Origin of the sequence: Sulfuricaulis sp. (genome assembly GCF_024653915.1) — a bacterium.
In the GTDB taxonomy this organism is placed as follows: Bacteria; Pseudomonadota; Gammaproteobacteria; order Acidiferrobacterales; family Sulfurifustaceae; genus Sulfuricaulis.
Window position 1 is genome coordinate 57672 of sequence record NZ_JANLGY010000001.1, and the last position, 56869, is coordinate 114540.

A 56869-nucleotide genomic window follows, 5' to 3' on the forward strand; every position below is an offset into this window, starting at 1 on the left:
GCGGATATCGTCAACCCGCAACGGCTGAAACGTGCCGGCGCCGACGTGCAGCGTGACGAAGGCGCTGTCCACGCCCATCTCCTTCAGCCGGCTGAGCATGGCCTCGTCGAAATGCAGACCGGCCGTGGGTGCCGCCACCGCCCCACGCTGGCGTGCGTACACCGTCTGGTAACGCTCGCGGTCGGCGGTTTCATCCGCGCGTCCGATGTAGGGCGGCAGCGGTACATGACCGATGCGATCCAGAATATCCAGGATTGGCTTATCCGTATCAAATGTAAGTTCATAGAACTCGCCGTCACGGCTTTGCACCACGGCCGTTACGTCCCCTTCCAGCATTAACTTCTGTCCCGGCTTGGGCGATTTGCTGGCCCGCACCTGGGCCAGCGCACGATGCGCATCCAGCAGGCGCTCGATCAACACTTCAATGCGCCCGCCGCTGTCCTTGTGCCCAAGGAGTCGCGCCGGAATCACGCGCGTGTCATTGAAAACAAGCAGATCTCCCGCTTGCAATAGACTCGGCAGATCGGTAAAACGCAGATCGCGAATAACGCCGCTGGCACTTTCAAGATGCAACAAGCGGCTGGATGTGCGCGGTGACGCTGGATATTGCGCTACCAACTCCGGGGGCAGGGAATAATTAAAATCGGATTTACGCATGACGTTGGCCGGGTAACGCATAAGCGGCGCGGAATTGCCGCAGTCACCCTGAACGGGGACGTCATACTATACTATGTAGCCTGAGACTGTCCCAGAACGAACCAAGAGAAAATATGCCCGGCACACGCTACACACTTGAAGTTCAGCCGGTCCTGCCGGAACGCCTGAAGCGCCTGAAGGAACTGGCCAACGATTTGCTTTACAGCTGGGATCGCGAAGTGCGCGCGTTGTTCTTCCGCCTCGATCGCGAACTGTGGGAATCCTGCGGACACAATCCCAAGGTATTCCTCCGGCGCGTAGCGCAGAAACGGCTGAATGAAGCCGCCGAAGACCGCGTGTTCATGGAGGATTACAACCGCGTCCTGTCTGTCTACGACACCTACCAGCAGGAAACCGCGCGCGCCGACATTCTGCAATATCTCGACCCCAAGGAAGACCTGGTGGCCTATTTCTGCGCCGAATTCGGTCTGCATGAGAGTTTCCCGATCTACTCCGGAGGCCTTGGCATCCTTGCAGGCGATCATTGCAAGGCGGCAAGCGATCTCAACATCCCCTTCGTGGCCGTCGGCATGCTCTACCGGCAGGGCTATTTTACCCAGACCATTGACGCGCGCGGCAGCCAGGTCGCGCACTACCAGCCCACGCATTTCTCCGACCTGCCGGTGGCTCCGGCACTGGATGTGGATGGCAAGGAAATCCACGTGCATATCGACCTGTCGGACAAACGCATCACACTTAAGGTCTGGAAGGCCAAGGCCGGCCATATCACGCTCTACCTGCTCGACAGCGATCTGCCGGAAAACGACGAGTCCGACCGGCGCATCACCTATCAGTTATACGGCGGCGACATCAACACGCGCATTCAGCAGGAAATGGTTCTCGGCATTGGCGGTGTGCGCGCACTGAACGCCGTCGGCCACAAACCCACGGTATGGCACATCAATGAAGGTCACGCTGCCTTCCAGATTCTGGAGCGCTGCCGCGAATTTGTCGCCCAGGGTCTGGATTTCGACAGCGCCCTGGAACTGGTGGCGGCCAACACTGTTTTCACGACCCATACCCCCGTACCCGCCGGCCACGACATCTTCGACTACGTACTGATGGGAAGGTATTTCGGTCATAAAGTGAAGGCGCTTGGCCTGGACATGGAGAAACTGTTCTCCCTGGGCTCGAGTCCCGACGGACAGGGCGGCTTTAACATGACAGCATTGGCCTTCCGCGGTTCACGTTTTCGCAACGGGGTTTCCCGCATTCACGGCGACGTAGCTTCGCGCATGGCAGCCTACATCTGGCCGCAGATCCCGCCGGAGGAAAACCCGGTCGGTTGCATCACCAACGGCGTGCACGTGCCTACGTTTCTGGCGCGCGAGTGGTCGAACCTCTTTGATATGCGCTTTGGTGGCGGCTGGCGTAGCGAGCTCCTCAACGAGGCATTCTGGAAACACATCGACGACATCCCCGATCACAGTTACTGGAGCCTGCACCAATCGCTGAAAGCGGAAATGCTTGCCGAGGTGAAGCGTCGGTTGATCTTCCAGCATCATCGCAATGGCACCAGCGAAGCACTGATCGAGCGCTATGTTCAGTACCTTACCCCGCACGATGCTGACGTACTTACGGTGGGTTTTGCCCGGCGCTTCGCCACCTACAAGCGCGCCACGCTGTTGTTCTCCGACCCGGTGCGGTTGGCGCAACTCCTAAATGATCCGAAACGACGCGTGCTGTTTATTTTCGCCGGCAAGGCGCACCCACACGACCTGCCGGCACAGCGACTGATTGAAATCGTCCACGAATATTCACGTCGCCCGGAATTTGAAGGCAAGATCATCCTGCTGGAAGGATACGACCTCGCGCTCGCGCGCAAACTCGTGACCAGCGTCGACGTCTGGCTCAACAATCCCGAGTACCCACTGGAGGCCAGCGGCACTTCCGGTGAGAAGGCCGGCATCAACGGTGTCATCAATTTGAGCGTGCTCGACGGCTGGTGGGGCGAGGGTTACAACGGCGACAATGGCTGGGCGATCACACCGCACGGCCCGCAATACGACAGCAGCTACCGTGACCGCGAGGAAGCCCAGGAATTGCTCGATATCCTGGAAAAGCAGGTGATTCCGCTTTATTACGGCCGTAATGGCCACGGCTATTCGGAAAATTGGGTGAAGAAATCCAAGAATTCAATGAAGTCTCTGATTCCGCGTTTCAATGCCCAGCGCATGGTAATGGATTACGTCCGCAACTATTACGCCCCTGCCAAGCGGCAGCGCCTGATGATGATGGGAAACAACTTCGCGCGCGCCAAGGAGATTGCTTCGTGGCGCAAACGGCTCGATCAAAGCTGGCCGAAGGTCAGTGTGTGGCGAGTCGACAGCAATCGGTCGGAAATCCGCGCCGGTGAAGCGCTTGAATTGCGTGTGAAGACGCGCCTGAACGGCTTGCATCCGGACGACGTGCTGGTGGAATGCCTGGTGGGATATGAATCGGAGAACGGCGAGTTCATAAGACTGGACAGCCATATTTTCACCGCCGAAACGCCGGACCAGTCGGGCGAAACCCAGTTCAAGCTGGATCTTAATCCACGGCTATCGGGCTTGCAGTATTACAAAATCCGCATGTTCCCTTTCCACCCAGCCCTGTCGCACCGATTTGAATCAGGCTACATGCTCTGGCTGTAGTATTTACATCCTTCCATAGGACTTCGCCATCCGCATCAGGCGTTCCGTCAGGTCGGGCGGTAACTGATCCCAGGTAAAACGCCAACTCCAATTCCCGTCCGAAATGCCGGGAGTATTCATTCGCTGCCCACGTCCCAGCGCCAGCACGTCCTGCATGGGAATGACCGCCAGTTGCGAAACCGAAGCCAGCGCGGCGCGGATCATTGGCCAGGGCATCGGCTCATGAGGATAACCAAGATATTCCACCACGCGCAACTGCCGTTCCGCCGGCAGATCCTCGAACCAGGCCAACGTCGTGTCGTTGTCATGAGTACCGGTGTAAACCACGCTGGCCTGACGATGATTGTGCGGCAGATAAGGATTGTCCGCGCCACTGTCAAAGGCAAATTGCAGGATTTCCATCCCGGGCAATTCATAATTGTCACGCAACGCGAGCACTTCCGGCGTGATCAGGCCGAGATCTTCCGCCACCAGCGGCAGGCTGCCAAAATGTTTTCGCAGTGATTCGAACAGTGCATCGCCCGGCGTTTTGACCCAACGTCCATTCACCGCGGTTCTATCCGCTGCCGGAATTTCCCAGCAGGCCTCAAATCCGCGGAAGTGATCCACGCGCACTAAATCGAAACGCCTGAATTCGGTGGTCATGCGCGCAATCCACCAGCGGAATCCGTCTGCCTGCATCCGGTTCCAACGGTACAATGGGTTTCCCCAACGCTGGCCTTGTGCGGAAAAATAATCTGGCGGCACTCCCGCTACCATCGCAGGCTGTCCACTGTCATCGAGCTGGAAATATTCGCGCTGAGTCCAGACATCGACGCTGTCATGCGCCACGAATATCGGCATGTCTCCGAACAGCAGTACGTTGCGCTCCGCCGCGTACGTGCGCAGCGCCTGCCACTGACGCTCAAAGACAAATTGCTCGAAATACACATGCGCAATTTCATCGATAAGCCGCACGCGCACCGCGGCCAAGGCCTCCGGTTCACGGTCGCGCAACGGTGCCGGCCACTGGAACCAGGCCTGGCCGGAATATTCCCGGCGCAAAGCGCGATACAGCGCATAGTCTTCCAGCCAGTGCGCTTGCGCGTTGATAAACGTCTCAAAGGCCTGAATCTCGGATTCCGAAGCGCGCTGCATGAAGGTGGTATGCGCTTGTGTGAGCCGATCGAGACGATAAGTGATGGCATTTACCGTGCTGTCGGGCTTGTCCCCTTCCAGCCATCCCCATTCGACGAGCCTGTCGAGGCTGATGAGCATGGGATTGCCGGCGTGCAGCGACAACGCCGCATAGGGTGAGCCGTCGCGATGCGTCGGACCGAGCGGCAACATCTGCCAAACACTGAATCCGGTCTGCGCCAGGAGATCCACAAAACGGTGTGCATCGGCACCCAGGTCGCCATTGCCGACGCCGCCCGGCAACGACGTGGGATGGAGCAACACCCCGGCGCGCCGCTGTTCGAGGACGGCGGGAATCATCCGGTGGAAAGCTGACCGGGGCGCATGGTGCCACCGTGCACGGGAGCACCCCCGCCACGCGTGAATACTTGCGCCAGATATTCCGGTGGCTCCACGCCAATCAGTTGATACAGGTTGGTGAGATGCAGACGGTAAAGCTGTTCAAAATCGGCCACCGTTGTGGCCGGATTATCGCCACCGAACCACCAGAACCAATCCGAGCCCTCGCAGATGGCAAGCTGGCGCCTGGCGCGTTCAAGGTGTGACGCATCGAGGCGGACCATCGCGTCGTCAAATGCGCGCTTGGCGTCACCGAGCATGTCCCAACCGCGGTTCTTGTCCGGCTCGCCGATCCAGGTTGACAGCGTGCCGTATACCCACGATCCGGTGACAAGCTGGCGCAGAGGTTTGGCTGCCACGGATTTCAGGCAATCGGAGAAAGTGGTCAGTTCGATACCGGGGTGTTCCGACAGACGTCGATAAAGCGCACTTAGAAAGAAATAGGCATTCTCCGGGTAGTGCTCCCACGCATTCTCCCCATCCATGATGATCGAAACAACATGCTCGGGGTGTGCGCGGCAGCAATGCGCGATGTTTTCCAGATGATGCACGAGGTTGCTGACCGCGTCTTCGGCGTGCCAGGTGGCATAAGTGAAGCCGATGAGATCCGACAATCCGTCGTCGCGGAAGAAACAGCTCATGCCGCTCTCGGCAACTGAATAATGCCGGTATAGCCAGGCCTCTTTCATGTGGTGATCCGCGTGGCCCGAATGGATCAGACTGTTGTGAAGCACAGCCTCGCCGCTCGCGGCCCAACGGAAACCCGCTGCCGCCAGCAATTTCAGGGTGGGTGCGCTCACCGCACCCTCCGATGGCCAGCAACCAACGGGCGCAAAACCAAAATGCCGACGGAACGTTTCAATGCCTTCACGGATATGCCAGCTTGCACGCTCTTCGCCGCCGGGATACTGCGGCAACAATGGCAAAGGTGCCTGCGGCATGGCTTCGCGCGCACAGGAAAAATCAAGCAACAATGGCGAAATGGGATGGGCATAGGGCGTGACGGAAAGTTCAATCTGCCCGCGCGCGGCCAACTGTGCGTAGCGAGGAATCACGTTCGACAGCAATTCGCCGATGACGGTGAGCAACTCGCGCCGATCGTGGAGCGTGTAACCCGACGCTTTTTCCAGCAAACGCCTGACGCGTGCATCGCCGCGGCGCACCGTTTCGCCGAGCCAGGCGAGGTGATACCACACCAGCAGATCCGCAAGGTACTGGTTACTCATGTAACGGAGGGAATCGTGATGCGCCACAATCCATTTCGCCATGTCAGCCAAACGGCGATAGGCAGGATATCGGTCTATCATGCGCGACTCATTGGCGCGCAGGCAGGCCTTGATGAGCATTACGCGCTGTTCTTCCGAAGGCGGCAACGCGGGACTGACAAGAGCGGCGAGCACGGGATCTCGGATGGAAAGACTGTTGGTGAGAAAACCTTCGACCTGCTTTGCATAGTCTTCTATCTGCTCAAGCAGCAGCGGAGCGAAATTGACTACAACGCGTGCCGCGGGCACGCCCTCGAGATGCGCCACCATGTCGGTGTAGTCCTTGATGGCGTGCAGATAAGTCCATGGCAGGTGGTGGTTGCCGCTTACCAGGTCGCGATATTCCGGTTGGTGCATGTGCCAACAGAGAACAACTTTTAAGCGGATGTCATCGGGCATGATGCATTTCCTGGCCCAGCATCTCCGGCGTGACCAACACTACCCCCCCGGGGCTTACGTAGAATCGTTTGGCGTCTTCTTCGAGATTCTCCCCGATCACCGTGCCTTCCGGGACACTACAGCCCTTGTCAATCACCGTCCGCTTGAGCCGACAATGGCGGTTGATTACGACATCCGGCAATACAACGGAATCAACAACGTCGCAGTAAGAGTGCACCTTGGCGTTCGAGAACAGCACAGAATGGCTTATGCGCGACCCGGAGATGACGCAGCCACCCGACACCATCGAATCCACGGCCATGCCGCGGCGGTCGTCGTCATCGAATACGAATTTGGCCGGCGGCAGCTGTTCCTGATAGGTCCAGATCGGCCACTTGGCGTCGTAGAGATTGAGCTCGGGCGTGACCCCGACCAGCTCGATGTTCGCCTCCCAGAAGGCGTCGATGGTGCCCACGTCGCGCCAGTAAGGCTGTGCACCCGTGGCCGGATCACGGAACGGGTAGGCCATGACGCGATAGGAATCGATGATCGAGGGAATGACGTCTTTGCCGAAATCATGCGATGAATACGCGGTGTCGGCGTCGCGGATGAGCTGCTCGTACAGGAACCGGGTGTTGAACAGGTAAATTCCCATGGAGGCCAACGTGGTATCAGGACGGCCTGGTATAGATTCCGGATTTTCCGGCTTCTCCTGAAACCCAATAATCTTGCTGTTCGTGTCCACTTGCACCACGCCAAACTCACGCGCTCGCGTCACCGGCACTTCGACACAGCCAACGGTAACGTCTGCCTTGCTGTCGATGTGATGCAGCAGCATCGAGCCATAATCCATCTTGTAAACATGATCGCCAGCGAGGATCAGCACGTAGGACGGATCGTGGTTTCGAATAATGTCGAGATTCTGGTAAACCGCATCGGCGGTGCCGGTGTACCAGGAAGTCTCGATGCGCTGCTGGGCCGGCAAGAGTTCCACAAATTCATTCAGCTCGCCGCGCAGAAAGCCCCAGCCGCGCTGGATGTGCTTGATGAGCGAATGCGCCTTGTACTGTGTTAGCACTCCGACACGTCGTATGCCGGAATTCATGCAGTTCGAGAGCGGGAAATCGATAATACGGAACTTGCCACCAAAGGGCATCGAAGGTTTGGCGCGCCACAGGGTGAGATGCTTCAATCGCGATCCGCGCCCACCGGCGAGAATGAGGGCCAGGGTGTCGCGTGTCAGTCTGGTGATGTGTTGTGAGGATTGGCCCGGATTCACGATCGCACTTCCTTTGGAGTCGGCTGTCCCGCGTAATTATCCATATACGGCGATGATTTCTGAATTTACCACAACACCATGAATTCAAATACACTACCCGCTTCCGGGAAACAATGATCAAAAGAATTCAAGCCACGGGGACACGGGGAAAAGCATGTAAAAGGGCAAGGAAGACTTTCCTGCTCTGCTGCTGCCTTTCATGCCCCGTGCTCCCCGTGGTTTAAGATTTTGGTTTTCATTTAAAAGACTCAAAATGCCGAAAATCCTGTTCGTGGCGAGCGAGGCCCACCCGCTGGTCAAAACCGGCGGTTTGGGCGATGTCGCCGGCAGCCTGCCCGTCGCGTTGCAGTCTCTGCGCGCCGACGTGCGTCTGCTGCTCCCTGCCTACCGCGACACCCTGGCGCGCACCGGCAAACTCAAACACGTGGTCACTTTGACCGTTCCCGGCCTCGAATCGCCCGTGAGAATCCTCGAAGGCAAGCTGCCTGGTACGCCGGTCATTGCATGGCTTGTCGATTTTCCGCCCGCTTACGACCGGCCCGGCAATCCCTATCTTGACCCCCACGGTCAACCTTGGCCAGACAATCCCATGCGCTACGCACTGCTGGCGCATGTGGCCACGGCGCTGGCGCTCGGTCGCACAACACTTAAGTGGCTCCCAGACGTGGTGCACTGTCACGACTGGCAGACAGGGCTGGTGCCGGTGCTGCTGGCGCGGGAAAAATCAAGACCGTCGACGCTTTTCACCATCCACAATCTTTCCTATCAGGGTCTTTTCCCCTACCAGACTTTCACGGCACTCGCGTTGCCACAAGAACTTTGGTCACCCGAAGCGGTCGAGTTTCACGGCCAGATGTCGTTCATAAAGGGCGGCCTCGTGTTTGCCGATCAACTAACCACCGTTAGCCCAAACTATGCGCGTGAAATCCAGACGCCAGAATTCGGTGACGGTCTGGATGGTCTATTGCGCCATCGCGCCGCCCGGTTGACCGGGATTCTGAACGGCATCGACGATACAGAATGGAATCCGGCGCGTGACTCGTTTATCAGCAAGCCTTTTTCCCTGCGCCAACCACGTAACAAGACTGCCAACAAGCTGGCACTGCAAAAAGAATTCGGTTTGCCGCAGGATAAAAACACAGCGCTGATTGGCATGGTCGGCAGACTGGTGCAACAGAAAGGTATAGATCTGGTGCTCGACACGCTCCCCGCGCTCATGCATCGGCCCTTGCAACTGGTGTTGCTGGGAAGCGGAGAGACTGGATACGAAGACTCCCTGCGTAAACAGGCCATGCGCTACGCTGACCGGCTCGCGGTATGCATCGGTTATGACGAGGGGTTGGCGCACCGGATCGAAGCTGGGTCGGACATGTTCCTGATGCCGTCACGCTTCGAGCCCTGCGGGTTGAATCAGCTCTACAGCCTGCGTTACGGAACCATTCCAATCGTCCATCGAGTTGGCGGCCTGGCTGACACCGTGGTGGACGCCACGGATGAAAACATCGCGAACGGCAAGGCCAATGGCATCGTTTTCCAGGAAGCGCATGCTGGTACGTTGCTTGGAGCCGTGGATCGTGCACTCGCGCTGTGGAGAGATGCTGGGCGCTGGAAACGAATCATGTCCGTCGGAATGCGTCAGGATTTCTCCTGGCGTCGCAGTGCTGCCGAATATCTGCAACTATACAAGCGCTTGCAAAACTCCGCGCCGGGTGTCCGTCAACGCGAAAGAAAATCGGCTACTTCCTCCAGCCGTCGGCGGTGAATCCCGGGCGTGGCATCCTGAAACGGATGCGCGTAATCCAGGCGTCGCACTACCCTGCCGCCACGATCCTTTACCGCGATCATGAGCTCCTCCATTTCCGCTGGCCACACGACACGATCGCGCTCCCCGATGACAAGCTGCAGACGTGAGCAGTCTGCCGGCAGATGATTAGCGGGATCGAACTGCTCAGGGCACCCCAGGTGTGAAATACGGCTGGGCGAAGAGTCCACAACAAGCGCGGAATATTCACTGGTGGCGCCTACGGCATTCAAGAGAATAATCCCGCCCATCGACATGCCGTATAGAACGCGGCGGGAATAATCCTGGCGGTTGAGATGCGCAACGATCTCGCGATAATCGGAAACAATGGCATTCAGCCGGCTGCTGCCCGCGGAGAGGCCGTAACCCCGATAATCGTAAACGTAAACATCAAATCCCCGGTCGCGGAAGACTTGCAACTCACCCATGATTTGGTCAGCAAGCATGGCATTGCCTTGCGCCACCAGCAGATACCCCCGGGGATTCCCCGAAGCACGCAAGCGGTAACCACCGAGCCGGCGTTTATCAAGGGTTTCGAAATGGATGGGTTCAACGCCGCGTAGGCCTGCCAGTCTTCGAGAATCCGGCGAGCCGGCGGCACGACGAAATGTCCAGAATGCCAGCGGCTCGCGCACGAAACCACACACACTGAATTCCGGATCGGGCTTGTCGGTCTCGAACGAACCCATGGCATGAACGCTACCCACGGCCATCATGCCCAGCAGCGCGCCCGCCACAGCGCGGGGGCAATTTCCGCGACAAGGCGCGGCGCGAAAATCAGGTGCCAGGCGTGGAATGGGCCTTCACATCGCCACGCTGACGCCGCGCGAAATCCTCCAGCTGCCGGGTGATGGCGACAAAGGCATCGCGGATCGCGACATAGACATCCTCATGCTGCGCCTTGTTCGCCACCAATTCCGCGCCGGGCACGGAGAGGTCAATATGAACGCTGTAGAGCTTGCCTTGATGCTGGTGTCGCTGCGGCGTCTCCACCACCACACGACAGCTGATGATCTTTTCATGAAAGCGGCTGAGTTTCTCGGCTTTCTCGCGGATACGGGACTCGACGGCGTCGGATTGCGGCATGTCTTTCAAGGTTATCTGCAACGGAATCTGCATAATCATGCTCCCCTTTGGTGCATAGGTAACTGGTAAGCGTGACTCCCTTCTCGCGAATCACATCCTGAACGACAAGGATACCCTGATTTCAGATTTTCCGCTCCTTGTAGTACGGATCCACCCAGCAGCGCGGCAGGCGCTCGCCGGAAAGGAATGTCATATCGGACTTGCGGAAGCCGGTCGGGTCCGGCATCTCTTCACCGGCGTGGAACCTGCCCTTGACTTCATTCCTGAAAGGATTAGAGAGGGCTTCGACATCCATCACTTCCACAATGTCGCCACTCGAAACGTGCCTGAGAAACATGGCGCCTCCTTCACCTTGTCCGTGCCACCGACTTCAGGAGTGTTTCGCGCTCCTGGCCGTGGCGAAACAATCTTCGCGCCACTGGCAAGCGGTTTGATCGCACACACCTTCATAGGCTGTGGCGAAACAGTCGAAATTGCCTTCCTTGATCTGGATCGCCTTGATCAATTCGGCTTTCTCGGCCTTACCGAGTGCCAGCCCCTGCTCACGGGCAATTTCGCGTATCCTCTGGATTTTCATGGTCTCGCCTCCTTGCGAATGTTAGGAACACCCAAGAGACGTCTGCCCAGTAGCAAAATAATGGCGCGGCAGGCGTATTTCTACTTTGACGGATATCAATAAATCATATCTGTTCCAAGAGCGCCGTATGCCTGCTATTCCTCTCCGCGCGCCGGCTTGGGTCTTTACAATTCCGGCTCGGAGTGGAAGGATGACAGATATTCGCCAGTCGGATTTTTTTCTCAACACCAAGTCTTCGTCAGTGAAACTCGATACCTCAAGCAAAAACCTCAAGGAACTGCGCGCCTTGGCCCGATCCCGCGGTCTGCGCGGATATTCCAAATTGTCGCACAGCGAACTCGAAAAGCTATTGTCGCGACCTAACGGGCACAAACCGGTTGTCGCGGGGATAAGCGTGAAAGCGGCGCCAAAAAAGACAAAGAGCGCGGTCCGGGCCAAATCCCGCTCAACCGCACCCAATGCGACCGCGCGCACCAAAAAGAAGCAGCCAACCATCCCGGCCGGTCACCCCGCTGCACACGTTGCCTCGGAGACTCAATCCTTGGCGCCGAAGTGGGAATGGGCCACCGACACCCAGCGCCAATACGCGGATGAGGAACAGGTCGAAAGCGCGAAATATGCCATTGTTCCGCCCGGCGTGACGGCGCCTCGCGTTGAAATGGCCGATCTCAACGAAAATATCGATGATCTTCCGCCGGTTAACGAACCCATGCTTTGTCTGCTGCCGCAGAAGCCCGGCGTGCTGCACGGTTATTGGATCATGCCGCCGGGCGCAATGCCGAATCCTCAAGCGCTCAAGCTCCGTCTCGGGCGCATCGCCCGCGAAACCTTTGAAGTCATCGATGAAATCACCCTTCCACATGAACGCGGGCATTGGTATTTCCACGTGGATGAGGCCGCTGATATGGGCGCAGTATTTTTGCTACTGGGTTACTACGAGCCGGGCGGGCGTTTCGTCAGCGTGAATCGCCGCGGCATTGCGCGCATTCCGAATCTGTATGCCTCTGATCGCACTGATCGCCTGTGGTGGGTGAGCGAGGAGCAATTCCGTACCATGTACCGGCGCGCGGGCGGTTACGTCCGTGGCCCACATCTGGGCTGGGCCGCTTCGATCAGCAGTCCCGGCGGCGCGCCTTCTTCTGACCATCTCGCCAAGCCGGGCAACGTCAGCAGTCGTTAAGTATTCCTTTGAAAAAGAATCTTAAACCACAGGGAGCACGGGGAATCAAGGCTAACGGAAAAACGGAACGGCTGTTCTTGTCCTGTCACGCGCCCTTCCCCGTGTTCCCCGTGGTTTGAATTGATTTTGTTACCGGTTCTTTAGGATATTTCCACGGTGCAACCCAAAGGATACCTCGCGCTCGTCCTGCACGCGCACCTGCCGTTCGTGCGCCATCCGGAGCATGAGCGTTTCCTCGAAGAAGACTGGTTCTTCGAGGCCATGACCGAAACCTACCTGCCGTTGCTCAATGTCTTCGAAGGCCTGACACGCGATAACGTGCCTTTTCGCGTGACGATGTCGCTCACCCCTACCCTGCTCTCGATGATGACTGATCCGCTGCTACAGAATCGCTACGTGCGCTATCTCGATGAGCGACTCGAGGCGCTGGAAGGCGAGCGCCGGCGCACCAAAGGCGATTCCTATTTCAATCCGGTAATACTTTTTTACATCGACCTGTACACGCGTCTGCGTCATCGCTTCATCGAACAGGACCGCCTGGACGTGACGGTAGCCTTTCGCCGCCTGATGGAGGACGGCTCGCTCGACATTCTCACCTGCGGCGCGACCCATGGTTATTTCCCGCTGTTGGCGGTTAACGAAGAAAGTATCTATGCCCAGCTTTCCATGGCGGTACGCACGCATCAACGCATCCTTGGCCGCAAGCCACGCGGCATCTGGCTGCCAGAGTGCGGTTACACGCCCGGCGTGGACCGGCTGCTGCGCGAGTTCGGGATCGATTATTTCATCCTCGACTCGCACGGTCTGCTCAACGCCGAGCCACGGCCAAAGTATGGTGTACACCGCCCGATCCGCACCCCGGAAGGCCCAGCCGCGTTCGCGCGCGATTACGAATCCAGCAAACAGGTATGGTCCGCGGAGCAAGGCTATCCGGGCGATCCCGCCTACCGCGAGTTCTACCGCGATGCCGGCTTCGACGTGCATGAATCCCACATCCGGAAACTGCATCATGCCGACATCCCGACGTTCACTGGCCTGAAATACCACCGCATCACTGGCAAAACCGATTGGAAAGAACCCTATCACCCCGGTTGGGCGCGCGAGCGCGCCGCGGAGCACGCCGGGCATTTCATGTTCAACCGTCAGCACCAGATCAATTGGCTGACTTCTTTCTTCGACCGACCGCCGATTATCCTGGCGCCCTATGACGCCGAGCTCTTCGGCCACTGGTGGTTCGAGGGGCCGCAATGGATTGACTTTCTGTTGCGCAAGATGGCGCATGACCAAAACGACATCAAGACCATCACGCCGTCGGAGTATCTCGACCGTTATTCCGATCTGCAGCCGGCCTCACCGCCCGAATGCAGCTGGGGCGCCGGCGGATTTCACGAGGTGTGGCTGAACGGCAAGAATGACTGGATATACCCGTATCTGCACAGCGCCGCCGAAAAGATGGGGGCGCTGGTGCGGCACTTTCCGGAGGCGCCGGGTACACAACGGTGGGCCCTGGATCAGGCCGCGCGTGAATTATTGCTGGCACAATCCAGCGACTGGGCGTTCATCATGAAGACCGGTACCAGTGTGGAGTATGCCGTGCGGCGTTTCAAAACCCACTTGCACCGCTTTCATCGCTGTGTCGGTATGGTGGAGTCCGGAAATTACGACGAACCCTATTTGAAAGAAATCAGTGCGCGCGACAGCCTGTTTCCGGATATGGATTACCGGATTTTTCAGAACCGACCGTTGCTATAACAATTCCAACGGCCCGCACCAGTCGGTGGCCGGCGATCGATGGATGCAGGTCCGATCATCCTGGGTTACTGCACTTGTTGGGGACAGGGTGTTTGCTGCGACAATTCTATAGCGCGGCGTTGCTCGTCGGCCGTATGTTGCGGTTCGAAAAACTCACGCGGACGACCTTCTGGATGCTGTTGTCGCTCGACTTCGAATTGGCGCCGCGCGGCTTCGCGTTCTTCGGGTGTTGATGTGTCTCCAAGAGCAGGAATATCATCCTGCGGGAGATCGGGATGCTCGCGATCGAAGCGGTCTCGGTCTTCGGAGGTTACGAGTTGTCCTTCTTGAGGAGGCATTTGTGTACCTTCGATCCGTGGCCCGGAATCGTTTGGCGTTTGCGGCGGTACGCAATCACTGGGTTGGGCCCAGACTAAAGTCGGGGAGAGACAAGCGATAACGAGGATAAGATAAAGTCGCATTGGAACCTCTTCGTAAGCGTTATATCAGATGCATTGCCGCGAGCACGGCCCCGATCAGACCCACTTCAGGCTTGATCGCCACCCGCACCGGGATGTCCGCCACATACTTCTTCATTTTTCCCTTGTTCAGGAACGCACGCATGAACCGGCCGTCGGTCAGTCTTGAAATGATCTTCGGTGCGATGCCGCCGGCGATGTAAACACCGCCTGTCGCTCCGGCCGTCAGCGCCAGATTGCCTGCCTGCGCGCCGTAAATATCCACGAAAAGATCCAGCGCCTGATTCGCGAGCGGATCATTCTGCTCCAGTGCCGCCTTTGTGATGACTGCCGCCGGATCGTCGATCTGCATCATCCTGACCACCAATGGAGATTCAGGTGTTTTCCCACGCGCCTTGAGAAAACCATAAAGCTCAACCAAACCATGGCCGGAAAGAACAAGCTCCCATGATGTACGACCGGCGTCTTTCAAAAGATGGCGCGTGAGCTCGATTTGCAATTCATTCGTTGGGGCGAAATTCGCGTGCCCACCCTCGGTGGCGATGGGTTCATAGTGGTCCTGTAGCCAGACGAGCACCCCTTGCCCCAGCCCGGTGCCGGCGCCGATCACTGCGCGCGGACCGTGTTTGACCGCCTTGCCTTTTTGCAGCACAACCAGATCTTTCTTCCCTATAGCCACAATGCCGTGACCGATGGCCTGAAAGTCATTGATGAGGCAAAGCCGGGAAAATTTGAAACGGCGTTTGAGATCCTGACCGTGTATCTCCCATGGGAGATTAGTCACCTTGACGCTTTGGCCTCTCGCCGTTGTCTTGACCGGCCCGGCGATGCCGAAGCAGACGGCCCTTATATTTTTCTTTTTTTCTGCCTTGAGGAATTCATGAACGATGGAAGACAGGCTGTCATAAGACGCACTGTCGAAGCGCTGCTCCCGGACAGCGTGGTAACGGCCTGCCTTGCACTCCGCGATTTGCAGCAGTGTCTTGGTCCCGCCGATGTCGCCAGCCAACACACGCATTTCAATTCATCCCCATTGTCGGGAACAGGACATCACATTGTGAGGACGATGGCAAGATTGCTATACTCACGCGCCTCAAGCCGGGGTGGCGGAACTGGTAGACGCGCCAGACTCAAAATCTGGTGGTGGCAACACCGTGTCGGTTCGATTCCGACCCTCGGTACCAAAAATAAAGGGGCTGCCGTAAGGCAGCCCCTTTTTCTTGTGGGTCGAAACTTTACTGTGCCGAACAGGCAAGCCGCAGAGGTTCGCCGCGTGCGGCGCCGGCCGGCATGGAGACAGCATAGACCGTCGCGCCAGCTCCACATTTCCACTCGGCGGTGAAATTTTTGGCGCAATCAGGGGGCGAATCTTCCAGCCCGGCAGGATCGATTTTGTGTTCACACTGGGTTTGCCCATCACAGGCGCGCGACACCTGGGCCGTGGCGTTACCGGGCTTGGCGCCACAATTGATTCCGAAGGCGCCGGTGACAACCTTGATCAATGACTTGGTATTTTCCGCTTTTTCACCCACACGTGCCTTGTCCGTCATTACCACACTGCTCTGCGATGCCATGGCGAGACTTGCTGTGACTTCTCCCGATGTATTCGCCGGAAGGTGTACAGGCGAGGATTGAGACGAGCCCATGCTTTCGCGCACCTTATCCCGCAAAGCATCTGTTTCGTTAAAGTGCATTGCCAGACCCACAAACATGAGAATGACGCCGAGGAGGGTGGCACCAATCCTGCCGACGTTTCCTGGTTCGATTTTCCCCTCGATCCGTCCCAGCACAGCCAGCAGGAGAAACAGAATGGCGGCAAGAATGAACATGCGTGCCAGCGGCACGTCTACCATTCTCGCTATCAGCTCTTGCATGTATCTCATCGTTTTGTGCCCCTGGAATCGCCACGCCCTCTTATTGCAAATAGTAGAAGGACGCCGAGATAGCAACCGGCCAATGATCTGTCCGGTTTCACCGCTGGTCGAGGTTTGTGACAAAAAACAGGAGATGAAACAGAAGAAAGCCCGGGATGGCTCCGATCCGACGGCTAGGCGACCTGCACCGGGATGGAATTACGCGTATGGGTGATGTGGTTGCGACTGTTAACGTACACCAGGCGCGGCTTGTAGGCAGCAAGCTCTTTTTCCTCGAACTCGGCATAGGCGCAGATGATAACGATATCGCCAGGTTTAGCCTTGTGCGAGGCAGCACCATTGACCGATATGATGCCCGAACCCTCTTCGGCACGGATGGCATAGGTGGAGAAGCGCTCGCCGTTGGCGAGATTGTAAACATCGATACGCTCGTATTCGCGAATGTCGACGGCGTCCAGCAGGCGGCCGTCGATCGCGACCGAACCCTCGTAATCGGGCTCGGAATGCGTGACGGTCACGCGGTGCAACTTGGACTTGAGCATAATGCGACGCATAAAACCTCTAAAACCTGCAGCTGTTCTTCATATTATCGTGCCTAAACCTCGCGTTTTCAAATCACGATTTCAGCTCAAATTCGACGTTGTCGATGAGTCGTGTCTGTCCCAGCCATGCCGCCGCCAAGGCCACGAGCTTTCGGTCATCCGCCCCCGGCAGCTGCAGATCGGATTGTCGGCGGACATTCACGTAGTCGGGCCTGAAACCGTCCGACTGCAGATCGATAACGGCATTTTCCTCCACCGCCGCGAGATGCATGCCTTCCCGCAATACGCGGTCACGTAACCGGCACAGCGCCTCGTACAGACGCGGCGCGGTTTTGCGCTCCTCGGGCGATAAGTAGTTGTTACGCGAACTCAAGGCCAGCCCGTCCGGCTCGCGCACCGTGTCCACGCCGATGATCTCCACCGGCAGGCCGAGATCGGACGTCATCAGGCGGACGAGCAGCCATTGCTGATAATCCTTTTTGCCGAACACGGCGACGTCCGGCGCCACCAGATTGAACAAGCGATTCACCACGGTGGTGACGCCACGAAAATGCCCGGGACGGAACGCACCACAAAGTTCATTGCTCAGGCCCGGCACTTCAACGACAGTTTGCGCCTCGCGTCCGCGTGGACACATCTCGGATTCCGCCGGCTTGAACAGCATGTCCACGCCCGCAGAGAGCAAGGCCACTTTGTCATGCGAAGCTGTGCGCGGATAGGAATCGAAGTCCTCGTTCTGCCCGAATTGCAGGGGATTAACATAAATACTCGCCACCACCGCCTGTGCGTGATTCCGCGCTTCCTGCATCAGGCGCACATGACCGGCATGAAGGTTTCCCATGGTTGGAACAAAGGCGATGCGCTTGCCGCTCTGGCGCAGCCGCGCGATCTGTTCCCTCAGTCCGGAAATGGTTTCGGTCACGACCATATGATCATTTGACGCAAAGACGCGAAGACGCAAAGGGAAAAATAAAAATTAAATAAATACGGAAAATACCAATAAGGAATTTGGATAATGAAAATCCCGTAAGATCAAGCTCAATCCAAGCCTGTCTTGTGGGTTCTGATAATTTTCGCATTCTTTGCGTCTTTGCGCCTTTGCGTCAAGAATTAAAACAATGCTCCGGGCCCGGAAACGCACCGGATCTGACGGCAGCGATATAGGATTTGACTGCCGCTTCGATGCTGGATGCATCATGCATGAAATTTCGGGAGAACTTGGGGCTCGGTCGCGGATAAATGCCTAACATGTCATGCAATACCAGCACTTGGCCGTCACAATCCTTGCCCGCGCCGATTCCTATGGTGGGAATATCCAGTTCTGCGGTAATCGATTTTGCCAGTTCCGCCGGCACCGCTTCGAGCACCAGCAGGGATGCGCCGGCTTCCTGCAGAATCCTGGCATCTTGACGAATTCGCTCCGCGGAAGTGGTTTCGCGTCCCTGTACACGGTAACCACCCAGTTGATGCACCGATTGCGGCGTAAGTCCCAGATGCGCGCACACCGGCACACCGCGTTCGACCAAAAAACGCACTGTCTCGGCCATGGTCTCACCGCCCTCCAGCTTCACCACCTGCGCCCCACCTTTCTGCATCAGGCGTCCCGCTGAAGCAAAGGCATGCGAGGGACTTTGCTGATAACTCATGAAAGGCATGTCCGTAATAATCAGAGCACGCTTTGTCCCACGCGCTACGCAGCGACTGTGATATGCCATGTCGGCAACGCTGACCGGAAGCGTGGTTTCATGACCCTGCATTACCATGCCAAGAGAATCGCCAACCATAATCATATCGATGCCGGCGTTATCAAGCAGGCTCGCAAAACTGTAGTCGTAAGCAGTCAGGCAGGTGATCTTCTCGCCCCGGCGCCTCATTTCCTTAAGCGTGGTGAGCGTAACCGGCTTCACAGGTTGGCAGCGAGAGGATTGAAGAAATGGCGCCCGCTGCGAATCTTGCGGATGTGGGAGAGCAATGTCTGGAAATCCGCTTCACGATCCACAATGTTGATCCGCTCCGCGTTGACGACGAGCAAAGGCGCAGCCGTGTAGTGATGAAAAAACTGGGTGTAGGCGTCTACCAGGATCTGGAGGTAATCGCGATCGATAAGTCGCTCATATTCAACCCCACGACGACGCACACGTTCATGCAACACGTCCACCGGCGCCTGCAGATAAATCACAAGGTCCGGCACCGGCAGGTTCAGGCTCATTTGGGCATATACCTGCTCGTACAGCCGGAGTTCATCGTCATCCAGGTTGGCGCGTGCGAACAGCTTGTCCTTGTCGAGCAGGAAATCCGAAACATAACCGCTGCTGAACAAGTCGCTTTGCTTGATCTGTTCGATCTGACGTGCACGCTGAAACAGAAAGAATAATTGCGTCGGCAGCGCATACGACTTGCGCGACTGATAAAACCGTTCGAGAAAGGGATTGTCTTCGGGATGCTCAAGTAATGGCTTGGCGCCAAAAACTTCTGACAAACGCACGGCCAGACTGGTCTTGCCCACGCCAATCGGCCCTTCGACAACGACATAACCCGGATTTTCACTGTTCATGCGCTGGAAATCCTCAAAGATGGGCAATACCCGTTATCCGACATCTATCTTCTGTATCGGCTGGCCGGCACAGTCCGCCAGCAAATCGCGCAACACTCCCCTCCCCGGAATGACCAGATCCGGTTCGATTTCGTGCAAAGGATACAGGACGAAAGCGCGTTCGTGGAGTCTCGGGTGCGGCACGGTCAATTCCGCCATCTGGATCGTCTGATCGCCGTACAACAACAGATCGAGATCCAGCGTCCGTGGGCCACCTTTATCCCCTTGTCGCTGGCGTCCATGCATGCGTTCGACTTCAAGGAGGTTCTGCATGAGCGTCACCGGCGCCTGTCCGGTATGCACGCGGCAAACGGCGTTAATAAAGTCCGGCTGCTCGCGCAGGCCCACCGGCGCGGTGCGATAAAATGACGAGCAGGCCTCGACACGGGTTTGTGCAAGTTGCCCCAGCGCCGTCACACCGGCGCGCACTTGCGCAACGGGATCGGCCAGATTACTCCCCAGCCCAATGTAGGCGCGCACCGTATTTTCTGACGGCTTACTCATGCCTCGGCGCCTGAGCGGGCGATGACCGGCGTCGCCGGCGGCGGCGTTTTCCGCCACCGCCGGGCGCAGCAAATTCCGCCACCATGACGCGACGTTCATTTTCGTCCGCCGATTGGAAACGCGTCCACCAATCGGCCAGCGACTGCTCAGCCTCACCGGTTTCGGCCCGCAACAGAAGAAAATCGTAGGCGGCGCGGAAGCGTTTAATTTCGAGCAGGCGGAACGCCTGCTGACCAGCGCGCCGTTCAAGGCGGCTCTGCATGCTCCAAATTTCGCGCATCGGCACACTGAAGCGCTTAGGGATCGTGACGTGCCGCAGCTGCTCACGCAACACATGTTCCGCGGCGCGGAACATGGCGTCATGGCCGTTCATGCCACGTGCGATGTGCTCGCCCATTTGCTCCCTCACGGGCTCCCACAACAAGGCAGCAAAGAGAAACGCCGGCGTTACCGGCTTGTCAGCACTCACGCGCGCATCGGTGTTGGCCAGCGCGCGCGGCACCAGCGTTACGGGGAAACCCCCTTCTTCGTGTTCAAGACTCTTTTCCGTTTGCGGAAACAGATACTGGAACAAGCCGTAGTGACGCAATAATTCGTAGGTTTCAAGGGCATAGCCGCCATGAAACAGCTTCAGCACTTCCTCGAACATCCGTGCCGGAGAAACGGTGGCCAGCAAGGGCGCGAGGTCGCGGATGGGCGCGGCGGTCTTTTCTTCGAGGTTAAAACCCAGCTTGGCGGCAAAACGGACTGCGCGCAGCATGCGTACCGGGTCCTCGCGGTAGCGCGTCGCGGGATCGCCGATCACGCGCAGTATGCCGGCCTTAAGATCCGGGACGCCGTCCGCGTAATCGATAACACTGAAATCATGGATATCGTAATACAACGCATTAACGGTGAAATCACGCCGGACGGCGTCCTCTTCCTGGGAGCCAAAAATATTGTGGTCCGGTGCATCCGTCGTTGAGTCGTCTTCAACATCCTCCCCTTCCGTTTCTTCTTCCGTCGAAGGGGGCTCCTCGGTAATGTCACGGGGAATGGCGCGGAAAGTGGCGACCTCGATGATATCCCAGCCAAAACGCACGTGAACCAGGCGGAAACGCCGGCCAATGATCCGTGCGTTGTGGAACAGCTTGCGGATCTGCTCCGGTCGCGCGTTAGTTACGACGTCGAAATCCTTGGGTTCGCGCCCCAGCATAAGATCGCGCACGCACCCACCCACCAGCAGGCTGGCGTAGCCGGCTTCTTTCAGACGGTTCAGAACCTTGAGGGCGTTTTCGCTGATCTGCGTGCGCGTGATGATGTGTTGCGCGCGCGGAATGATGACGGGGTTGTTAATCGTTATTTCACCTGTCCGTTACAAAGCCGACAATCAGTGCACACATAATCTGTTGGTGCTTTGTCGGCCGGTACGTATAATAACACCGCTTTTGGCGCCCTGCGCGCCAACTCCGAACGCTCCCATCGTCTAGTGGCCTAGGACGCTGGCCTCTCACGCCGGTAACAGGGGTTCGAATCCCCTTGGGAGCGCCAAAACTAAAATGGACCCATTTTTTTGGGTCCGTTTTAGTTTTGGAGGTTGTTCTTCCCAAGGGGATGAGAACCCTCGGCTTGACGGACGCCATCCCTGGCGTCCGCCCTTCGGGCGCGCTAAAGCGCGTCCAATTTTGTTCCAGACAAAATTTGTCGACCAGCGCGCGCGGAACGCCGCCGCGAAGCGACGGCGGCCCCGGAAGGGGCGAGGTATAGGACGTACCGAGTAATCCCCTTGGGAGTGCCATACTTGCCGTCCTTGGCGCAACCCCGTGACTTCGACTAACCCTGGCCCACGCATCTCGCTGCGCAATCCTTGCTTCGCTCGAAGTCCTGCCCGGCCTTCCTTGGCCGGGCGTTCGCTGCTTTCGCAGCTCACCCATGTGCGGGCGCTCGGAGGCACGAGAACACATTAAGTGTCTTCGTGACAATTCTGCCGGGAGCAGAATTGGACAGCGGAGCGCAGCGACGCTGGCCCCGGAGCGCGAAGCGCGAAGGGGCGAGCCCCAGGGATGGGGCGAACAAAACTCCGTCTCGCCCCCTTGGGAACTATTTGGGAGCGCCAAAACTAAAAAGGGCCCATAAAGGGCCCTCTTTAGTTTTGATTGGCGCACTAAATCTATTGTTCTTTCGCGCCTGTACCGCCACCGCCGCCCTTTTTCATCAATTCCACGATACGCGTATAGCCACCGCGTTCGGCGATCTTATCCGCTGTGTCACCGCGCCCGTCCTTGGAGTTCACGTCCGCACCGTTGTCGAGCAGCATCTGGACGATATCGCTATAACCTTTATAGGCCGCCGCCATCAACGGCGTCTTGCCGCTAACGGTGCGCACGTTCACGTTCACGCCCTGGTTTAACAATGATTGCACCACGGCAATCCGCCCCTTGAGTATGGCCGTAAACAGCGCCGCCGCGCCGTGCGCGGTTTTGGAACGGCCGCTTTTCTCAAGGCCGGAAGGCAACTTCAGCAGGCGATTACTGAGGGAAATGACGATCATGGCCACCAGTCCAAGTAGACTGATCTGCGGATCGATGCCGAATTCCTTGGCGATATCCTCGGGCACGTTGGCACCGGCGGCGAGAACCACGATCACCAGGATAAGGGTGAATTTGAGATACCGGACCAGCGCCACAGCTATAACAGCGATCAACCCACCAAGCAGATAGCGGCGATCAAAACTGATCCAATCCGTCCAGGCGTCAGGCAGATTGGCTCCGATACTGAGCAACACAACAACAGCGACGAGACCCCAATCCCGCGGCGATTCTTTTAATAAGACCACAAAACCTCTCCTCTGTTTCCAGTCAGACTGTAGCCGCCACCCTAACCCCTGTTGCGACACTTAGCCTTAAGTCTAGATGCATTTTCTGCTCTGTGAAGCCGGCAATAATGCAAATAAAACCTGGTGCCGAATACCAGAAAACACCGGGCATTCCGGGCAAAAACCGCTCGCAAACCGCTTCACGCGTCCTTGTCCCCGAGAATACGCTCCAGCCAGCGGGCAATATCCCGGATTTCATCCGGCGCCACGGTATGCCCCATAGCATAGGTATGCCACTCAAGATCAAGTCCGTGCGCTTCCATCCGACTGTGTGCATGCTGCGCCAAATCAAACGGTATCATGCGGTCGTCCGTCCCATGCGCCATAAATATCGGGACCTTGACGTTAGCTGGATCAGCCTCCGCCATCAAGCTCTCTGCAAAAGGAACGGGTGCCGACAAGGACATAATTCCAGCCAGTGACCTGGCATAACGCAGACCGGTATGAAGCGCAATCGCCCCACCCTGGGAAAATCCCGCCAGCACAATGCGCTCACTGGCAATGCCGCGCTGGATTTCATTCTCGATCAGGCCTTGCATGATTTTTTCAGATTCGCGGATATGCTCGATATTTTGCTCAAAACCGCGCTCGGACATGGCGATGTCATACCAGGCGCGCATGACAGAACCGCCATTAATGGTCACCGGCCGGTAGGGCGCGTGCGGGAACACAAATCGCAGAACGGGTTTTGCCGGCAATCGCAGTTCAGGAATGATGGCTTCAAAATCGTGGCCATCGGCACCCAATCCATGCAGCCAGATGACGCTGGCAGAGGGCCTGGGCCCTGTTTCAACTTCTATGGCAGGTTCCTCGAGCGGCCGGACATCCATACTTCAGTCTTCCCCGCGATAGACACAACCGGCCGTGCAGGTCTCACGCACGATGACTTTGGAGAGCACCGGTAATGCGGGTTTGAGCTTGCGCCAGATCCAGCGAGCAAGGTGTTCGCTGGTGGGGTTTTGCAGACCTTCAATTTCGTTTAAATAATGATGGTCGAGCTGATCGTGAAGCGGCTGGAAAACGCGAGACAGGTCGGCGAAGTCCATGATCCAGCCAGACTGCTCCTGCACCGGTCCGGCAACATGAATTTCGATCCGGAAGGAATGGCCGTGCAAACGCCGACACTTGTGGTTTTCCGGTACGTTCGGCAAGTGATGCGCTGCTTCGATGGTAAAAATCTTGAATATTTCCACAGGAATAACCGCAAAGAAAAAATGAATATACAAGTTTAACGACTTTCGTGCGTGCCGGAAACCATGCATTGCTCTCGCGGCGTTACTGACACGGCGCTAGAATAGCTCCGCGTTCCAACCAGTCAGATTCGCCTCCCCGAGGACCCATGGCCCAAACTCACTTCCCGCTGATCGTTGAGCCGGCAGAGCTGGAGAAACACCTTGCCGCGGAAGATCTCCTGATAGTGGATCTGTGCCGACCCGAAACCTATGCACAGACTCACGTACCCGGTGCCGTGCACCTCGATTACACGCAAATCGTGGCCGCGCGGCCACCCACCATGGGCTTACTGCCGGATGCGGCGCCATTGAGCGACGTGCTCAGTTCCATCGGCATGACACCGAACCACCATGTCATGGCCTATGACGATGAGGGTGGTGGACGCGCCTCGCGCCTGCTCTGGACACTGGATGCCCTCGGCCATACCCGTTATTCACTGCTGAACGGTGGCCTGCACGCCTGGCTCAATGATCGGCACCGGGTCGATAACGAACCAGTAATGAAAAAACGGACCGACTACACGGTGAAGTTTGATAGCAAGGTCATCGCGGACAAGAATTACATCATGAAACATTTACACGATACGGGAGTGGTTATCGTGGACACGCGCACACCGGCGGAATACCGCGGCGAAACCAAGCGCGCGGAACGCAGCGGGCACATCCCCGGAGCGGTCAATTTCGACTGGATGAACGCCATTGATAAGACGCACAGCGCACGCCTGAAACCGGCGGAAGATTTAAAGCGGGTTCTGGTTGATCTTGGGGTGACGCCGGACAAGGAGGTGATAACGTATTGTCAGACGCATCACCGTTCGGCGCATACTTATATAGTTCTTAAAAGTCTGGGGTACCCGCAGGTGCGGGGCTATCCGGGATCGTGGTCAGAGTGGGGCAACAGCCCCGAAACGCCTATCGAATAAAAGGCCAGCTGGCATCGCGCTGATAATCCAGGCTGCGGTTGTCTGACTGCGCCAACCGGCGCGCGGCACGGTCGCGCAACAGTACAGCGTAGATATCACCGTCATAAACCATCGCTGCCGTTTCCTGCCACCTGCCGTCATTCAACTTCGCGGAAGTCAACGCCGATATTCTCGATCTAATATTATTTAACCACTTTTTCATTTCTCTCCTCCCCTCCGCACCGGTGATTCGGGCGTCACAACCATGATAAAAGGCAATTCCTGTGCCACTCACGGTGTCGATAAGGCATCGTCAACGAAACATACTGATTTGAAAATTGTTTCCAGAATAAAAATCCCGCAACGACGAATCACACGACCCAGATGAACGGTCGTAGTGTAAGATTCAACCTACACATTCATGCCGGCAATAATGCCGCCAGCGCCGTAATTCTCTCGTCGCCATCTGCCCGGGTAAATCTTGCTGCAAGCAATCAAGGATTTAGCCTGCATGTTCAAGATGGATGCTTGGTTTTCGCTGCTTCCTGTAGCTGTAAAATGCCCCGACAAAACCTCGTCAGATCAGAGCAGAGGTTCTTTTCTCTTCATGATGAATAACATCCGGATTCTCGTGGCCCAACCATAGAAGTACGCGAATATTTGGATGCCAGGGCTGGGCAAAGACCTGAATCTGCTGTATGGCACTCACCTTTCCTCATGTGGCCAGGCTGCCGCCACCCGATTCCCGCCGCATAAAACCAATCTACACTTAAGCTAAAGCTTTAATTCGCGGGACAGCGTCGAAACTTCATGGATCAGCGTAATTTACGCACGGAAGATCTCCTGCTTCTTCGGGAGAGGGCCTCCATTTATGCCGTGTATGGCGTGTATATCGCCAGCATCAGTGTCGTCATCGCGACATTGCTGGTGAGCTATGTCATGGCCGACGCCATCACGATTGAAGGCATCATGCTCGCCCAGACTTCCAACATTGCGCTATGGACTGTGGATGCCATGCCTTTTGTATTCGCCATGTGGGGGCAATATGCCTCCTACCGCATGGCGCGCGAGGCCAACGAGTTCGTGCAGACCAAGACACAATCCCTGCGCGAGGCGTTGACCAAGGCCGACTTCACCAGCAAGGCCAAAAGCGACTTCTTTGCCAAGATGAGTCACGAGCTGCGCACGCCCATTAATGGCATTATTGGAATGAGTGATTTGGTTCTTGAAACGAAACTGACCAAGGAACAACATCGCCACATCGATATCATTAAATCTTCGGCCAGCGGATTACTGACGCTGATCAACGATCTGCTGGATTTCTCAAAAATAGAGGCCGGCAAGCTCGAGCTGGAAGAAATTGAATTCGATCTGCGAGATTGCGTCGAGAAATCGGCCGCTTTGCTCACACAACAGGCGCACGCCAAGGGGCTCGTGCTTACCAATTTGATCCAGAATGATGTGCCCAGCCACCTGCTCGGCGACCCCGGGCGATTGCGGCAAATCATCATTAATCTACTCGGTAACGCCATCAAATTTACCCATACGGGTGAAATTGTCCTGAGCGTCAAGAAGATGACTGATGAAGCCAAGGGCCAGGTACGACTGCACGTGGAAGTAGCCGACACCGGCATTGGCCTTTCGGCAAAAAATCAGACAAAACTGTTTCAGCCCTACAATCAAGCCGGTGCTTCGACATCGCGACGCTACGGAGGAACCGGTCTTGGGCTCACCATCAGCAAGGAACTGGCGGAGGCCATGGGCGGACAGATCGGAGTGAAAAGTCAGGAAGGCAAAGGTAGTGTATTCTGGTTCACCGCCAATTTCCGCAAACCCGCCGCGTTGAGTGCCGCTCCCGCGCCTACGCAGATTAACCTTAAAGGATTGCGCGTGCTGGTGGCCGACGGCAATATTCCAACGCGTGTCGGTCTGGTGGACCAGCTGAATGCGTTGGGTCTGGAAGTGCAATCCATCGGTAATGGCAACGCGGCGCTGCAAATGGTTCGCTCCGCCGCGGGCTCGGACTTCCGCTTCGATCTGGTGCTGGTAGACATGTTCCTGCCTAACCTGAGCGGCGAGGAACTCGGGCACGAAATAAAATCACAGCCGGAAACGCGTGATACCGTACTGGTCATCCTGACTTCCGCGGGTGTTCGTGGTGATGCGCAACGGCTGAACCAGGCGGGCTTTGCCGGTTACTTCGGCAAACCCATCCAGCCCGACGACCTGCAGGACATGCTGAAAACAGTCATGGCGACGCGGAGCATGGATGAACAGGAACGCCAGCGTGCTGGCCTGGTCACCAAATACACACTGTCCGGCATGCGCAAAAAACTTGCACGCCTGCTGATTGTTGAGGACAGTGACGTCAATCAGGAAATCATGCAGAAAATGTTGTCCAAGCTGGGTTATTCGGCCGATATGGCGGTGAACGGACGAGCCGCCATCGAGGCGGCAACGCATGAGGACTACGGACTGATTCTCATGGATCTCCATCTTCCGGATATCAGCGGGATTGAAGCCATCGAAGCCATCCGAGCCCAGTCCGGTGCGCGCGCCAATACAGCCATTGCTGTACTCACAGCAGGTGCGTCGGATGGGGAAATAGCGCGCTGCCGCGCGCTGAAGGTCAATGACTTTCTGATCAAACCCCTGGATAGCAAAATACTCGCCGACACGCTGAAGCACTATCGGATCACGTCCACGTCTGTCACAAAGGATGCGCCATCTTCAGACACCTCGAAAAGCACCGCGCCGGACTCAAGGCTGGTGGAAATCTTCATCAAGGAAGCCACACAAAGACTGGACTCGCTGCGTAAGGCAGTGACATCCAATGACGCCCAGCGTGCTGCACGCGAGGCACATACCCTCAAAAGCTCGAGCGCCTATTTCCATGCCGATGCCATGCACGATGCCGCAACACGACTGGAAGAGATGGCAGACAGCGGGCAGCTCAGCAAGGCAAAACCAGAGCTGGAAAAGCTTGAGGCCGCCTACGCCCGGCTGCACACCAGCCTGACAAAGGATAAGAATTAGCTAAAGATAATTACGCAGGCGCGTCACACCTTCGCGCAAATTATCAAGCGTATTAGCATAGGAAAATCGCACATGCTGCCGCGCCCGATGGCTACCGAAGTCGAGACCCGGCGTGATGGCGACTCCGGTTTTCTCGAGCAGCCCGATGGCAAAGGCCCGGCTGTCATCGGTAAAGCGCGAGCAATCGGCATATAAATAAAAAGCACCTTGCGGCACCAGCGGGATTTCAAACCCGAGTTCACGCAAGGCCGGCAGAAGAAAATCCCGCCTTTCACGGAATATATCCCGACGTTTCTGCAATTCCTGCTGCACCGTATTGTCGAATGCAGCCAGCGCGGCATATTGTGCCGGCGTGCTGGCGGCGAGAAAGATATTCTGCGCCAGTTTGTCGATAGCCGTAACAAATGAAGCTGGCGCCACCAGCCATCCCAGCCGCCAGCCGGTCATGCCGTAATATTTGGAGAAACTGTTCACCACGAACAGATTCTGCGAATGCGACAAGGCCGTTACCGCTTCTTCTCCGTAAACAAGACCGTGATAGATCTCATCCACGATCAATACTCCACCCCGTTCCTCTACGGCACGAACAATTTTTTCCATCTCATTTGGCGGAATAAGAGTGCCCGTGGGATTGGACGGCGAGGCCAGCAACACAGCCACCGTGCGCTTGCTCCAGTGCTGGCAAACCAGGTCGGCATTCAGCTGATACCCATTCGAGGCATCCACCGGAATAGCCACCGGCTCTCCTTCGAACAGGCTGACAAAATGACGATTGCAGGGATAACCGGGGTCGGCCATAAGCACCTGATCGCCGGGATTGATCAGTGCTGCGAAGATCAGTTGCAGAGCCCCGGAGGCGCCGGGCGTGACCGCCACTCTGCCGGCATCCGGCCGTATTTGGGCCGGATAACTCGTGGCGATGGCAGCGCGCAATTCCGGCAGGCCGAGCGCTGGAGTGTAATGCGTGCGCCCCGACTGCAGTGCCGCGATGCCTGCCTGCACAATACCGGGCACCGTGGGGAAATCCGGCTCGCCGATTTCCATATGGATTACGGACCGGCCCTGCGACTCCATGGCGCGAGCACGGGCAAGAATATCCATGACATGGAACGGTTCAATTTTCGATAGACGTGTCGCGCCTGGGTTCATGGGCTCGACAACAATTGCCGGATCAACGCGAGATTGAGAATCCTTGTGCCATTCACCGGCGGTCCGGACAATATCTGAAACGCCTGGTCTGGTTCACCGAGATGATCCAGCACGATCGCCGCACCATGAAAATCATGCCGGCGCGTATAATCGTTAACAGTGATGACGGTCTGCAGTTCCGCGGCGCGCGCGGAACGCAGGCCGTTTTCGGAATCTTCGAAGGCCATGCATTGCGCCGGCGCCAGTTTGAGCGACTCAAGCACATGATGATAAATATCCGGCGCCGGCTTCTTGTCCGCCACCACATCGCCCGCCCCAATCACCTCAAACCAGGATTCGGCGTCGGCTGAGATGGCGTATCGCAACAATGCGCTGACATTATCCGGTGTGGTAGTCGTGGCGATTGCCAGGCGAATCCCGGCATGACGCGCCTCTTCGAGCAGACGCCGCACACCCGGTCGAAGCGGGATACCACCGCGCCCCAGCAGGTCGGTGTAATGGCGCGTCTTGGCGGCGTGCAGTCGCACGACCAGTGCGTCGTAATCAGCAGGTTTTCGATAATCCGGGCGGTAGCGCTCCACATAATGGCGCATGCGTTCCTTGCCACCGGTCACCGCCAGCAGTTCGCCGTACAGGCCGACATCCCACTCCCAATCAAGCCGCGCCTCGGCGAAAGCCCGATTGAAGGCCAGCCGGTGTCCCTCACGCTCGGTATCGGCCAGTGTCCCGTCAACATCGAAAATCAATGCCTTGAGTGTCATGAATTTGCACACAAAATCCGGTCAAACTGTGTCATTACGGCAGCACGCGATACAGCATCTATACTCTTTGGTTGCGGCCCCGGTGGCTTTCTGATATAAATTCGCGCTTATTTTTTTACCCCCCCCCTCCCTTCAGGGGCCACATTATCGCAGGAGTTGTAGCATGCCGGCCAGAAAAAAGAAGGAAAAGGAACAGTCCATTTCTCCCGTGATGGGCATCAAACCCTACGTGGCGAAAAAGGGCGAGAAGTACATGAATAAAAAACAGCAGGAACATTTCCGTGCTGTGTTGAACGCGTGGAAAGACGAACTGGAAAGCGAGATCACCCGCACCGTGCAACAGATGCGCGACGTGCCGGAGAATCCGCCTGATCCAAACGACCGCGCGAGCCAAGAAACCGACATGTCCCTCGAACTGCGTTCACGTGACCGCGAACGCAAGCTCATCAAGAAAATCGACGAGTCGATTGATCGTATCGCCTCAAACGACTACGGCTACTGCGAAGTCTGCGGTGTCGAGATCGGCGTCGAGCGTCTTGAAGCCCGGCCCACGGCGGAGCTTTGTATCGATTGCAAAACGCTCGATGAAATCCGCGAAAAACAGATGGGCTGAAGTCGTTTATTCATCGAAATTCCCGTCATCATTCCCGTGAGAGCGTCTGTCGGCTGACAGGCGAGCATGACTGCAAACAAGTCAGCCATGGCGTGTACGAGCGCCTGCTATTATTCACATAACAAGTTGATTGGCTGACCCATGGAACTTCCACTGTTGATCAAGGCACTGATCCTCGGCATCGTTGAGGGCCTGACTGAGTTTCTGCCAGTGTCCTCCACGGGACACCTGATCATCGTGGGTGATCTGCTCGACTTCAATGACGACAAGGGCAAGGTGTTCGAGATAGTCATCCAGCTCGGCGCCATTCTCGGCGTGGTGTGGGATTATCGCGCACGCGTCGGACGTCTGATCACAGGACTGAACACGAAACATGAACAGCGTTTTCTGCTCAACCTGTTTATCGCGTTCCTTCCCGCTGCAATAGCGGGTCTGTTGCTGCATCAGCATATCAAGACCTATCTTTTTAATCCGGTAACCGTGGCGATGGCACTCATCGTCGGCGGATTCGCCATCCTGTGGATCGAGCGGCTTTCTCTGCGCGTGCGCGTCACCAGCATGGAAGACCTCGGCTCCATGGATGCCCTGAAAATCGGCATCGCCCAGACATTCTCACTCTTCCCCGGCGTGTCGCGTGCTGGCGCCACCATTATGGGAGGCTTGCTCTCCGGCCTGTCACGCACTGCGGCCACAGAATTTTCCTTCCTGCTGGCCATGCCGATCATGTTTGCGGCCACTTTTTTTGAGCTGCTGAATAATTACACCCTGTTCGAGGCCGCCGATATCCCGGTCTTTGCCACCGGGTTTGTGACCTCTTTCGTGTCTGCGCTGATCATCGTCAAGATTTTTCTGCGTTACGTCGCCAATCATACTTTCACGGCATTCGCCGTTTATCGCATTATCTTCGGCGCGCTGGTGCTGTGGTATTTCTGGTAGCAGCTTGTCATGGAGATAATCACACAAATTATTGACATCTTTCTGCATCTCGACCATTACCTGGGCGTGTTCGTTCGCGACCATGGTTCGTGGATCTATTTGCTTCTCTTTCTGATCGTTTTTGCCGAGACTGGCCTTGTGATCATGCCATTCCTGCCTGGCGATTCCCTGTTGTTTGTCACCGGAACACTGGCAGCGGCCGGGGGCATGGACATTACGTGGATCATCGTCACCCTCATCAGCGCGGCAATCTGCGGTGACAACACCAACTATTGGGTCGGCCATCACCTGGGGCCCAAGGTTTTCCGCCGTCACGATGCGCGGTTCCTCAACCCCCGACATCTGGAACGCGCGCAGGAATTCTATGCGCGTCATGGCGCCAAGGCCGTGATGATCGGGCGATTTCTCCCCATCATCCGCACCTTCGTGCCATTCGTGGCGGGTATCGGACGCATGCCCTACCTCCGGTTCCTTTCCTTCAGCATCCTTGGCACGTTTCTGTGGGTTCTGTCGTTCGTGCTGGCTGGTTATTTCTTCGGCAACATTCCCATCGTGAAGCGCAACCTCACTTTTGTGATCTTAGGCATTGTCGTGATTTCACTGCTCCCCGGCGCCGTCCAATACTGGCGCAGCCGCCGCGCCCAGTCTTAGGCCGGTTTTTACCGGCACAATCACTGCCATCGCCTCATTCGGGTTGAAATTCAAGTCTAATCAGGACTTTGAATGTATCCCAGCGCTGCGCTATGGTTAATCTAATGGACAAACTAACGCCCGGCGCCGGCAAGACCATGCAAAGCGTCGACATCCAGCCGAATCAGGGACTGAACAAAAAACCGGAAACTTCCGCGCCCGCCGCTGAAAAGGTGCGGGTGCTGGTGGTGGATGACTCGCGCGTCATCCGCAAAGCCATCAGCAAGATTCTGAGCAACGAATTCGATCTCGTCGAGTCCGAAGACGGCGAAACCGCCTGGGAGCATCTGCTGAAGGATGATTCCATCCAGGTGCTGGTATCCGATATCGAGATGCCCAAGCTCGACGGTTACTCGCTCATTTGCCGCATCCGCGCCGCCAATTCCGAGCGTGTTCGGAGCGTCCCGATTATCGTCATCACCGGCGCGGATGACGAAATGACGCGCGAGCGCGCGTTTGCCTGCGGCGCCACCGATTTCATTATCAAGCCCATTGACGGCGTGCAGCTGCTCGCACGCACCCGCGCGCACGCCAAACTTGACCAGACCACGCGCAAACTGGAAGAAACCGCCACCGCGCTTGAAGATCAGACGGCGGTCGATCCGCTCACGCAACTGCACAGCCGGCGATATTTCATCCAGCGTGGCGTGCAGGACTTGGCCTATGCCAAGCGCCATAACAGCGACCTGTCGATTATCCGTATTGATATCGACAATTTTCGTACCCTCTACAAAAAACACGGCGATCAGGTCAGCGATCAGATTCTGATCTGGCTCGCCAAAATTCTGATAGCCACCTGCCGCACGGAAGATACCGCGGCGCGTATCGGTGGCGGCGAGCTCGCCATCATCGCGCCATCTTCAGGGCGCATGGAAGCCGCTGTGCTCTGCGAACGTGTACGCACCGCCGTCATCGCCGAACCTTTCAAGAGCGACGGTGTATCCATCCCGCTAACGGTCAGCCTCGGCCTGTCCACACTCGGTCGCGACCCCGGCGAAACGATCGAAGAGCTGCTTATGCTTGCCGATCAACGCATGACGCTGGCCAAGGCGGCTGGCGGCAATCGACTCGGCATCAGCTATCAGGAAGAAGCCCCCAAACCCGAAGAAGCCATCATCGAACAACCCGACCTTGAAACCGCGCTCAAGATGCTTGGCGCCAACGACGGCGGCAAACTGATACCGTTTCTGCCGGAGTTGATTAATCGCTGCATCCCCCTGCTGGAATTCTGCAACAAGAATCTCGACCTCGGGTTGGGGTTTGCCATCGAGTCGCTTAAAGACAAGCTCTCCGATATGCGATAATGGCTCTATCAGTTTGATCGGTAGAGACTATGAATGGCAGTGAACCCTTTTATAAAGCCTTCCGTGGCAATTTCAGCAGCATTCTGAGCTGGCAACAGCTCGACGAATTCTGGGGAGTTATGCGTGACAAGGCCGATGCCGGATGGTACATCTATGCCATTGGCACACCGGTTCCCACGCAAACATCCTCAACCGAGAATGTTGTGAAATTCGTTGACGAAGTGGGCGCACTCCTGCGCAAAGAACACTATGAGGATTATTGCGGGATCGTGTACACCGACAGCAAACAGGATCCCGCGCTGGTCAAGATTTTCGACCCCGATAATCTTGGCGTCTCCTGCGGATTCAGCAACAACCCGCCACTGCCCGGCTGGGTGCTGAGCTTGGTGCCGCCGCTGCCGCTGGAGGCTAAACGTCCATTACCCGCCGGCCGTCTACGCTGGTGGCAATCGCTCTGGCCCTGATGCCAGACCCACACGGATAAAAATAATACCTCATCCATGGATGGATGCTTTCAACCGGCCTGGTGGTGCCGTGGACCGCATGCACAAACCTTGTGGGCGCGGCTGGCACGACTGACACCAAAAATAAGCTTCTGGCGCGAACGCCTGGAACTCCCCGACGGTGATTTCATCGACCTGGACTGGTCGGAAACAGGCAGCGGACCCATTGTGGTCGTTCTGCATGGACTGGAAGGATCATCCGAATCTCCCTATGCCCGCGGAATCATGCAGGCGATTGAACGCCGCGGGTGGCGCGGCGTTGTCATGCACTTCCGCGGCTGTAGCGGCGAACCCAACCGCCTGGCGCGCAGCTATCATTCCGGCGACACGGGTGATCTTTCCTATTGTATAAACACGCTCCGCCGTCGCGAGCCGCGCACGCCGCTGGCCGCGGTTGGTTTCTCGCTGGGAGGAAACGTACTGCTCAAATGGCTGGGCAAAACCAGCGGGGCGGCATCGTTACGGGCAGCCGTTGCAGTTTCGGTGCCCTATGTGCTGGGCGGCGCTGCCGACCGGTTGAATCACGGCTTCTCGCGCTTGTACCAATGGCAGCTTTTACGTTCGCTGCGCAGCAGCGTTGCCGAGAAACGCGTTCGCATCAAGCTGCCACTCAAGATTCAGGACCTGTCAACGCTGAAAAGTTTCCGTGACTTCGATGAGTTCGTCACCGCACCCCTGCACGGTTTTGACAGTGCCGACCATTACTACACGGTGTCGAGTTCGCGCCAATACCTCAAGGGAATCACCATTCCCACGCTCCTTTTACACGCACGCGATGATCCATTCATGACTGAAAAAGCCATTCCCGGACAAAAAGAACTTTCGGAATCCGTGATTCTGGAAGTCTCGCCACACGGTGGCCATGTAGGCTTTGTCTCGGGTACTTGGCCGTGGCGGGCAAATTATTGGCTGGAAGAACGCATCCCGGCCTATCTTGGCCAGTTCCTATAACGGGTAATGCTCACCCATTTTCCTTGAAGTAATCCCGTCGCCACCAAGTGTAGAGCGCGAACCCCCACCAGCAAAAGCTAACTACAATTGCCATCAGAACAATCGCCTGCATTATCAGAGCTTCATTAATACCTTGTGATTGTAATTGGCTCTCAAATCCGCTCATCTGAGCCTTGATGAATGTCTCCAGTGCCCGGTGGCCCAGCACCAACTGCAACTTGTCCAACGTATAAAGGACCGTTGTCACAAACACCAGTGTGTAGCCCCACTTTCTTGCGCCCCACAAACCCACTCCCATCCCCAGAAAAAGCGCGGCATAAACACCATGATAAATACCGGCACTGACACCGCCACGAATTTCTCCAAGTAGAGGAACTTCGGAGGTAAACGAAAGCAATTCCAATACTGCCGAAGCCATCAACAACACAGCGGTGGCGCGGAACGTGAAATGGCCCTTTTTACTTTTCGTTTCCATGAGTAAATTCTCCATGCATTTATCGCTGTCAATTTACCTGCATTGGAATCACAGTCAATCGCTCGCAGGATTTTAGGACGTAACGGAAGGGCAACCTTCTGCCAGAGAGCAACTTCCGCATAGTGGCCGTTTTTTGCAGACATCCTTGCCATGCGCGACGATCAGGGCATGATATTCATTGAATAGCGAGACTGAATTTCCAAGCTCATTCTCAAACAGGTATCGCAATGCCTCATAGGGCTCATCGCCGGCAATCAATCCCAGACGAGCGAAAATACGCCGTGTATACGCGTCAATCACAAACACCGGGCGATTGAAGGCGTAAAGCAGGATGTCATCGGCCGTTTCGGGTCCGATCCCGTGAACATTTAAAAGTACTTGGCGCAGGTCATGAGTGGTGAATTTCGCAATCTTATTGACACCCCCCGCCTCGATCAGCCAGCGACACAGAGCTTTCAGGCGCTTGGCCTTGATGTTGAAATAGCCGGAGGGTCTGAGCCAGGCGGCGAGGCGACGGGGATGCGCCCTGACTATCGCCTCGGGTGATAGCGCTTTGGCGCACTTCAGGTTGGCAATGGCCTTTTCCACGTTGGTCCAGGCGGTATTCTGCGTCAACACGGCGCCCGCCATGATTTCGAAGGCGGAATCGCCCGGCCACCAGCGCTGGTGGCCATTAGCGGCGAAGAGCCGGTGGTAAATTCCGGGGATGGTTATACGGTCGTCAGGTTTTGGGCGGCCAACCGTGCGTTTCTTTCTGGCAGTCGCGACACCACGCATAAAGCGCATCATACATCACCATGCCGTGGCGCAGCATTTCATGGTCGTCCGCAAACACGCGTGACAAGCCGAGCGACAAGGCCATGAGCCCGGGGGCCTGCGGCGCGAGCTCGAACCGTGATGTATCCGCACCGCGCACGATGACGGCAAGCTGATGCAGCGCGGGATCGGTCAGCTTGTATTTTTTGAGAAAGGCGTCGAAGCTGCACAGTTCACCGTCGTGTGTCATCTCGACGCCGGGGATATCATAGGGAGTCGCGCCCGTTTCCCTCGCCACCTTAATAACATCCTCTGCCGGCACATAAAGGAATTCGGGGGACTTATCGATAAACCGCGCGATCAGCCAGGGACAGGCGATGCGGTCTATTTTGGGGCGTTCCCGGGTGACCCATTTCATGTTGAAACTCCCGTTACTTTGCTGTGACCTCACCTTCGGCAGCCTTGACGGCCGCCTTCCTTGACGGCCGCCCCTTCGGGGCGCGCCTCTAAACCGTCAATATATATAGCTTCATTTTGCAGCTACCTCTCCACCGCTGGATTTCCATGCCTCGAAGCCGCCTTCGACAAAGCGCGCCTTGACGCCTTTCGCCTGCAACTGATCCACCACCAAATTGCTTACTGAGCCACCTCGCACACAGTAAATGATAATGTCCCGGTCGAGCGGCAGCGCCGTGCTCCACAACGTGAGCTTGTCCGGGTCCAGCCAGGCGGCGCCGGTAATTTTCTGACTGTCGGTCTGGTAATCGCTTTTGCGGCGCACATCGAGAACCAGAATGTTCTTGCGCAGGTATAAAAGCTGTTTAAGATCGTCGGGCGATATGCTGCGGTTCATGAAAAACACTCCTGGTAAAATCGTGCGGCACTATTCCAATTGATATTTTGCATAAAGGCATCGACATAAGCTGCTGCTTTCGCGCCATAGTCCATATGATACGAGTGCTCATACATGTCGAGCGCCAGAATAGGCACGCCCCGGGCAAGATGACAAGTATGATCGGCGGCCCACTGATTGACGAGCTTGTTGTCGCGCGATGAATACACCAGCAGCACCCAACCGGAACCCCCTCCCTGCGCCTTGCCCATAGCGCTGAACTCCGCTTGCCAGTGTTCGATACTTCCAAAATCGCGCATTAGGGCGTCCTTGAGCGCGCCCTGCGGACTTCCTGAGTCACCGAGACCATCAAAATATAGCTCATGCAGGATCATCGAGTTGGTCGCGATCAATTCTTCGCGCTTGAGTCCATTGATCGTGAACACCGGCGCCTTGGCGAAATCGAGCGCTGCGAGCTGCTCGGTGATGGCGTTAAGCCGCTTCACCGCGCCACCGTAGTTGTTCTCGTAGTGGCTGACGATCAGTTTCTCGGACAGTCCCTTGAGGCGTGCGGGATCACAGGAGAGCGGTTTGATCTGGTAAGGCATATGGAGTCCTCAAGCGGCAAGGTAGTTGTAGGCGAGCCCCAGCAGGGCGCACACGCCGATGACCTTCATGATGTCGGCCTTGTATTTCCAAAGGGCGATGAAAGCGGCGATGGCGACGATGACAGGGAACCATTCAAACGTGCCGGCAAACGGCGCTGCTTCCGTGGCCGTGGGCCAAAAGGTGTGCCAAGCGAAAAACACCGCCAGGTTGAGAATGACGCCAACCACAGCCGCCGTGATGGCGGTCAGGGGTGCGGTGAATTTGATTTCGCCGCGCGTCGCCTCAATCAGCGGCCCACCCACCAGAATGAACAGGAAGGACGGCAGGAAGGTAAAAAAGGTCGCGACGCTCGCGCCGGCAATGCCGGCCGCGACCGGGTTGGCGAACACCTCCTTGGCGACGCCACCGAGATAGCCCACCCAGGTCACCACCATGATGAGCGGCCCCGGCGTGGTTTCTCCCAAGGCAAGGCCATCCATCATCTGCAGACCGGTGAGCCAGCCGTAATGCTCGACGCCACCCTGGTAGACGTACGGCAGCACGGCATACGCCCCGCCGATGGTCAGAAACGCCGCCTTGGTAAAGAACTCGCCCATGTTGTAGAGATCGGGCATGCCCTGTATCGCCGCCATGGCAATCACCCAGATCAGCACAAATACCGCCACCGTGGCGGCCAACCTGCCCCAGGAGAAACGCGCGTGGACCGGCGGCGGCGTGTCGTCGTCAATCAGCGCAGGGCCATACTGTTTGTGGGAGGCGCCATGCCCGCCGCCTACCTTGAACTTGCCCGGAACGATTTTTCCACCGATCGCGCCGAGCACGGCGGCCGCCAGCACGATCCACGGAAAATCTATCCTGAAGACGAATATGCCGATGAATGCCAGCGCGGCCATGGCCCAGAGGATTTCATTCTTTAGCGCGCGCGAGCCGATGCGCCAGGCAGCGAACAGCACTACCGCCACCACTGCGGGCCTGATACCGTAAAAGACGCCCTGCACCGCGGGCACGTCGCCGAACGCGAGATAGATCGCCGCCAGAAGCGACAGCAGCACAAAAGCAGGCAGGAAGAACAACACGCCCGCGATCACCGCGCCGCGCACGCCGTGCATCAGCCAGCTGATGTAAATGGCCAGCTGGATCGCCTCCGGTCCCGGCAGCAGCATGCAGAAATTGAGCGCATGCAGATAGCGGTGTTCGGAAATCCAGCGACGCTTCTCCACCAGCTCCTGGTGCATTATGGAAATCTGCCCGGCGGGACCGCCGAAGCTGATGAACCCGAGTTTCAGCCAATAGGTGAAAGCTTCACCTAAAGAAACCTTTTCGGGTGGCTGGGCAGTATCATGGGTTCTTGAAGAGGCAGACATAATAATCTCCGTTTATTTATTCATCGGTATATGAGGCATATAGAAAATCTAAAAACTTGCTGGCCTCCTTGAGCAACCTGTCATCGTCGTCAAGCTGATGACGCGCACCATTCAGAATCATCTCCAGTCCGGGAGCTTCGGCCACGGGAACACCGCCCACATCGAGATAATGCACCAATGAGCCCAGGCGCATGAGAGCGGTGTCTTTTTCCAAGTCAAAACTGGCAAGCAGCACCTCAAATGTGACGCGCGCACCAACATGCGTAAACGCCGCCTTGTCAAAATCGAACCCAAGCGCATTGGCCGGACACTTTTCCGGATTTTCTAACCAGACAAAACGCGCCTTAGGGTCGATAAAGCGGCGAATCAGCCACGCAGATGCCAGACGATCCACCCAGGGGCGTGTGCGCGTGGCCCATATACGATTCTGGTAATCGGCGCGATTCAGATGGCGGATATCCCCCATCTTGGCCTGAGGCTCGCCGGGCGTGCGCAAGGCAAACAGTGAGGCCTCCGCCTGTGACAATAGATGTTGAGTCTGTTCTTTCGCCGGACCGGGGAAATAGTCTGTAGCGGCGATGTCCTCAAATTCACGCCGGATTCGTCTCAAATCACGTGAGGTCTTTACGACATTGCGTTTAATCGATCCGGCATTCAGCTTCTGGATCGTTTTGATAAGCCGCGCATAACCGGGAGTGCGGTCAAAGAGTTTTTGGAAAGTATCCGCCTGTGGTTGATCATTGCTGGTGAAGCTCAACACATGGGCATCGCCACCCGAGGAAATCACCGCATCGGCCTGCGCCTGCAATGCCATGACGGCTGACTTGCTGTGAGGAAGCAGATAAACGCCATCACGCAGCACGACCGCGCCCAATCCTTTTAATGCCCGCCAGACCCGCATGCGTGGTGTGGCGCTGCGTCCCGGGAAACTTATCACCAACATAGACCACAGGAGGTTGGCGGATGTATCCATGTCGGATATTCTACATTAATGTAGCGTGTACTACATAATTTTTACTTGGGGCGTAAAAGACTGAATTGGGTTAGACAGGCATCGGCTTTCTCTTGGGGTTTTTCGAAGCGGCGAAAAAATGCGCGCTTATGTGAAGTATCTGTTGCCGAGGGTCCGTGCAGACAAGATTCATTAATCCTGTTCACGCCTCCCGCAAACCTTGACCAGCTGGTCAAACAGAATGCGATCAAAGCTTATTTCTGAGAGAGGTCGGGAATATGTTCTAACGCTGTTGTCCGGGCCGCCCTCCTCGACCGCGCGATTTCGCTCGGGGTGTTTCCGCGTGACGGCGCTTTTGCACTTTGCCACTGCGTGGACGTTTCGCCTCGACAAGTTTCTTTTTTGGCGGCGATGGAGGTTTAAGCCCCACATGCTCATATAACGCGGCGGATGCGTCCTCGTCCAGTTCCACCGTGCGTCCGGTATGGAAATGCGACGGGAGCTGGACGGGACCGAAGCGAATACGCATCAGCCGGCTCACCTTGATGCCCACGGCCTCCCACAACCGGCGCACCTCGCGGTTGCGTCCTTCCTTCAATACCACGTGGTACCAGTGATTCGCGCCAGCGCCGCCGGCATCGACGATGGAAACAAAATGCGCCGGACCGTCTTCCAGCATCACGCCTTTTTTCAGCCGCGCAAGCATTTCGTCGTTCACCTTGCCCAGCACGCGCACGGCATATTCGCGCTCGATCTCATGGGACGGGTGCGTCAGACTGTTGGCCAGCTCTCCGTCCGTCGTGAACAGCAACAGGCCGGAGGTGTTGAAATCCAGACGACCGATGTTGATCCAGCGCGCGCCGCGCAGCTTAGGAAGTTTTTCGAAGACCGTGGGTCGGCCCTGAGGATCCGAGCGCGTGCAAACTTCGCCCACTGGCTTGTGGTAAATCAGGAGACGTGGTTTGGTCTGGAAGGAACGCGTCGAGACGCTGCGTCCGTCAACGCGCAGGGCCTGATCGGAAGTGACACGTGCCCCCAGTGTCGCGGGCTGGCCGTCTACGGTGATGCGGCCTTCTTCAATCCAGCGTTCAATCTGCCGACGCGAACCCAATCCCGCACGCGCTAAAACCTTCTGAAGCTTTTCACTCACGCTCGGCCGTTTTGGCCTCGGACATGACCGGTTCCGGCTCCTGTTCCAGCTCGTCGTGAGACTCTCCCTCACCCGTTACGTCGGCAGGAGAAACCTCTGCGCCCTGTTCCAGATCCAGACGCAGGTTCAGATCGTTGCTAATGACATCCAGATCACGCAACGCCGAAAGCGGCGGCAATTCTTCAAGATTCTTGAGATTGAAATGTTCGAGGAACTCGCGAGTGGAGCCATAAAGAGCGGGTCGACCCGGGACATTGCGTACGCCCACCTGGCGTATCCATTCACGGCCAACCAGCGTCTTGATGATATCGGTGCTCACGGAAACGCCACGGATATTTTCGATATCACCACGTGTCACCGGCTGGCGGTAGGCGATAATGGCGAGGGTCTCGAGCAGCGCCCGCGAGTATCGCACCGGCCGCTCTTCGGCCAGGCGCGAAATCCAAGACGCATATTTATCGCGCGTCTGAAAACGCCAGGAGCGGTCAATCTGCTTCAATTCCACCACGCGCTCGGCATATTCCTCTTCGAGCATTTCTAGCACGGCGCGGATTTCCTCGCGCGTGGGCGAAGATTCCGTGGGAAACATCGTCAGCATCTTTTCGATGGTGAGCGGCTGGCCGGCGACCAGCAACGCCGCCTCGATGATGTTTTTCAGTTCGGTGTTGGGCTCGCTCATCAGGCTGCCGCCTTGAGATGAATAGGCGCGTAAGGCTCCAGCTGCACCACGACAACCAGGGACTCCTTCAGCAGCTCAAGAATGGCCATGAAGGTGACCACCAAACCGCGCCGGCCTTCGTTCAGGTCGAACATGTCCTCGAAATTCACGAATGCCTCGCTGTTGATCATCGCCAGAATCCGGGTCATGCGCTCGCGCACCGACAGTGGCTCCAACTGCACATGATGATGCCGGTAAAGTTCGGCGCGTACAAGCACCTCCTTGAAGGCATCCATCAGCTCGAACAGGCTGACGTTCGGCTCGATGCGCATGACCGGCGGTGCGTCGTTCTCGATGACGACCAGATGCACCTCGCGCCCCACGCGCGGCAGATGATCCAGCGACTCGGCGGCGGCGCGATAACGCTCGTACTCCTGCAAGCGCCGCACCAGCTCGGCACGCGGGTCCAATTCTTCGCCATCCTCGCTGGCCGGACGCGGCAGCAGCATGCGGGATTTTATTTCCGCCAGCATCGCGGCCATGAGCAGATATTCCGCGGCCAGCTCGAGCTTGACGGCCTGCATCAATTCCACATAGCCCATGTACTGGCGCGTCACTTCGGCGATCGGGATATCGAGAATATCGAGGTTCTGCTTGCGAATGAGATAAAGCAACAAATCGAGCGGGCCTGAGAAGGTTTCGAGAAAAACCTCCAGCGCATCCGGCGGGATGTATAAATCCTCCGGCAGTTTGGTGAGAGTTTCACCGCGAACAACGGCAAGGGACGTCTCAGTTTCTGTCGTTGCGCTCATCAGCTATAACCCAAGCCGATGGCGGCACGCACTTCGACCAATGTCGCTTCCGCCGCGTCCTGCGCGCGCTTGCAGCCGTCGGAAATAATATTCTTGACCAGCAACGGATCGCGAGAGAATTCCACGGCGCGCTCCTGTATTGGCTTCAATTCCGCCAGCACGACATCAATGACGGTCTGTTTGCATTCAAGGCAGCCTATTTTCGCCGAACGGCAGCCCTTTTGCACCCAATCCTTGCGCTCTTCGTCCGAATAGACCAGATGAAAATCCCACACCGGGCACTTTTCCGGGTTGCCGGCGTCAGTGCGATGCACGCGCGCCGGGTCGGTGGGCATGGTCCGGAGTTTCTTTTCCACTTCCGCCGGCGGGTCACGCAGGCTGATCACGTTATCGTAGGACTTGGACATCTTGCGGCCATCGAGTCCCGGCATCTTGGGCGCCTGCGTCAACATCGCCTGCGGCTCGGGCAGGATGATCTTCCCTCCGCCCTCCAGAAAGCCGAACAGCCTTTCCTTGTCGCCCAGCGTGATGTTCTTCTGCCGATCCAGGAGAGCGCGGGCCGTATCCAGCGCCTCGCGATCGCCCTGTTCCAGATAGGCCGTGCGCAGGTCGCGGTAGAGTTTGGCGTTTTTCTTGCCCATCTTCTTGATCGCCTCCTCGGCCCGGGTCTCGTAACCCGGTTCGCGTCCATAAAGGTGGTTGAAGCGCCGCGCCACCTCGCGCGTCAGCTCCACATGGGCCACCTGATCCTCCCCCACGGGCACCAGACCCGCCCGGTAAATCAGGATATCGGCGCTTTGCAGTAGTGGATAACCGAGAAAGCCGTAGGTCGCGAGGTCACGCTCCTTGAGCTGAAGCTGCTGATCTTTATAGGACGGCACGCGCTCCAGCCACGAAAGCGGCGTGATCATGGACAACAGCACGTTCAGCTCGGCATGCGCCGGGATGCGAGACTGTATGAACAGAGTGGCGTTATTCGGATCGACCCCGGCGGCCAGCCAGTCCACCACCATGTCCCACACACTCTCCTCAATGATATGGGGGTCTTCATAATGGGTCGTCAGGGCGTGCCAGTCTGCCGCGAAAAAGTAACAATCATATTCGGACTGTAATTTGACCCAGTTCTTGAGGACTCCGTGATAATGCCCGAGATGCAGCCGGCCGGTGGGGCGCATGCCCGACAAAACCCGCATCGGTTGGCCAGACAGCACGCTACTCATTGCAGTCGCATGATCGAAAAGAGGAGGCGCTCAAACCCGTGAATGGGTGGCCCTATCAGGATTCCCAACAATCCTGTTGCCAGCAGCCCCAAGAGAATAAAAAATCCGAAAGGCTCCACACGCGCCAATCTCCAGGCCCAAGGACCCGGTAATAGACCCACGGCCACCCTCCCGCCATCGAGCGGAGGTAGAGGGATCAGATTAAGAATCATTAGTACTGCATTGATCTGTATGCCAAATATTCCCATATATTGCATCGGGAGCCCGGCCCATGAGCTTGCCCCTAACACACTGCCAATCTTGGCAATCAGTGCCCAAAAGATGGCCATGAGCAGATTTGCGCCTGGCCCTGCCGCTGCCACAATGGCCATGTCACGCTTGGGATGGCGCAGATTTTCCCAGGTCACGGGCACCGGCTTGGCCCACCCGAAAATGAAGCCTCCCAGCATGAGCAACAGTCCGGGCACCAATATTGTGCCGACAGGGTCGATGTGTTTCAGGGGGTTGAGGCTCAAACGACCCAGGCGCTGGGCCGTGGGGTCGCCATACAGCTTGGCCACCCAGCCATGGGCAACTTCATGGACGGTGATGGCAAACAGCAGGGGCAGGATAGCAACCGCAAAAAACTGGGGCAGGCTTAGGTTGGGCATTGGCCGCGGAGTATATCAGGACCCTTCAATGACATGAAAGCCGGAATCCGGCTTTATCCCCTTGATTTTCAGAAAGAATCACGCGGCAAACCGTGCCGCATCGCCTTTGCCTTTACGCAGTAGTGTCCCCACGCCGTCTTCCAGTTCAATCACGGTCGTGGGGTCCAAGCCGCAGAAACCGCCATCTATAACCAGATCCAGATCATGCTCCAGCCGGGCCCGGATTTCTTCCGGATCGCTCAGGGGCAGGTCCTCACCCGGCAATATCAGCGTGGAACTCATCAAGGGTTCGTTCAATTCGGCCAGCAGGGACTGGACGATGGCATGGTCTGGCAGGCGCAGGCCGATGGTTTTGCGTTTGGGGTGCTGCAGGCGGCGCGGCACCTCGCGTGTGGCCGGCAGGATGAACGTGTATGGGCCCGGAGTATTCGCCCGCAACAGACGGTAATCGGCATTTCCCACCCGTGCGTATTGCGCTACCTCGGAAAGGTCACGGCAAACCAGCGTGAAATTATGCGCCTCATCCACGCGACGAATGCGCCGGATACGCTCCATCGCCTCCTTGTCTCCGATATGACAGCCGAGCGCGTAACTTGAATCCGTGGGATAAGCGATCACGCCCCCGGCGCGCACGATATCCACCGCGCGCTTGATGAGGCGCGACTGCGGGTTCACCGGATGAATTTGAAAGTATTGGGCCATACGGTGTCGCGATCAGTTTACCAATCTGCATCCATCCGAATTCGTCAATGGTTTCATTTCCAAATCCCATTCCTGCCACACGGGGACACACCCCTCCGGTAATGCAGGGAGTCTTCCCAGATCCATCCAGGTATTCTGCGGACCATGGAAATCCGATCCCGCCGAAGCCAGAAAACCGTGTTCCCGGGCGATGCCGGCAAAATGATGAATGGCATCGGGTGAGTGACTGCCGGAAATTACTTCAATCGCGGCGCCACCACATTCGCGAAACTCGCCTAACATTTGACGCAATTTCCCGGCACTCAACTTGTAGCGTGCCGGATGCGCCACCACCGCCTGCCCGCCCGCGGAGACGATCCATTGCACCGCTTCGGCGAGCGAGGCCCAGCGACCCGGGACGTAGCCGGGTTTTCCGCGCCCGAGAAATTGCCGGAAGGCCTGCTGCGGACCCCGCACATAGCCCTGGTCGACGAGGAAACGCGCAAAATGCGTGCGTGAAATAATCATCCCCTGGGCCAGGCGCGCGGAGCCTTCATAGGCGCCCTCGATCCTTTTTTTTCGCAGGCGGCGACCCATTTCCTCGGCGCGCCACAGCCGAAATTCGCGCAGACGAGCCAGCCCTTGCTGCAGTTCAGTCTGGTCGGGGTTGATGTTGAGACCGACGATATGCAGCGTCTGGTTCTGCCACGTAACGGAAATCTCGACGCCCACGATCAGGATTAGACCCAGCCGGTCCGCGGCGGTTTGCGCCTCAGCGATGCCGTCGGTGACATCATGATCGGTCAGTGCCAACACTCTTACACCGGCGGCATGCGCCCGCTGCACCAGCTCCGAGGGCGTGAGCGTTCCATCTGAACGCAAACTGTGCGTGTGCATATCGTAGCCTTGCGACGGCATTGGAATCGGAACTGAATTGGAAATGCTCATGTCAAACAGGGTATCATGAATATATTGATAATTTCGTGACAGCACCCATATAACACCCATGGCCACCAGTACATTGCCTCCCAGCCTTGCCGAAGCGGCGCTGCGTTTCAAGCACGCGGCAACGGAAATCAGTGACACCTACGAGGCGAGGCGTCCAGACAAGACCAATCAGGTCACACCGGCACAACTGACGGAAGCCATCGAACAGTTCCTGAGCATCATCGAGCGCATCGACCGCGAAGAAGGCAAAATCGGTCCCATCGCCAAGGATGACGCCACGCAACTGGGCGACTATGGCATGTCACTCATCGCCGACCTCTCCGCGTGGGCCGTCCAACTCAATCTGCCCGTCCCGCGACTGGACCTGGAAATCGTGACGCTCGCCGCCGCCGACTGGCTCGTGCGACACGACGGCCAGATTCGCACACTCGAGCCGGTAGTCAACGCACTCGCCAACTTCGCCAACCGCGCACACGACCCCGCGACGCTGGAACCCCTGATCACCTTGATGGGGCGTGTGGCCCAGGCCACCGTCAAACTCATCAAAGAGGATCTGGAGAAGCACAATCCCGGCCGGCCGTGGCGGGTGTTACATCTGAATCGCGGAATCGTGGCCACACGTACGCACAACACGGAACTCATGGAGAAGGTTTTTGACGATTTGGTGCGCTACCTTCCGGAGGATGCGGCTGCATTTTTCGCTGAAGGCATGCAGCAGATGGAGGAACTAGATTATCCTCCCCATGTCCGCCAGGTCATGCACCGCTATTTCGACCTCTGGACACGCCCGCGAATGCACTAAATCAGAGAACATCAAGAAAAGCAGCAATTTTTCAGCGATGTTCTTGCCGCCCTGCCAAGCAGGTGCCAAAATAGCGCTCCTTTTGTCACCGCTCTCACGATGAAATTCCTTTACGATCTGTTTCCACTGCTGCTTTTTTTCGCGGCCTTCAAATTCTACGACATCTATGTCGCCACGGCAGTGGCCATTGCCGCGTCGTTCGTACAGGTAGGTCTTTTCTGGATCAAGCACCGCCGATTTGAAACCATGCACGTGGTGACGCTCGCCGTCATTGCGGTCTTCGGCGGCATGACGCTGCTGCTGCACGACGACACCTTCATCAAATGGAAGCCCACGCTGGTGTACTGGATTCTGTCCACAATCTTACTCGCCAGCCAGTGGTTCGGCAGCAAAACCGCCATTGAACGCATGATGTCGTCACAAATTGCGCTGCCCTCGACAGTCTGGAAACGTCTCAATCTGAGCTGGGGCATTTTCTTCGCCGTGCTCGGGGCCGTGAACATCTACGTCGCGTTCTATTACGCTCTCGATCTCGACGAGGAAACACGGCGGAATATCTGGGTCAACTTCAAGGTGTTCGGGCTGCTGGGCATCACGCTGGTTTTCGTGTTCGCGCAGGCCTTCTTCATGGCGAAACATATTCAGGATAAACCGGGGCCTGGCGAAACTCCTCCCAACAGGACCACAGACTGAATGTGGTACGTCATTAACGCCACTGACAATGAAGGCAGTCTTGAGCGCCGACTTTCCGTGCGCGCCCGGCACCTCGCGCGTTTACAAGAACTGCAAAATGAAGGTCGTCTTCTGCTTGCCGGCCCCTACCCGGCCGTCGACAGCAACGATCCCGGTCCGGCCGGATTCACCGGCAGTCTGATCATCGCCGAATTTGAATCGCTGGAAGATGCGCAATCCTGGGCCAATGCCGACCCGTACGTTGAAGCGCGAGTTTACGCCGACGTCAACGTCAAGCCGTTCCGCAAGGTTCTGCCGTGATGCGAGCGCGAGCAGGAAGCAGGGGCCCCATCGCCGCAGCGATGGGGATGCGACCGAGGCGAGTCGCTCGCTGCCGCCGGAATGGATAGTCATCACGAATGCCAATATTGCGAACAGGTGCCATGAAACTTGAACAAAACCCATCCGGCGGGCGCGCCACATTGATTGAAAACTGCTTGCGCGAAGCCTTCACACCCTCGAAAATCGAGGTGCGCGATGACAGCCACCAGCATGCCGGGCACGAAGGCGCGAAAAGCGGCGGCGGGCATTTCGCCGTTACCATTGTCTCGCTGAACTTTCAGGGTAAATCTTCGGTCCAACGGCATCAAATGATCTACCAGGCACTGGGTGGCATGATGAAGAAAGAGATTCATGCGCTCAGTATTCAGGCGCTTGCGCCAGACGAGCTTTAAAACATAATTCAGCCAAACCTCAACCATTACCAAGGAAAATCCATGTCAAGCTTACGCACATTCCTCATCGTTCTTCTGGCCGCGGCCGGCTTGTTCGCCGCCGGCTGTGATAAAAAGCCGGCCGACGAAGCCAATAAAGAGGCGGCCAAGGAACCTGACAAGGTTATCGCCACCGTCAACGGTGAAAAGATCATGCAATCGGATTATCAGAATTACCTGCAACTGCGCCAGCAGCAGGTCGGCCCGATCCCCGACAAAGACAAGGAAAAGAAGGTCGTGATGGACGAAATGATTGAAAAGATGTTGCTCGCCCAGTATGCCGTCAGCAGCAAGCTCGACCAGGAGCCGGAGGTCGGCAGCCTCATGAAGCGTGTGCGCGAGGAAATCCTGGTACAGGCCGTCAAACGCAAGCAGCTGCGTGACAACCCCATCACGGATGATGACGTGAAGAAACGATTTGAAAAAGAAGTCGAGGACACGCACAAAACCGAGTACAAAGTACGGCACATCCTGATCAAGGAAGAAGCGGATGCCAGGGATATCGTGGCGCAACTGGGCAAAGGCGCAAAATTCAACAAACTCGCCAAGGACAAGTCCATGGACGCGCAAAGCGGAAAAAGCGGCGGCGAGCTCGGATGGATCAACCAGGGCATGGTAGTGCCGGAGTTTTTCAATGCCGTCATGGCGATGAAAAAGGGCGCGGTTTCGACCGAGCCTGTAAAATCCGACTTCGGCTGGCACATTATCAAGGTCGAGGATACCCGTCCCCTCAAGATTCCGACCTTCGAACAATTCATATCGGATCAGCGCGCCCGCGCCAACCTCCATCGCAAGATGCAGGACGACAAGGTCAGCAATCTGGTCAAGGAACTTAAAGAAAAGGGCAAGATCACGGTAAACTGAGTCAAGTTACACCCCATCCCGCTGCTGGCGGGATGGGTTTTCCCTCCTGATATTTCCCGATCATGAAACAATTCATTAAAACCGCCGGCATCATCGCCGGCATACTGTCCGCCGGACTCCACAGCGGCGGCCTCCTGGCTCAAACCGAACTGGAAACGCGACAAGTCGCACTGTCTCAAAATATAAAAATAGGCGACCGCATTGGGCACATCCGCTTTCTCGGCATGCTGGAACTGCCTGATATCACACGTAACGGCTTGCGGCTGTCGCAACTCTCTGGTCTCGCCTGGGATGACGATGACGGGATTCTTTATGCCATTTCCGACAGGGGCGGCCTGTTCCATCTGCGACCGGAATTCAACGGGAGCACGTTGACAGGCCTCAGACTACTGCGAGCGATTGCGCTGCAAGAACCTGGAAAAAATAAACCCCTCAAGCGCCCGTACACAGACTCGGAAAGCTTGAATATCCTGAACGGGCGAAATGGACGCAAGGGCGATGCCGAGCTGGTCATCAGTTTCGAGCGCGTTCCGCGCATCATGCGATACCATCCCGACGGCCGCGCCATCAGCACATATCCACTTCCCGAGGTGCTGAATGACGCAAAAAACTATGCCAATGAGAACAAAATGCTGGAGTCTGTGTGTATTGACACCTCTCTGGGCATCATCACCGTAGCTGAAGAACCATTAAAAAATGAGCCGAGCGGCTACACACATCTTTTCAGTCTTTCATCGAAGTCATGGCGTTACCCGATTGCATCGGGGGACAGGCTGACTGATATGGAATGCCTGGGTCAGGGCGAGTTGATTTTGCTGCAACAGACATACCGGCACGCCTTCGGACAGATTACCGTGGCACTCAAACGTGTTCATCTGGCATCTGAACCATCGTCCGATCCGCTGAACCCGGAAACGCTGGTGACGCTCGACAGCCAGGACGGGTTTCAGATCGACAACTTCGAGGGCCTTGCACGCCACAAGGGCAGGCGTTTCTTCATGGTCAGCGATAATAACGATCTGTTTGTACAACGGACATTGCTGATGTATTTCGAGATATTGGGGGAATAAAAACCAGAAGCTCGCGGAAGATCAATTTACTATTTGATAACACCCTTCGCTCGCAGTATTTCTCGTAATTGTTCAACACGGCGCCGATTCACCCCGAAGTCCCTACGACCTGTCCGTGACGCCGACCGAACGGCGATAATACCCTCAACTCTGAGCTCGAACTCCAGATCATCCACGAACCGGAAAATCATGCTCGTGCACTCGGCATGCAGATAGTTTCCCGTGGTTTCCACAACCTTTGTTCGGGGCATCTCGTTCACTGCCTCTCTGACCAAACGCCATGCTTCATCGACAGGAAGATTGATCGCGAAATGGGGTACGTGATGCAAAGAGTCGGTGGCGTCACTCAAAACACAGTTGGGAGAGGAAGGACAAGGAGCAAGATTTTTTGCCATCGCTTCAGATACCGCCATTGCCGTAATGGAAAACATAGCGCCTGAAATCGCCAGAAGCACATTGAGCAGGAGATTCCGTCATATGTACATCGGGGCCACAGCTCCTGTCACTATAAACGGGGGCAGATCACAGTTTCCGCTAATATTAGCCAAAACTGTGATCTGACCCCAATTGTTCGTGCAAGGGAGAAACAAACATCTACCTTTACTGCGCGTTAACGCCATCACGCATTTTTCTGGCTAATCCATGTTTTAAATCGGCAATTTGCTTCTTAAGTTTTTCAGCTTCTTTCTCTTTAGAGAAATAGCTTTCAACAAGCTGTGTAAGCTCGGTTCTTTTTACTAAATCTACAATTTTTTCAAGCTTAGATTTTTCTCTTGGATCAGCCAGCATGGAAATATCGCCTCGCAAAAAAGCGAGCTTATGCTTACATAATTGACCACGCATCCCAGCATCACATGAACAGTGTATTGATAGTTTCCTGTCCTCAACTAAAAAACTGACACTATAGGAGGAATCTGGATTTGAACTACTTTTAGCAAAAATGAGTTCCTTCATCCTAATCAAGAATTACTCCATGCGCAGACAATCGAAACTTGTCCTTTTTGGCATTTTTTGCGGGTGTATAGACTGCTTTTTTGACAAGTTCAAAGAGCGTGTCTTTCGACATGTCGCATACTGGATAAAAGACAACATCAATTGTTGGTGAGACCATTTTCCAATTATTCAGGCCTGCTTCTTGAGGATTCAATATTTTTATGTCACCTGATAAATATTTTTTTAGATAGGTTACTACCTTAAGATATTTTTCCATCGAGGCGCTATTAGACATATCTCTTGCCATTATAAATACAGGGCGAGAGATTATATTTCTAATAACATTCAATTGCATCTGATTAAGATGTTTTGTAACAGCCGATATCATGACCGGCGGATGCGGATCATCGGTTTCAAGATTCAAGATATTCTGATCACCCCTCCATAACAATGTAAACAAACGCCCTTGAGTAGTTTCAATTTGTTCTGTGTTGACCTTTTCCTGGTTTTTGTACAGGTCAATCCGCACCTTGGAATTCCAGCCTCTCTGGAATGCACCTTGCACATCTTCTGAACCAAAACTTCCGACATACGCTCTAGTTGGATAACGCACTTGTAATGAATATTGAATATGCGTGTTAGCAATACTCCAGTCGTTGTACGCTAACTTTGAATCATAGAGGATATCTCCCTCTATAAACTGGCAGACTGATACCGCCTCTGAAAAAGCATGTGGAACAGCCCATAGAAAACCTGGAAAGAATTGCATTGAAATTACCTACTAATTAGTTTTGTAAATTCCTTCTCACTAATCATCTTTACACCAAATTCTCTTGCTTTATCTGCCTTTGATCCTGGCTCTTCACCAACAATTACATAGTCTGTTTTCTTCGAAACGGTATCACTAACCTTGGCGCCGAATGCTCGTAATTCCTTCTTTGCTTGATCACGCGTCATTCCCGACAACGTTCCAGTCAAAACAAAAGTTTTACCTGTTAGCAGTAAATTCTTCTTAGCTGTAATTCGAGGTGTTTGTAATTGAATTTCTGTCTTGAGTAATTTTGAAATAACTTCTCTGTTGTGTTCTTCATGAAAAAACGAGTAGATATCCTCAGCCATAGTTAAACCCACATTCTGGACTTCCTGTAATTTTTCCAGCTTAGCATTCTCAAGTGGCTCGATTGTGCCAAAATGTGCTGCAAGTTCTTCGGCCGTAGCCTCTCCTACCTGCGGAATACCTAGGGAGTAAAGGAAACGCGCGAAAGTAGGTTTCCTGCTGCGATTTATACTTTCAATTATGTTCTGGGCAGATTTATCGCCCATGCGCTCAAGCGCGGCAAGATCATCTTGATTTAAGTGATAAAGATCATCAACAGTCTTAACTAAGCCTTTACTCACAAGCTGCTCTACAAGCTTTTCTCCTAAGCCCTCAATATCCATTGCCGAGCGACTAGCAAAGTGCAAAATTGCACCCATGAGTTGTGCTGGACAATAGAGACCTGCGGTACAACGATGTGCTGCCTTACCTTCCTCTCGAATTACCTCAGACCTGCATTGAGGGCATACCTTAGGCACATGCCATATCTGGGAATTATGCGAACGTTTCTTAACAAAGATGGAAACAGCTTCCGGAATTACATCGCCAGCGCGTCGTACAAGTATTGTGTCGTTGATACGAATATCTTTGCGGAGTAATTCATCTTCGTTATGGAGCGTACTACGAGTAACGGTCACACCACCAACCTCTACCGGTTCAAGAATTGCCACAGGAGTAATTACTCCTGTGCGACCGACTGAAGGTTCGATGTTAATTACCCTTGTTGTCCCTTCTTTTGCAGGAAACTTATGCGCAATAGCCCAACCCGGCGCACGTGCCGTAGGACGAAGTCTTTCGCGTGCAGAGAGGTCGTCCACTTTGTACACCATGCCGTCAATCTCAAATGGCAACTCGTCACGTTTAATAAGTATTTGTTTATATAACTCGATACATTCCTCGATTCCGTGAGTTACGTGAAAAAATTCAGTAACGTGAAATCCCCAATTTTTGAATTTTTTAACGACTTCTGAATAGTGTCTAGCAAAGTTTTTGGGGGCAACACCAAAACCCCATGGTAAAAACACCAATGGGCGCGAGGCTGTAATTTTAGAGTCAAGCTGGCGCAAACTGCCGGCAGCTGCATTGCGTGGATTCGCAAAGACTTTTTCACCACGCTTTAATTGCTCGGCATTAAGGATCTCAAATTCTTTCTTTGGAATTACCACTTCGCCACGAACTTCGACAACTTTTGGCCAATCTTGGCCTTGCAAGTGTAGCGGCACCGTCTTAATAGTGCGTGCGTTCGTCGTCACGTCCTCGCCGGTACTCCCATCACCACGTGTGCCGGCCTGCACCAATACACCATTTCTATATAAGAGACTAACCGAGGTTCCGTCGAATTTTGGTTCTACCGTATAATCAATACAATCAAACCTAAGTTCCTCTTTTTTACTTATATCCCAGTCGTGAACCTGCTTCTCATCTAGTTTGTTTCCTATCGATAGCATAGGAATCTTATACTTGACTTCACCAAAGTCAGGGGAAGGTGCGGCACCTATCCGTTGAGTAGGTGAATCAGGTGTTTTTAGCTCTGGATATTTTTCCTCTATCTTCTCTAATTCACGAAGCAGCTTGTCATACTGTGCATCGGAGATAACGGGGTCGTCGAGAACGTAATAGCGGTAGTTGTGGTGATTGATTTCCTGGCGTAGTTCCGCGGCACGCTGGCGCGGTTTCCCGCTCTGGCTCATAACGTCGCGGCTTCGTTGAACAGTTTGAGCGCTGTCTCGCTTCCCGCCGGTATGCCGAAAGCACGCATTTTTTTCTCGATTTCCTCGATCTGATGATGGATCACCGCAATGCCCTTATCGCTGAGCGGGCGCCGGTTCTGGTCTTGCAGCTTGCCACCCAAGGCGTCGGCGATTTCCCGCGCGGTGGTCACCATCCGGTTGAACACCGCCCCCGGCTGGAACGCGCAGGGCACGCTCATGAACAGGGTCAGACCGGAAGTTTCAAATTTATCCCAGGCGACGGGATTGAAGGCGCTCGACTCGTGCAGGTTCGCTACACTGAACGAATGCCGGCTCCCCGGAGCGACTTCGTTTTTCATGTGAAAGATATTCATCGCCCCCAGCTCCAGGCCCGCGTGGCTTGCCGCCATTTCAATGGCGCGCCCCGGGAAAGTTGTCTCCGTGCTGGGCACCACGTGAATACCGGCGATGACATCGTAGGTATCGCAAAATTCCTGCAATTCTCTGGCGCGCACCAAACCCTCTTCGAAGGTGAGCGGCAGTTTCGTCGGACGCTGTAAGGCATCCGCCAGTTGCAAGCCGATCTCGGTAAACACAGTAAGTTCGGATTCATCGACCGGGCCCTTGGGGTCCACCAGTTGGATGGCGAGCATGAGATCGCCGTATTGCGTGGCAATGTTGTCCAACTGCAGCTCGGACCAGCGCTCGGTCTGGTGATGCCGGCCGTAGAGATGGCGGGCCTTGTTCAGCTTGTATTCGTGCTGCTTGAAGATACCGAGCGCCGCATCGCGCACCACCGGTTGCTCGCCCGGCAATTCAATCACGAAATCGAGCTTTTCATCCGGCAGATACTGCCGGTCAGGTTCGGCGCGGGGACGGAGACGACGCTGTACGCCATGCTTGAGATCGAGCGGCATGGTCGCGACTTCCTCCAGTTGCCGGATTTGCTCACGCAGGATTTCCTCGCGCGGTTTTTCCCGCGGCGAGATTTCAATATCGAAACGCAGAACCTTGTCGCTGCCTTCCGTGCGCGTGGCATCCAGCAGGCTGGGGCGGACGGGCGTGTGGTCTTCCGGGAAATGTCCGAGATTTGATTCCGGCCGCGAGCGTGGACGACGCAAGCGGGACATGTCGTAGGCAGTCAGGGCGACAACAGCAATGATGACTAATCCAATGAAGAGCAGTGCATACTGCAGGTTCATTACGACGCTACCATCTCCAGGGCCTGCTCCACGTCCACCGCCACCAGACGCGACACGCCCGGTTCGGACATGGTGACACCAATCAGAATGTCGGCCATCTCCATGCTGATCTTGTTGTGCGTGATATAAACCAGCTGGGTTTTTTGTGACAGGGTTTTCAGCGTATCGCAATAGCGAATCACGTTGGCGTCATCGAGCGGCGCGTCCACCTCGTCCAGCAGGCAGAACGGCGCCGGGTTGAGCTGGAAGATGGCAAAAACCAGCGCCACCGCCGTGAGCGCCTTTTCACCGCCCGAGAGCAGGTGAATGGTGCTGTTACGCTTGCCCGGCGGTCGCGCCATGACGCCTACGCCGGTTTCGAGCAAATCATTGTCGGTCAACTCAAGATGCGCGCTGCCGCCACCAAAGAGCTGCGGGAAAAAGGCCTGAAAATACTCGTTCACCTGATCGAAGGTCTCCTTGAAGCGCGTGCGTGTCTCGCGGTCGATCTTGCGAATCGCCTCTTCCAGCGTGTTCAGCGCTTGCGTCAGGTCTTCATTCTGGCTGTCGAGATAGGTCTTGCGCGTATTCGCTTCCTCGAATTCCTCAATGGCCACCAGGTTAATCGGCCCCAGGCGCTCGATACGCGCGGTGACCTGTTCCAGCCTTCCCGCCCACTCGGTTTCGTTGGCCTCGGGCGACAGCTCCGCGCGCACGGGTTCAACCTCAAACCCGGATTCGCGCAACTGATCGGCAAAGGTGTCACGTCGCACCACCAGTTCCTGACGTGCCACGCGCTCGCTTTCGTGTTGCTCGCGAATTTCGCCAGTCTTGCGCTCCTCGTGCGTGCGTGCCTGTTCCTGTTCGCGCAACTGCGTTTCAAGATCGGACACCGCCTGGCGCGCGGCATTCAAACGCTCCTCGATGCCCAGGCGTTTCTGCAGGAGCTCGTCCAGCTGCTGGCGATAGCCCGTCGTGGGATCCTGATCGCCGGAGAGCGCCAGTGAAAGCTGTTCGCGCCGCGCGATAAGCTGGTGCAACTGCCCTTCGAGACGCGCATGACTGGCCTGCGTGGCCTCAAAGGCGGTCTGTAGCGTCTCGCGCTCGATTTCCAGGCGATGCACGTTGTCGCGCGCGCCGGATTCCAGCGTGCGTCCCTGCTCCACCGCGTCCAACAAAGACTGACGGTTGAGCTGCAACTGCGCACGTCGCTGTTCGTGTTCGCCGCCGGTGGCCTCGGCCTGGCTCAACAAATTGCCCGCGGAAGCCATGTCGTTCTGGTCGCGACCCAGCTGTTCATTAATTTCATTCTGCTCACGCTCGATCTGCGCGCGACGCGACTCGAGCTGTACCATGCGTGCCTGCTTGTGTCCCAACTGTTCACGCAGGTTCGCGCGCTCACGGTTATTGTCGTTGTGATCCCGGGTGAGCTCATCGCGCTCATCCTCAAGATTTTGTAATTGAGTATCCAGCCCGGCGAGCTCCGCTTGCAGGTTGCCAAGCTTGCTCAGCCATCCGGTCAAGTCTGTCTGAAGCGTCTCGATTTCACTCTCGCGCAACAGCCATCCGGCGCGCGCGCCTTTCTCGCTTCCCAGACTCAGCCAGTTGCGGCCTAC

At 56.2% G+C, this 56869-nt stretch carries 61 protein-coding genes and 2 tRNA genes (2 of these 63 only partly in view); 21 read left to right on the top strand and 42 right to left on the bottom strand.

Annotation, left to right across the window (positions count from 1 at the left end; genetic code table 11):
• A protein-coding gene (gene queA / locus NUV55_RS00270; RefSeq protein WP_296669342.1) for a tRNA preQ1(34) S-adenosylmethionine ribosyltransferase-isomerase QueA crosses the window boundary here: on the bottom strand, positions 1-657 show its 5' portion. 372 nt of this gene lie to the left of the window's left edge; the window shows 657 of its 1029 coding nt (coding positions 1-657); its start codon is at positions 655-657; its stop codon lies off the left edge, out of view.
• Positions 658-770: 113 nt separating this feature from the next.
• Here queA and glgP point away from each other — a divergent pair, with 113 nt between their 5' ends.
• A complete protein-coding gene (gene glgP, locus NUV55_RS00275; protein WP_296669344.1) occupies positions 771-3329 on the top strand; it encodes an alpha-glucan family phosphorylase in 2559 nt (852 codons plus the stop codon).
• Between the two features lie 3 nt (positions 3330-3332).
• Here the strand turns inward: glgP and malQ are convergent, their stop codons facing one another.
• Genes malQ through glgC form a run of 3 tightly spaced genes read right to left on the bottom strand, consistent with a single transcriptional unit; the run spans position 3333 to position 7766 of the window.
• A complete protein-coding gene (malQ, locus tag NUV55_RS00280) occupies positions 3333-4805 on the bottom strand; it encodes a 4-alpha-glucanotransferase (protein ID WP_296669345.1) in 1473 nt (490 codons plus the stop codon).
• Positions 4802-6466 (bottom strand): glycoside hydrolase family 57 protein, encoded by a 1665-nt coding sequence (locus NUV55_RS00285; protein WP_296669347.1) that lies wholly within the window; start codon positions 6464-6466, stop codon positions 4802-4804. Before NUV55_RS00285 ends, malQ begins: the two co-directional genes overlap by 4 nt.
• Positions 6467-6497: 31 nt before the next feature.
• The gene (glgC, locus tag NUV55_RS00290) at positions 6498-7766 is read right to left on the bottom strand and encodes a glucose-1-phosphate adenylyltransferase (protein ID WP_296669348.1); all 1269 of its coding nucleotides are present in this window, start codon (positions 7764-7766) and stop codon (positions 6498-6500) included.
• A gap of 253 nt (positions 7767-8019) precedes the next feature.
• On the opposite strand from glgC, the gene glgA reads away from it, so the two are divergent.
• A complete protein-coding gene (gene glgA, locus NUV55_RS00295; RefSeq protein WP_296669350.1) occupies positions 8020-9528 on the top strand; it encodes a glycogen synthase GlgA in 1509 nt (502 codons plus the stop codon).
• On the opposite strand, the gene NUV55_RS00300 is transcribed toward glgA, so the two are convergent.
• The 4 genes from NUV55_RS00300 to NUV55_RS00315 form a co-directional block, all read right to left on the bottom strand.
• Complete coding sequence (locus NUV55_RS00300; protein ID WP_296669351.1) at positions 9483-10304, bottom strand: alpha/beta fold hydrolase; 822 nt, start codon at positions 10302-10304, stop codon at positions 9483-9485. The two genes, glgA and NUV55_RS00300, sit on opposite strands and share 46 nt — an antisense overlap.
• 40 nt (positions 10305-10344) lie before the next feature.
• Complete coding sequence (gene raiA / locus NUV55_RS00305) at positions 10345-10686, bottom strand: ribosome-associated translation inhibitor RaiA (protein ID WP_296669353.1); 342 nt, start codon at positions 10684-10686, stop codon at positions 10345-10347.
• Positions 10687-10774: 88 nt separating this feature from the next.
• Entirely contained in the window at positions 10775-10990 is a 216-nt protein-coding gene (locus tag NUV55_RS00310; RefSeq protein ID WP_296669354.1) for a hypothetical protein, read from the bottom strand.
• 33 nt (positions 10991-11023) lie between these two features.
• Entirely contained in the window at positions 11024-11230 is a 207-nt protein-coding gene (locus NUV55_RS00315; RefSeq protein WP_296669357.1) for a hypothetical protein, read from the bottom strand.
• Between the two features lie 190 nt (positions 11231-11420).
• Here NUV55_RS00315 and NUV55_RS00320 point away from each other — a divergent pair, with 190 nt between their 5' ends.
• The 3 genes from NUV55_RS00320 (at position 11421) to NUV55_RS00330 (ending at position 14395) form a co-directional block, all read left to right on the top strand.
• On the top strand, positions 11421-12410 hold the full coding sequence (locus NUV55_RS00320; RefSeq protein WP_296669359.1) for a hypothetical protein: 990 nt from the start codon (positions 11421-11423) through the stop codon (positions 12408-12410).
• A 156-nt stretch (positions 12411-12566) separates the two neighbouring features.
• A complete protein-coding gene (locus tag NUV55_RS00325; RefSeq protein WP_296669361.1) occupies positions 12567-14162 on the top strand; it encodes a 1,4-alpha-glucan branching protein domain-containing protein in 1596 nt (531 codons plus the stop codon).
• A gap of 92 nt (positions 14163-14254) precedes the next feature.
• Positions 14255-14395, top strand: a complete 141-nt coding sequence (locus NUV55_RS00330) for a hypothetical protein (protein ID WP_296669363.1) — start codon at positions 14255-14257, stop codon at positions 14393-14395.
• A gap of 247 nt (positions 14396-14642) precedes the next feature.
• On the opposite strand, the gene NUV55_RS00335 is transcribed toward NUV55_RS00330, so the two are convergent.
• On the bottom strand, positions 14643-15638 hold the full coding sequence (locus NUV55_RS00335; RefSeq protein ID WP_296669364.1) for a glucokinase: 996 nt from the start codon (positions 15636-15638) through the stop codon (positions 14643-14645).
• Positions 15639-15717: 79 nt separating this feature from the next.
• Between NUV55_RS00335 and NUV55_RS00340 the strand changes: the two genes are divergently transcribed.
• Positions 15718-15804, top strand: a tRNA-Leu gene (locus NUV55_RS00340).
• A gap of 51 nt (positions 15805-15855) precedes the next feature.
• Here the strand turns inward: NUV55_RS00340 and NUV55_RS00345 are convergent.
• The 7 genes from NUV55_RS00345 to pcnB all read right to left on the bottom strand — a co-directional run bounded on the left by NUV55_RS00345 (position 15856) and on the right by pcnB (position 21475).
• The gene (locus NUV55_RS00345) at positions 15856-16503 is read right to left on the bottom strand and encodes a hypothetical protein (protein ID WP_296669366.1); all 648 of its coding nucleotides are present in this window, start codon (positions 16501-16503) and stop codon (positions 15856-15858) included.
• A gap of 164 nt (positions 16504-16667) precedes the next feature.
• Complete coding sequence (gene panD, locus NUV55_RS00350) at positions 16668-17048, bottom strand: aspartate 1-decarboxylase (RefSeq protein ID WP_296669367.1); 381 nt, start codon at positions 17046-17048, stop codon at positions 16668-16670.
• A 61-nt stretch (positions 17049-17109) separates the two neighbouring features.
• Positions 17110-17964, bottom strand: a complete 855-nt coding sequence (panC, locus tag NUV55_RS00355; RefSeq protein WP_367280301.1) for a pantoate--beta-alanine ligase — start codon at positions 17962-17964, stop codon at positions 17110-17112.
• A 175-nt stretch (positions 17965-18139) separates the two neighbouring features.
• On the bottom strand, positions 18140-18943 hold the full coding sequence (gene panB / locus NUV55_RS00360) for a 3-methyl-2-oxobutanoate hydroxymethyltransferase (RefSeq protein ID WP_296669372.1): 804 nt from the start codon (positions 18941-18943) through the stop codon (positions 18140-18142).
• Positions 18940-19590 (bottom strand): deoxynucleoside kinase, encoded by a 651-nt coding sequence (locus NUV55_RS00365; RefSeq protein ID WP_296669374.1) that lies wholly within the window; start codon positions 19588-19590, stop codon positions 18940-18942. The genes panB and NUV55_RS00365 overlap by 4 nt, the downstream gene beginning before the upstream one ends.
• 33 nt (positions 19591-19623) lie before the next feature.
• A complete protein-coding gene (folK, locus tag NUV55_RS00370) occupies positions 19624-20133 on the bottom strand; it encodes a 2-amino-4-hydroxy-6-hydroxymethyldihydropteridine diphosphokinase (protein WP_296669375.1) in 510 nt (169 codons plus the stop codon).
• Entirely contained in the window at positions 20126-21475 is a 1350-nt protein-coding gene (pcnB, locus tag NUV55_RS00375; protein ID WP_367280306.1) for a polynucleotide adenylyltransferase PcnB, read from the bottom strand. The genes folK and pcnB overlap by 8 nt, the downstream gene beginning before the upstream one ends.
• Before the next feature lie 112 nt (positions 21476-21587).
• Between pcnB and NUV55_RS00380 the strand changes: the two genes are divergently transcribed.
• Positions 21588-21663: transfer RNA gene (locus NUV55_RS00380), tRNA-Glu, on the top strand.
• Positions 21664-22282: 619 nt separating this feature from the next.
• Here NUV55_RS00380 and NUV55_RS00385 read toward each other — a convergent pair.
• The 3 genes from NUV55_RS00385 to queD all read right to left on the bottom strand — a co-directional run bounded on the left by NUV55_RS00385 (position 22283) and on the right by queD (position 24180).
• Positions 22283-22948, bottom strand: a complete 666-nt coding sequence (locus NUV55_RS00385) for an ankyrin repeat domain-containing protein (protein ID WP_296669376.1) — start codon at positions 22946-22948, stop codon at positions 22283-22285.
• 179 nt (positions 22949-23127) lie between these two features.
• Complete coding sequence (locus NUV55_RS00390) at positions 23128-23817, bottom strand: dienelactone hydrolase family protein (protein ID WP_296669378.1); 690 nt, start codon at positions 23815-23817, stop codon at positions 23128-23130.
• A gap of 3 nt (positions 23818-23820) precedes the next feature.
• Positions 23821-24180, bottom strand: a complete 360-nt coding sequence (gene queD, locus NUV55_RS00395) for a 6-carboxytetrahydropterin synthase QueD (protein WP_367280302.1) — start codon at positions 24178-24180, stop codon at positions 23821-23823.
• A gap of 146 nt (positions 24181-24326) precedes the next feature.
• Here queD and NUV55_RS00400 point away from each other — a divergent pair, with 146 nt between their 5' ends.
• Positions 24327-25142, top strand: coding sequence for a sulfurtransferase (locus NUV55_RS00400; RefSeq protein WP_296669379.1), 816 nt, complete (start codon positions 24327-24329; stop codon positions 25140-25142).
• On the opposite strand, the gene NUV55_RS00405 is transcribed toward NUV55_RS00400, so the two are convergent.
• Positions 25132-25254 (bottom strand): hypothetical protein, encoded by a 123-nt coding sequence (locus tag NUV55_RS00405; RefSeq protein ID WP_296669381.1) that lies wholly within the window; start codon positions 25252-25254, stop codon positions 25132-25134. The two genes, NUV55_RS00400 and NUV55_RS00405, sit on opposite strands and share 11 nt — an antisense overlap.
• A 677-nt stretch (positions 25255-25931) precedes the next feature.
• On the opposite strand from NUV55_RS00405, the gene NUV55_RS00410 reads away from it, so the two are divergent.
• A complete protein-coding gene (locus NUV55_RS00410) occupies positions 25932-28157 on the top strand; it encodes a hybrid sensor histidine kinase/response regulator (RefSeq protein ID WP_296669382.1) in 2226 nt (741 codons plus the stop codon).
• Here NUV55_RS00410 and NUV55_RS00415 read toward each other — a convergent pair whose 3' ends face one another.
• The gene (locus NUV55_RS00415; protein ID WP_296669384.1) at positions 28158-29306 is read right to left on the bottom strand and encodes a pyridoxal phosphate-dependent aminotransferase; all 1149 of its coding nucleotides are present in this window, start codon (positions 29304-29306) and stop codon (positions 28158-28160) included.
• Positions 29303-30067, bottom strand: coding sequence for an HAD family hydrolase (locus tag NUV55_RS00420; protein ID WP_296669385.1), 765 nt, complete (start codon positions 30065-30067; stop codon positions 29303-29305). Before NUV55_RS00420 ends, NUV55_RS00415 begins: the two co-directional genes overlap by 4 nt.
• A gap of 163 nt (positions 30068-30230) precedes the next feature.
• Between NUV55_RS00420 and dksA the strand changes: the two genes are divergently transcribed.
• The 6 genes from dksA (at position 30231) to NUV55_RS00450 (ending at position 35064) form a co-directional block, all read left to right on the top strand.
• Positions 30231-30680, top strand: coding sequence for an RNA polymerase-binding protein DksA (gene dksA, locus NUV55_RS00425; RefSeq protein WP_296669387.1), 450 nt, complete (start codon positions 30231-30233; stop codon positions 30678-30680).
• Between the two features lie 141 nt (positions 30681-30821).
• Positions 30822-31616, top strand: a complete 795-nt coding sequence (locus tag NUV55_RS00430; RefSeq protein ID WP_296669389.1) for an undecaprenyl-diphosphate phosphatase — start codon at positions 30822-30824, stop codon at positions 31614-31616.
• A 9-nt stretch (positions 31617-31625) separates the two neighbouring features.
• Positions 31626-32267, top strand: a complete 642-nt coding sequence (locus NUV55_RS00435) for a DedA family protein (RefSeq protein WP_296669390.1) — start codon at positions 31626-31628, stop codon at positions 32265-32267.
• 104 nt (positions 32268-32371) lie between these two features.
• Positions 32372-33610, top strand: a complete 1239-nt coding sequence (locus tag NUV55_RS00440; RefSeq protein WP_296669392.1) for a diguanylate cyclase — start codon at positions 32372-32374, stop codon at positions 33608-33610.
• A gap of 29 nt (positions 33611-33639) precedes the next feature.
• Positions 33640-34074, top strand: coding sequence for a hypothetical protein (locus NUV55_RS00445; protein ID WP_296669393.1), 435 nt, complete (start codon positions 33640-33642; stop codon positions 34072-34074).
• Positions 34075-34110: 36 nt separating this feature from the next.
• Positions 34111-35064, top strand: coding sequence for a hydrolase (locus tag NUV55_RS00450; RefSeq protein ID WP_296669394.1), 954 nt, complete (start codon positions 34111-34113; stop codon positions 35062-35064).
• Between the two features lie 10 nt (positions 35065-35074).
• Here NUV55_RS00450 and NUV55_RS00455 read toward each other — a convergent pair whose 3' ends face one another.
• The 14 genes from NUV55_RS00455 to NUV55_RS00520 all read right to left on the bottom strand — a co-directional run bounded on the left by NUV55_RS00455 (position 35075) and on the right by NUV55_RS00520 (position 46171).
• Complete coding sequence (locus tag NUV55_RS00455; RefSeq protein WP_296669396.1) at positions 35075-35539, bottom strand: hypothetical protein; 465 nt, start codon at positions 35537-35539, stop codon at positions 35075-35077.
• Positions 35540-35611: 72 nt separating this feature from the next.
• On the bottom strand, positions 35612-36316 hold the full coding sequence (locus tag NUV55_RS00460) for an endonuclease III domain-containing protein (RefSeq protein WP_296669397.1): 705 nt from the start codon (positions 36314-36316) through the stop codon (positions 35612-35614).
• Positions 36261-36713 carry a chromate resistance protein ChrB domain-containing protein gene (locus NUV55_RS00465; RefSeq protein WP_296669399.1) on the bottom strand — a complete coding sequence of 151 codons (453 nt, stop codon included), beginning with the start codon at positions 36711-36713 and terminating at the stop codon, positions 36261-36263. The genes NUV55_RS00460 and NUV55_RS00465 overlap by 56 nt, the downstream gene beginning before the upstream one ends.
• A gap of 111 nt (positions 36714-36824) precedes the next feature.
• A complete protein-coding gene (locus NUV55_RS00470; RefSeq protein WP_296669401.1) occupies positions 36825-37148 on the bottom strand; it encodes a rhodanese-like domain-containing protein in 324 nt (107 codons plus the stop codon).
• Positions 37145-37735 carry a superoxide dismutase gene (locus tag NUV55_RS00475; protein ID WP_296669402.1) on the bottom strand — a complete coding sequence of 197 codons (591 nt, stop codon included), beginning with the start codon at positions 37733-37735 and terminating at the stop codon, positions 37145-37147. The genes NUV55_RS00470 and NUV55_RS00475 overlap by 4 nt, the downstream gene beginning before the upstream one ends.
• A gap of 9 nt (positions 37736-37744) precedes the next feature.
• Positions 37745-39100 carry a chromate efflux transporter gene (chrA, locus tag NUV55_RS00480; protein WP_296669404.1) on the bottom strand — a complete coding sequence of 452 codons (1356 nt, stop codon included), beginning with the start codon at positions 39098-39100 and terminating at the stop codon, positions 37745-37747.
• 16 nt (positions 39101-39116) lie between these two features.
• On the bottom strand, positions 39117-40073 hold the full coding sequence (locus NUV55_RS00485) for a chromate resistance protein ChrB domain-containing protein (protein ID WP_296669405.1): 957 nt from the start codon (positions 40071-40073) through the stop codon (positions 39117-39119).
• Positions 40074-40335: 262 nt separating this feature from the next.
• Positions 40336-41202: a 23S rRNA pseudouridine(2605) synthase RluB gene (rluB, locus tag NUV55_RS00490; protein WP_296669407.1), complete on the bottom strand. Its 867-nt coding sequence runs from the start codon at positions 41200-41202 to the stop codon at positions 40336-40338.
• Positions 41195-41881, bottom strand: coding sequence for an SMC-Scp complex subunit ScpB (gene scpB / locus NUV55_RS00495; RefSeq protein WP_296669409.1), 687 nt, complete (start codon positions 41879-41881; stop codon positions 41195-41197). The genes rluB and scpB overlap by 8 nt, the downstream gene beginning before the upstream one ends.
• Positions 41881-42672, bottom strand: a complete 792-nt coding sequence (locus NUV55_RS00500) for a ScpA family protein (protein WP_296669411.1) — start codon at positions 42670-42672, stop codon at positions 41881-41883. Before NUV55_RS00500 ends, scpB begins: the two co-directional genes overlap by 1 nt.
• Complete coding sequence (locus NUV55_RS00505) at positions 42672-43892, bottom strand: tryptophan--tRNA ligase (protein WP_296669413.1); 1221 nt, start codon at positions 43890-43892, stop codon at positions 42672-42674. The genes NUV55_RS00500 and NUV55_RS00505 overlap by 1 nt, the downstream gene beginning before the upstream one ends.
• Entirely contained in the window at positions 43889-44542 is a 654-nt protein-coding gene (locus tag NUV55_RS00510; protein WP_296669414.1) for a site-2 protease family protein, read from the bottom strand. The genes NUV55_RS00505 and NUV55_RS00510 overlap by 4 nt, the downstream gene beginning before the upstream one ends.
• A 78-nt stretch (positions 44543-44620) precedes the next feature.
• The gene (locus NUV55_RS00515) at positions 44621-45244 is read right to left on the bottom strand and encodes an L-threonylcarbamoyladenylate synthase (RefSeq protein WP_296669416.1); all 624 of its coding nucleotides are present in this window, start codon (positions 45242-45244) and stop codon (positions 44621-44623) included.
• A 12-nt stretch (positions 45245-45256) separates the two neighbouring features.
• The gene (locus tag NUV55_RS00520) at positions 45257-46171 is read right to left on the bottom strand and encodes a PHP domain-containing protein (protein ID WP_296669417.1); all 915 of its coding nucleotides are present in this window, start codon (positions 46169-46171) and stop codon (positions 45257-45259) included.
• Between the two features lie 58 nt (positions 46172-46229).
• Between NUV55_RS00520 and NUV55_RS00525 the strand changes: the two genes are divergently transcribed.
• The 6 genes from NUV55_RS00525 to NUV55_RS00550 all read left to right on the top strand — a co-directional run bounded on the left by NUV55_RS00525 (position 46230) and on the right by NUV55_RS00550 (position 50352).
• Positions 46230-46973, top strand: a complete 744-nt coding sequence (locus NUV55_RS00525) for a hypothetical protein (protein WP_296669419.1) — start codon at positions 46230-46232, stop codon at positions 46971-46973.
• Positions 46974-47072: 99 nt separating this feature from the next.
• Positions 47073-47666, top strand: a complete 594-nt coding sequence (locus NUV55_RS00530; protein ID WP_296669421.1) for a septation protein A — start codon at positions 47073-47075, stop codon at positions 47664-47666.
• Positions 47667-47966: a YciI family protein gene (locus tag NUV55_RS00535; protein ID WP_296669422.1), complete on the top strand. Its 300-nt coding sequence runs from the start codon at positions 47667-47669 to the stop codon at positions 47964-47966.
• A 122-nt stretch (positions 47967-48088) separates the two neighbouring features.
• Positions 48089-48379 carry a BolA family transcriptional regulator gene (locus NUV55_RS00540; RefSeq protein WP_296669424.1) on the top strand — a complete coding sequence of 97 codons (291 nt, stop codon included), beginning with the start codon at positions 48089-48091 and terminating at the stop codon, positions 48377-48379.
• A gap of 42 nt (positions 48380-48421) precedes the next feature.
• Positions 48422-49282 carry a peptidylprolyl isomerase gene (locus NUV55_RS00545; protein WP_296669426.1) on the top strand — a complete coding sequence of 287 codons (861 nt, stop codon included), beginning with the start codon at positions 48422-48424 and terminating at the stop codon, positions 49280-49282.
• Positions 49283-49344: 62 nt separating this feature from the next.
• Positions 49345-50352, top strand: coding sequence for an esterase-like activity of phytase family protein (locus NUV55_RS00550; RefSeq protein ID WP_296669427.1), 1008 nt, complete (start codon positions 49345-49347; stop codon positions 50350-50352).
• A gap of 29 nt (positions 50353-50381) precedes the next feature.
• On the opposite strand, the gene NUV55_RS00555 is transcribed toward NUV55_RS00550, so the two are convergent.
• From NUV55_RS00555 to smc, 6 genes are all read right to left on the bottom strand, one after another.
• Positions 50382-50807: a DUF1499 domain-containing protein gene (locus tag NUV55_RS00555; RefSeq protein WP_296669429.1), complete on the bottom strand. Its 426-nt coding sequence runs from the start codon at positions 50805-50807 to the stop codon at positions 50382-50384.
• Positions 50808-50952: 145 nt separating this feature from the next.
• Positions 50953-51306, bottom strand: coding sequence for a hypothetical protein (locus NUV55_RS00560; protein WP_296669431.1), 354 nt, complete (start codon positions 51304-51306; stop codon positions 50953-50955).
• A 1-nt stretch (position 51307) separates the two neighbouring features.
• Positions 51308-52054: a hypothetical protein gene (locus tag NUV55_RS00565; protein ID WP_296669433.1), complete on the bottom strand. Its 747-nt coding sequence runs from the start codon at positions 52052-52054 to the stop codon at positions 51308-51310.
• A gap of 5 nt (positions 52055-52059) precedes the next feature.
• Positions 52060-54072 carry an NAD-dependent DNA ligase LigA gene (gene ligA / locus NUV55_RS00570; RefSeq protein WP_296669435.1) on the bottom strand — a complete coding sequence of 671 codons (2013 nt, stop codon included), beginning with the start codon at positions 54070-54072 and terminating at the stop codon, positions 52060-52062.
• On the bottom strand, positions 54069-55274 hold the full coding sequence (locus tag NUV55_RS00575) for a cell division protein ZipA C-terminal FtsZ-binding domain-containing protein (RefSeq protein WP_296669436.1): 1206 nt from the start codon (positions 55272-55274) through the stop codon (positions 54069-54071). Before NUV55_RS00575 ends, ligA begins: the two co-directional genes overlap by 4 nt.
• Positions 55274-56869, bottom strand: the final stretch of a protein-coding gene (gene smc / locus NUV55_RS00580) for a chromosome segregation protein SMC (protein WP_296669438.1). Its footprint extends 1911 nt past the window's final position; 1596 of the gene's 3507 nt are visible here — the last part of the coding sequence; its start codon lies off the right edge, out of view; it ends in the stop codon at positions 55274-55276. The genes NUV55_RS00575 and smc overlap by 1 nt, the downstream gene beginning before the upstream one ends.

Bases quoted from the DNA above. Each gene is read 5' to 3' on its own strand.
- glgP (WP_296669344.1), top strand. From the start codon at position 771: ATGCCCGGCACACGCTACACACTTGAAGTTCAGCCGGTCCTGCCGGAA.
- malQ (WP_296669345.1), bottom strand. From the start codon at position 4,805: ATGATTCCCGCCGTCCTCGAACAGCGGCGCGCCGGGGTGTTGCTCCAT.
- NUV55_RS00285 (WP_296669347.1), bottom strand. From the start codon at position 6,466: ATGCACCAACCGGAATATCGCGACCTGGTAAGCGGCAACCACCACCTG.
- glgA (WP_296669350.1), top strand. From the start codon at position 8,020: ATGCCGAAAATCCTGTTCGTGGCGAGCGAGGCCCACCCGCTGGTCAAA.
- raiA (WP_296669353.1), bottom strand. From the start codon at position 10,686: ATGCAGATTCCGTTGCAGATAACCTTGAAAGACATGCCGCAATCCGAC.
- NUV55_RS00310 (WP_296669354.1), bottom strand. From the start codon at position 10,990: ATGTTTCTCAGGCACGTTTCGAGTGGCGACATTGTGGAAGTGATGGAT.
- NUV55_RS00315 (WP_296669357.1), bottom strand. From the start codon at position 11,230: ATGAAAATCCAGAGGATACGCGAAATTGCCCGTGAGCAGGGGCTGGCA.
- NUV55_RS00320 (WP_296669359.1), top strand. From the start codon at position 11,421: ATGACAGATATTCGCCAGTCGGATTTTTTTCTCAACACCAAGTCTTCG.
- NUV55_RS00335 (WP_296669364.1), bottom strand. From the start codon at position 15,638: ATGCGTGTGTTGGCTGGCGACATCGGCGGGACCAAGACACTGCTGCAA.
- NUV55_RS00345 (WP_296669366.1), bottom strand. From the start codon at position 16,503: ATGAGATACATGCAAGAGCTGATAGCGAGAATGGTAGACGTGCCGCTG.
- panD (WP_296669367.1), bottom strand. From the start codon at position 17,048: ATGCGTCGCATTATGCTCAAGTCCAAGTTGCACCGCGTGACCGTCACG.
- panC (WP_367280301.1), bottom strand. From the start codon at position 17,964: ATGGTCGTGACCGAAACCATTTCCGGACTGAGGGAACAGATCGCGCGG.
- NUV55_RS00365 (WP_296669374.1), bottom strand. From the start codon at position 19,590: ATGAACAGTGAAAATCCGGGTTATGTCGTTGTCGAAGGGCCGATTGGC.
- folK (WP_296669375.1), bottom strand. From the start codon at position 20,133: ATGAGTAAGCCGTCAGAAAATACGGTGCGCGCCTACATTGGGCTGGGG.
- NUV55_RS00390 (WP_296669378.1), bottom strand. From the start codon at position 23,817: ATGGATGTCCGGCCGCTCGAGGAACCTGCCATAGAAGTTGAAACAGGG.
- NUV55_RS00400 (WP_296669379.1), top strand. From the start codon at position 24,327: ATGGCCCAAACTCACTTCCCGCTGATCGTTGAGCCGGCAGAGCTGGAG.
- NUV55_RS00405 (WP_296669381.1), bottom strand. From the start codon at position 25,254: ATGGTTTATGACGGTGATATCTACGCTGTACTGTTGCGCGACCGTGCC.
- NUV55_RS00410 (WP_296669382.1), top strand. From the start codon at position 25,932: ATGGATCAGCGTAATTTACGCACGGAAGATCTCCTGCTTCTTCGGGAG.
- NUV55_RS00415 (WP_296669384.1), bottom strand. From the start codon at position 29,306: ATGAACCCAGGCGCGACACGTCTATCGAAAATTGAACCGTTCCATGTC.
- NUV55_RS00420 (WP_296669385.1), bottom strand. From the start codon at position 30,067: ATGACACTCAAGGCATTGATTTTCGATGTTGACGGGACACTGGCCGAT.
- dksA (WP_296669387.1), top strand. From the start codon at position 30,231: ATGCCGGCCAGAAAAAAGAAGGAAAAGGAACAGTCCATTTCTCCCGTG.
- NUV55_RS00430 (WP_296669389.1), top strand. From the start codon at position 30,822: ATGGAACTTCCACTGTTGATCAAGGCACTGATCCTCGGCATCGTTGAG.
- NUV55_RS00435 (WP_296669390.1), top strand. From the start codon at position 31,626: ATGGAGATAATCACACAAATTATTGACATCTTTCTGCATCTCGACCAT.
- NUV55_RS00440 (WP_296669392.1), top strand. From the start codon at position 32,372: ATGGACAAACTAACGCCCGGCGCCGGCAAGACCATGCAAAGCGTCGAC.
- NUV55_RS00445 (WP_296669393.1), top strand. From the start codon at position 33,640: ATGAATGGCAGTGAACCCTTTTATAAAGCCTTCCGTGGCAATTTCAGC.
- NUV55_RS00450 (WP_296669394.1), top strand. From the start codon at position 34,111: ATGGATGGATGCTTTCAACCGGCCTGGTGGTGCCGTGGACCGCATGCA.
- NUV55_RS00455 (WP_296669396.1), bottom strand. From the start codon at position 35,539: ATGGAAACGAAAAGTAAAAAGGGCCATTTCACGTTCCGCGCCACCGCT.
- NUV55_RS00460 (WP_296669397.1), bottom strand. From the start codon at position 36,316: ATGCGTGGTGTCGCGACTGCCAGAAAGAAACGCACGGTTGGCCGCCCA.
- NUV55_RS00465 (WP_296669399.1), bottom strand. From the start codon at position 36,713: ATGAAATGGGTCACCCGGGAACGCCCCAAAATAGACCGCATCGCCTGT.
- NUV55_RS00470 (WP_296669401.1), bottom strand. From the start codon at position 37,148: ATGAACCGCAGCATATCGCCCGACGATCTTAAACAGCTTTTATACCTG.
- NUV55_RS00475 (WP_296669402.1), bottom strand. From the start codon at position 37,735: ATGCCTTACCAGATCAAACCGCTCTCCTGTGATCCCGCACGCCTCAAG.
- chrA (WP_296669404.1), bottom strand. From the start codon at position 39,100: ATGTCTGCCTCTTCAAGAACCCATGATACTGCCCAGCCACCCGAAAAG.
- NUV55_RS00485 (WP_296669405.1), bottom strand. From the start codon at position 40,073: ATGGATACATCCGCCAACCTCCTGTGGTCTATGTTGGTGATAAGTTTC.
- scpB (WP_296669409.1), bottom strand. From the start codon at position 41,881: ATGAGCGAGCCCAACACCGAACTGAAAAACATCATCGAGGCGGCGTTG.
- NUV55_RS00500 (WP_296669411.1), bottom strand. From the start codon at position 42,672: ATGAGCGCAACGACAGAAACTGAGACGTCCCTTGCCGTTGTTCGCGGT.
- NUV55_RS00505 (WP_296669413.1), bottom strand. From the start codon at position 43,892: ATGAGTAGCGTGCTGTCTGGCCAACCGATGCGGGTTTTGTCGGGCATG.
- NUV55_RS00510 (WP_296669414.1), bottom strand. From the start codon at position 44,542: ATGCCCAACCTAAGCCTGCCCCAGTTTTTTGCGGTTGCTATCCTGCCC.
- NUV55_RS00515 (WP_296669416.1), bottom strand. From the start codon at position 45,244: ATGGCCCAATACTTTCAAATTCATCCGGTGAACCCGCAGTCGCGCCTC.
- NUV55_RS00520 (WP_296669417.1), bottom strand. From the start codon at position 46,171: ATGAGCATTTCCAATTCAGTTCCGATTCCAATGCCGTCGCAAGGCTAC.
- NUV55_RS00525 (WP_296669419.1), top strand. From the start codon at position 46,230: ATGGCCACCAGTACATTGCCTCCCAGCCTTGCCGAAGCGGCGCTGCGT.
- NUV55_RS00530 (WP_296669421.1), top strand. From the start codon at position 47,073: ATGAAATTCCTTTACGATCTGTTTCCACTGCTGCTTTTTTTCGCGGCC.
- NUV55_RS00535 (WP_296669422.1), top strand. From the start codon at position 47,667: ATGTGGTACGTCATTAACGCCACTGACAATGAAGGCAGTCTTGAGCGC.
- NUV55_RS00540 (WP_296669424.1), top strand. From the start codon at position 48,089: ATGAAACTTGAACAAAACCCATCCGGCGGGCGCGCCACATTGATTGAA.
- NUV55_RS00545 (WP_296669426.1), top strand. From the start codon at position 48,422: ATGTCAAGCTTACGCACATTCCTCATCGTTCTTCTGGCCGCGGCCGGC.
- NUV55_RS00550 (WP_296669427.1), top strand. From the start codon at position 49,345: ATGAAACAATTCATTAAAACCGCCGGCATCATCGCCGGCATACTGTCC.
- NUV55_RS00560 (WP_296669431.1), bottom strand. From the start codon at position 51,306: ATGAAGGAACTCATTTTTGCTAAAAGTAGTTCAAATCCAGATTCCTCC.
- NUV55_RS00565 (WP_296669433.1), bottom strand. From the start codon at position 52,054: ATGCAATTCTTTCCAGGTTTTCTATGGGCTGTTCCACATGCTTTTTCA.
- ligA (WP_296669435.1), bottom strand. From the start codon at position 54,072: ATGAGCCAGAGCGGGAAACCGCGCCAGCGTGCCGCGGAACTACGCCAG.
- NUV55_RS00575 (WP_296669436.1), bottom strand. From the start codon at position 55,274: ATGAACCTGCAGTATGCACTGCTCTTCATTGGATTAGTCATCATTGCT.